At 42.4% G+C, this 57,671-nt stretch carries 55 protein-coding genes (1 of these 55 running past the window's edge); 26 read left to right on the forward strand and 29 right to left on the reverse strand.

Going from position 1 to position 57,671, the window contains the following annotated elements:
- Window positions 1–174 precede the first annotated feature (174 nt).
- Together VXQ11_RS03140 and VXQ11_RS03145 are read left to right on the forward strand one after the other, a co-directional pair.
- Window positions 175–477, forward strand: coding sequence for a hypothetical protein (locus tag VXQ11_RS03140; protein ID WP_171254942.1), 303 nt, complete (start codon window positions 175–177; stop codon window positions 475–477).
- Window positions 478–865: 388 nt separating this feature from the next.
- On the forward strand, window positions 866–1,210 hold the full coding sequence (locus VXQ11_RS03145) for a hypothetical protein (protein ID WP_064102080.1): 345 nt from the start codon (window positions 866–868) through the stop codon (window positions 1,208–1,210).
- Window positions 1,211–1,317: 107 nt separating this feature from the next.
- On the opposite strand, the gene VXQ11_RS03150 is transcribed toward VXQ11_RS03145, so the two are convergent.
- Both VXQ11_RS03150 and VXQ11_RS03155 read right to left on the reverse strand, forming a co-directional pair.
- Window positions 1,318–1,596, reverse strand: coding sequence for a hypothetical protein (locus VXQ11_RS03150; RefSeq protein WP_064102079.1), 279 nt, complete (start codon window positions 1,594–1,596; stop codon window positions 1,318–1,320).
- 601 nt (window positions 1,597–2,197) lie between these two features.
- Window positions 2,198–2,428 (reverse strand): hypothetical protein, encoded by a 231-nt coding sequence (locus tag VXQ11_RS03155; protein ID WP_064102078.1) that lies wholly within the window; start codon window positions 2,426–2,428, stop codon window positions 2,198–2,200.
- A gap of 253 nt (window positions 2,429–2,681) precedes the next feature.
- Here VXQ11_RS03155 and VXQ11_RS03160 point away from each other — a divergent pair, with 253 nt between their 5' ends.
- Both VXQ11_RS03160 and VXQ11_RS03165 read left to right on the forward strand, forming a co-directional pair.
- Window positions 2,682–3,158 (forward strand): CinA family protein, encoded by a 477-nt coding sequence (locus VXQ11_RS03160; protein ID WP_064096108.1) that lies wholly within the window; start codon window positions 2,682–2,684, stop codon window positions 3,156–3,158.
- A 104-nt stretch (window positions 3,159–3,262) separates the two neighbouring features.
- Window positions 3,263–3,883 (forward strand): aminotransferase, encoded by a 621-nt coding sequence (locus tag VXQ11_RS03165; RefSeq protein WP_081408800.1) that lies wholly within the window; start codon window positions 3,263–3,265, stop codon window positions 3,881–3,883.
- A 65-nt stretch (window positions 3,884–3,948) separates the two neighbouring features.
- On the opposite strand, the gene prpC is transcribed toward VXQ11_RS03165, so the two are convergent.
- Both prpC and prpB read right to left on the reverse strand, forming a co-directional pair.
- Window positions 3,949–5,088, reverse strand: coding sequence for a bifunctional 2-methylcitrate synthase/citrate synthase (gene prpC / locus VXQ11_RS03170; protein ID WP_005246530.1), 1,140 nt, complete (start codon window positions 5,086–5,088; stop codon window positions 3,949–3,951).
- A 4-nt stretch (window positions 5,089–5,092) separates the two neighbouring features.
- Entirely contained in the window at window positions 5,093–5,977 is an 885-nt protein-coding gene (prpB, locus tag VXQ11_RS03175) for a methylisocitrate lyase (protein ID WP_416705407.1), read from the reverse strand.
- A gap of 230 nt (window positions 5,978–6,207) precedes the next feature.
- Between prpB and VXQ11_RS03180 the strand changes: the two genes are divergently transcribed.
- Both VXQ11_RS03180 and argF read left to right on the forward strand, forming a co-directional pair.
- Window positions 6,208–6,855, forward strand: a complete 648-nt coding sequence (locus VXQ11_RS03180; RefSeq protein WP_191731164.1) for a TetR/AcrR family transcriptional regulator — start codon at window positions 6,208–6,210, stop codon at window positions 6,853–6,855.
- A gap of 113 nt (window positions 6,856–6,968) precedes the next feature.
- Window positions 6,969–7,889 carry an ornithine carbamoyltransferase gene (gene argF, locus VXQ11_RS03185; RefSeq protein ID WP_191731165.1) on the forward strand — a complete coding sequence of 307 codons (921 nt, stop codon included), beginning with the start codon at window positions 6,969–6,971 and terminating at the stop codon, window positions 7,887–7,889.
- Between the two features lie 56 nt (window positions 7,890–7,945).
- On the opposite strand, the gene VXQ11_RS03190 is transcribed toward argF, so the two are convergent.
- Entirely contained in the window at window positions 7,946–9,238 is a 1,293-nt protein-coding gene (locus tag VXQ11_RS03190; protein WP_416705408.1) for an MFS transporter, read from the reverse strand.
- Between the two features lie 347 nt (window positions 9,239–9,585).
- On the opposite strand from VXQ11_RS03190, the gene VXQ11_RS03195 reads away from it, so the two are divergent.
- Window positions 9,586–10,062, forward strand: coding sequence for a hypothetical protein (locus VXQ11_RS03195; RefSeq protein WP_064102169.1), 477 nt, complete (start codon window positions 9,586–9,588; stop codon window positions 10,060–10,062).
- 108 nt (window positions 10,063–10,170) lie between these two features.
- Here VXQ11_RS03195 and VXQ11_RS03200 read toward each other — a convergent pair whose 3' ends face one another.
- The 10 genes from VXQ11_RS03200 to rpiA form a co-directional block, all read right to left on the reverse strand.
- The gene (locus VXQ11_RS03200) at window positions 10,171–10,524 is read right to left on the reverse strand and encodes a YnfA family protein (protein WP_064102073.1); all 354 of its coding nucleotides are present in this window, start codon (window positions 10,522–10,524) and stop codon (window positions 10,171–10,173) included.
- 95 nt (window positions 10,525–10,619) lie between these two features.
- On the reverse strand, window positions 10,620–12,896 hold the full coding sequence (clpA, locus tag VXQ11_RS03205; RefSeq protein ID WP_064096102.1) for an ATP-dependent Clp protease ATP-binding subunit ClpA: 2,277 nt from the start codon (window positions 12,894–12,896) through the stop codon (window positions 10,620–10,622).
- Between the two features lie 9 nt (window positions 12,897–12,905).
- A complete protein-coding gene (clpS, locus tag VXQ11_RS03210; protein WP_064102072.1) occupies window positions 12,906–13,319 on the reverse strand; it encodes an ATP-dependent Clp protease adapter ClpS in 414 nt (137 codons plus the stop codon).
- An 18-nt stretch (window positions 13,320–13,337) separates the two neighbouring features.
- Window positions 13,338–14,087 carry a DUF6776 family protein gene (locus VXQ11_RS03215; RefSeq protein WP_416680042.1) on the reverse strand — a complete coding sequence of 250 codons (750 nt, stop codon included), beginning with the start codon at window positions 14,085–14,087 and terminating at the stop codon, window positions 13,338–13,340.
- Window positions 14,088–14,163: 76 nt separating this feature from the next.
- Complete coding sequence (gene argC, locus VXQ11_RS03220; RefSeq protein WP_416680308.1) at window positions 14,164–15,219, reverse strand: N-acetyl-gamma-glutamyl-phosphate reductase; 1,056 nt, start codon at window positions 15,217–15,219, stop codon at window positions 14,164–14,166.
- 145 nt (window positions 15,220–15,364) lie between these two features.
- Window positions 15,365–15,724 (reverse strand): hypothetical protein, encoded by a 360-nt coding sequence (locus VXQ11_RS03225; RefSeq protein WP_416705409.1) that lies wholly within the window; start codon window positions 15,722–15,724, stop codon window positions 15,365–15,367.
- Between the two features lie 139 nt (window positions 15,725–15,863).
- A complete protein-coding gene (locus VXQ11_RS03230; protein ID WP_416705410.1) occupies window positions 15,864–17,456 on the reverse strand; it encodes a rhodanese-like domain-containing protein in 1,593 nt (530 codons plus the stop codon).
- A 73-nt stretch (window positions 17,457–17,529) separates the two neighbouring features.
- The gene (locus VXQ11_RS03235) at window positions 17,530–18,522 is read right to left on the reverse strand and encodes an aliphatic sulfonate ABC transporter substrate-binding protein (RefSeq protein ID WP_416705411.1); all 993 of its coding nucleotides are present in this window, start codon (window positions 18,520–18,522) and stop codon (window positions 17,530–17,532) included.
- A 178-nt stretch (window positions 18,523–18,700) separates the two neighbouring features.
- Window positions 18,701–19,384, reverse strand: a complete 684-nt coding sequence (locus VXQ11_RS03240) for a M48 family metallopeptidase (protein ID WP_416705412.1) — start codon at window positions 19,382–19,384, stop codon at window positions 18,701–18,703.
- A 246-nt stretch (window positions 19,385–19,630) separates the two neighbouring features.
- The gene (gene rpiA / locus VXQ11_RS03245; RefSeq protein WP_064096095.1) at window positions 19,631–20,302 is read right to left on the reverse strand and encodes a ribose-5-phosphate isomerase RpiA; all 672 of its coding nucleotides are present in this window, start codon (window positions 20,300–20,302) and stop codon (window positions 19,631–19,633) included.
- Between the two features lie 104 nt (window positions 20,303–20,406).
- Between rpiA and ilvA the strand changes: the two genes are divergently transcribed.
- From ilvA to VXQ11_RS03265, 4 genes are all read left to right on the forward strand, one after another.
- Window positions 20,407–21,945, forward strand: coding sequence for a threonine ammonia-lyase, biosynthetic (gene ilvA, locus VXQ11_RS03250; protein ID WP_416705413.1), 1,539 nt, complete (start codon window positions 20,407–20,409; stop codon window positions 21,943–21,945).
- A 166-nt stretch (window positions 21,946–22,111) separates the two neighbouring features.
- Window positions 22,112–22,579 carry a hypothetical protein gene (locus tag VXQ11_RS03255; protein WP_416705414.1) on the forward strand — a complete coding sequence of 156 codons (468 nt, stop codon included), beginning with the start codon at window positions 22,112–22,114 and terminating at the stop codon, window positions 22,577–22,579.
- Window positions 22,580–22,688: 109 nt separating this feature from the next.
- The gene (locus VXQ11_RS03260; protein WP_064096092.1) at window positions 22,689–23,345 is read left to right on the forward strand and encodes a potassium channel family protein; all 657 of its coding nucleotides are present in this window, start codon (window positions 22,689–22,691) and stop codon (window positions 23,343–23,345) included.
- Window positions 23,342–24,682 carry a TrkH family potassium uptake protein gene (locus tag VXQ11_RS03265; RefSeq protein WP_064096091.1) on the forward strand — a complete coding sequence of 447 codons (1,341 nt, stop codon included), beginning with the start codon at window positions 23,342–23,344 and terminating at the stop codon, window positions 24,680–24,682. The genes VXQ11_RS03260 and VXQ11_RS03265 overlap by 4 nt, the downstream gene beginning before the upstream one ends.
- Before the next feature lie 69 nt (window positions 24,683–24,751).
- On the opposite strand, the gene VXQ11_RS03270 is transcribed toward VXQ11_RS03265, so the two are convergent.
- The 3 genes from VXQ11_RS03270 to VXQ11_RS03280 form a co-directional block, all read right to left on the reverse strand.
- A complete protein-coding gene (locus VXQ11_RS03270) occupies window positions 24,752–25,891 on the reverse strand; it encodes a phospholipase A (protein WP_064096090.1) in 1,140 nt (379 codons plus the stop codon).
- Window positions 25,892–25,912: 21 nt separating this feature from the next.
- Entirely contained in the window at window positions 25,913–28,852 is a 2,940-nt protein-coding gene (locus VXQ11_RS03275) for an insulinase family protein (protein WP_416705415.1), read from the reverse strand.
- A gap of 165 nt (window positions 28,853–29,017) precedes the next feature.
- Window positions 29,018–29,470 carry a GNAT family N-acetyltransferase gene (locus VXQ11_RS03280; protein ID WP_416705416.1) on the reverse strand — a complete coding sequence of 151 codons (453 nt, stop codon included), beginning with the start codon at window positions 29,468–29,470 and terminating at the stop codon, window positions 29,018–29,020.
- 276 nt (window positions 29,471–29,746) lie between these two features.
- On the opposite strand from VXQ11_RS03280, the gene VXQ11_RS03285 reads away from it, so the two are divergent.
- From VXQ11_RS03285 to VXQ11_RS03295, 3 genes are read left to right on the forward strand one after another with little or no spacing between them, the layout of a single operon-like run.
- On the forward strand, window positions 29,747–30,751 hold the full coding sequence (locus tag VXQ11_RS03285) for an adenosine kinase (protein WP_416705417.1): 1,005 nt from the start codon (window positions 29,747–29,749) through the stop codon (window positions 30,749–30,751).
- A gap of 14 nt (window positions 30,752–30,765) precedes the next feature.
- A complete protein-coding gene (locus tag VXQ11_RS03290; RefSeq protein ID WP_171486361.1) occupies window positions 30,766–31,074 on the forward strand; it encodes a Rieske (2Fe-2S) protein in 309 nt (102 codons plus the stop codon).
- Window positions 31,075–31,093: 19 nt separating this feature from the next.
- On the forward strand, window positions 31,094–31,708 hold the full coding sequence (locus tag VXQ11_RS03295; protein WP_064096085.1) for an OB-fold-containig protein: 615 nt from the start codon (window positions 31,094–31,096) through the stop codon (window positions 31,706–31,708).
- 60 nt (window positions 31,709–31,768) lie between these two features.
- Here VXQ11_RS03295 and VXQ11_RS03300 read toward each other — a convergent pair whose 3' ends face one another.
- Entirely contained in the window at window positions 31,769–32,443 is a 675-nt protein-coding gene (locus VXQ11_RS03300) for a YidB family protein (RefSeq protein WP_416681097.1), read from the reverse strand.
- A gap of 105 nt (window positions 32,444–32,548) precedes the next feature.
- Window positions 32,549–33,019: a DUF6231 family protein gene (locus tag VXQ11_RS03305; RefSeq protein WP_191731174.1), complete on the reverse strand. Its 471-nt coding sequence runs from the start codon at window positions 33,017–33,019 to the stop codon at window positions 32,549–32,551.
- Between the two features lie 34 nt (window positions 33,020–33,053).
- Here VXQ11_RS03305 and VXQ11_RS03310 point away from each other — a divergent pair, with 34 nt between their 5' ends.
- Entirely contained in the window at window positions 33,054–33,923 is an 870-nt protein-coding gene (locus tag VXQ11_RS03310) for a DUF2797 domain-containing protein (RefSeq protein WP_191731175.1), read from the forward strand.
- Window positions 33,924–33,984: 61 nt separating this feature from the next.
- On the opposite strand, the gene VXQ11_RS03315 is transcribed toward VXQ11_RS03310, so the two are convergent.
- From VXQ11_RS03315 to VXQ11_RS03325, 3 genes are all read right to left on the reverse strand, one after another.
- Complete coding sequence (locus VXQ11_RS03315) at window positions 33,985–35,850, reverse strand: SurA N-terminal domain-containing protein (RefSeq protein ID WP_416705418.1); 1,866 nt, start codon at window positions 35,848–35,850, stop codon at window positions 33,985–33,987.
- A 130-nt stretch (window positions 35,851–35,980) separates the two neighbouring features.
- Complete coding sequence (locus VXQ11_RS03320) at window positions 35,981–36,253, reverse strand: HU family DNA-binding protein (RefSeq protein ID WP_004279807.1); 273 nt, start codon at window positions 36,251–36,253, stop codon at window positions 35,981–35,983.
- A 157-nt stretch (window positions 36,254–36,410) separates the two neighbouring features.
- Window positions 36,411–36,890, reverse strand: a complete 480-nt coding sequence (locus tag VXQ11_RS03325) for a phasin family protein (protein ID WP_064096080.1) — start codon at window positions 36,888–36,890, stop codon at window positions 36,411–36,413.
- Window positions 36,891–37,093: 203 nt separating this feature from the next.
- Here VXQ11_RS03325 and VXQ11_RS03330 point away from each other — a divergent pair, with 203 nt between their 5' ends.
- The 8 genes from VXQ11_RS03330 (at window position 37,094) to fdx (ending at window position 43,263) form a co-directional block, all read left to right on the forward strand.
- Window positions 37,094–37,744, forward strand: coding sequence for a hypothetical protein (locus tag VXQ11_RS03330; RefSeq protein WP_144723971.1), 651 nt, complete (start codon window positions 37,094–37,096; stop codon window positions 37,742–37,744).
- Window positions 37,745–37,856: 112 nt separating this feature from the next.
- Window positions 37,857–38,330, forward strand: a complete 474-nt coding sequence (locus VXQ11_RS03335; protein ID WP_005096769.1) for an Rrf2 family transcriptional regulator — start codon at window positions 37,857–37,859, stop codon at window positions 38,328–38,330.
- A gap of 1 nt (window position 38,331) precedes the next feature.
- The gene (locus VXQ11_RS03340; RefSeq protein WP_064096078.1) at window positions 38,332–39,549 is read left to right on the forward strand and encodes an IscS subfamily cysteine desulfurase; all 1,218 of its coding nucleotides are present in this window, start codon (window positions 38,332–38,334) and stop codon (window positions 39,547–39,549) included.
- A gap of 104 nt (window positions 39,550–39,653) precedes the next feature.
- On the forward strand, window positions 39,654–40,040 hold the full coding sequence (gene iscU / locus VXQ11_RS03345; RefSeq protein ID WP_004279815.1) for a Fe-S cluster assembly scaffold IscU: 387 nt from the start codon (window positions 39,654–39,656) through the stop codon (window positions 40,038–40,040).
- Between the two features lie 34 nt (window positions 40,041–40,074).
- Window positions 40,075–40,395, forward strand: coding sequence for an iron-sulfur cluster assembly protein IscA (gene iscA / locus VXQ11_RS03350; protein WP_005107159.1), 321 nt, complete (start codon window positions 40,075–40,077; stop codon window positions 40,393–40,395).
- A gap of 102 nt (window positions 40,396–40,497) precedes the next feature.
- Complete coding sequence (gene hscB, locus VXQ11_RS03355) at window positions 40,498–41,013, forward strand: Fe-S protein assembly co-chaperone HscB (protein ID WP_064096077.1); 516 nt, start codon at window positions 40,498–40,500, stop codon at window positions 41,011–41,013.
- 36 nt (window positions 41,014–41,049) lie between these two features.
- Window positions 41,050–42,909 carry a Fe-S protein assembly chaperone HscA gene (gene hscA, locus VXQ11_RS03360; RefSeq protein WP_416705419.1) on the forward strand — a complete coding sequence of 620 codons (1,860 nt, stop codon included), beginning with the start codon at window positions 41,050–41,052 and terminating at the stop codon, window positions 42,907–42,909.
- 15 nt (window positions 42,910–42,924) lie between these two features.
- Window positions 42,925–43,263, forward strand: a complete 339-nt coding sequence (gene fdx, locus VXQ11_RS03365) for an ISC system 2Fe-2S type ferredoxin (RefSeq protein WP_064096075.1) — start codon at window positions 42,925–42,927, stop codon at window positions 43,261–43,263.
- An 87-nt stretch (window positions 43,264–43,350) separates the two neighbouring features.
- Here fdx and VXQ11_RS03370 read toward each other — a convergent pair whose 3' ends face one another.
- The 5 genes from VXQ11_RS03370 to aspA form a co-directional block, all read right to left on the reverse strand.
- Complete coding sequence (locus tag VXQ11_RS03370) at window positions 43,351–44,796, reverse strand: adenylate/guanylate cyclase domain-containing protein (RefSeq protein WP_064102061.1); 1,446 nt, start codon at window positions 44,794–44,796, stop codon at window positions 43,351–43,353.
- Between the two features lie 56 nt (window positions 44,797–44,852).
- Window positions 44,853–45,287, reverse strand: a complete 435-nt coding sequence (locus VXQ11_RS03375) for an HIT domain-containing protein (RefSeq protein WP_004646760.1) — start codon at window positions 45,285–45,287, stop codon at window positions 44,853–44,855.
- Window positions 45,288–45,516: 229 nt separating this feature from the next.
- The gene (mfd, locus tag VXQ11_RS03380) at window positions 45,517–48,975 is read right to left on the reverse strand and encodes a transcription-repair coupling factor (RefSeq protein WP_064096073.1); all 3,459 of its coding nucleotides are present in this window, start codon (window positions 48,973–48,975) and stop codon (window positions 45,517–45,519) included.
- 123 nt (window positions 48,976–49,098) lie between these two features.
- Window positions 49,099–49,464: a hypothetical protein gene (locus tag VXQ11_RS03385; protein ID WP_171255283.1), complete on the reverse strand. Its 366-nt coding sequence runs from the start codon at window positions 49,462–49,464 to the stop codon at window positions 49,099–49,101.
- Between the two features lie 129 nt (window positions 49,465–49,593).
- A complete protein-coding gene (aspA, locus tag VXQ11_RS03390; RefSeq protein WP_416705420.1) occupies window positions 49,594–51,045 on the reverse strand; it encodes an aspartate ammonia-lyase in 1,452 nt (483 codons plus the stop codon).
- Between the two features lie 408 nt (window positions 51,046–51,453).
- Between aspA and putP the strand changes: the two genes are divergently transcribed.
- Complete coding sequence (putP, locus tag VXQ11_RS03395) at window positions 51,454–52,962, forward strand: sodium/proline symporter PutP (RefSeq protein WP_416705421.1); 1,509 nt, start codon at window positions 51,454–51,456, stop codon at window positions 52,960–52,962.
- 64 nt (window positions 52,963–53,026) lie between these two features.
- On the opposite strand, the gene VXQ11_RS03400 is transcribed toward putP, so the two are convergent.
- Window positions 53,027–53,521 carry an Lrp/AsnC ligand binding domain-containing protein gene (locus tag VXQ11_RS03400; protein WP_416681091.1) on the reverse strand — a complete coding sequence of 165 codons (495 nt, stop codon included), beginning with the start codon at window positions 53,519–53,521 and terminating at the stop codon, window positions 53,027–53,029.
- Window positions 53,522–53,639: 118 nt separating this feature from the next.
- Here VXQ11_RS03400 and putA point away from each other — a divergent pair, with 118 nt between their 5' ends.
- Together putA and trmA are read left to right on the forward strand one after the other, a co-directional pair.
- Entirely contained in the window at window positions 53,640–57,395 is a 3,756-nt protein-coding gene (putA, locus tag VXQ11_RS03405; protein ID WP_416705422.1) for a trifunctional transcriptional regulator/proline dehydrogenase/L-glutamate gamma-semialdehyde dehydrogenase, read from the forward strand.
- 184 nt (window positions 57,396–57,579) lie between these two features.
- Window positions 57,580–57,671, forward strand: the 5' portion of a protein-coding gene (trmA, locus tag VXQ11_RS03410; protein ID WP_064102057.1) for a tRNA (uridine(54)-C5)-methyltransferase TrmA. The gene runs 991 nt beyond the window's last position; only the first 92 of its 1,083 coding nucleotides appear in the window; it begins with the start codon at window positions 57,580–57,582; its stop codon lies beyond the right edge, outside the window.

A 57,671-nucleotide genomic window follows, 5' to 3' on the forward strand; every position in this document is an offset into this window, starting at 1 on the left:
ATTCTGAATCGAGCTTTATTGCTTCAAATATAAAATGATCCAATACATCATGATTTGGATCAGCTGAATAAGCTGGAACGACTTCGCTACTCTGCTCCGTATTTAGGTAAATTAAAGCCTTCAGAGCTAAGTCCGTACAGGTTCTTCAGCTTTAGTCATCTGGTCCTTTTTACAATGCTCGTTGCTCATCATCTGACACATTTTTTCTTTGCAAGATTTAAAACAACAGCCGACCATCACGCCCATGCCAAATGCGCATATACATCTCATCATAGCTTTGTCCTGTCTTTTCGTGAAAAGAGATATATAAATAACATCTATTCATGTATTTCTCTTGAGAGAATTTTCATGCTTTATGTTGTGAATGAAAACTTATGTGAACAACAGGGGCGAAAACTACAATCAGTATCAAAAAAGAAGATTGTTGCGAAAAAGAAAAAGCCTGTTCAACTCTCCTCAATTGAACAGGCTTTGTAATATGCTGATTTTTAATTATTTAAATTAAGTTTTTTAGAATGACGCCAAGATATCACTAGCCAACCACCCAATCTGTGTAGGATATATAGATTCAATGTTTCCAAATGTGAAATATTCACTATTTCTGTTAAATAAATGTCTGTATTTTAGGCAAAAATATTTTCACCCCTCAAATTTGACCAATAAACATCCAAATATTAAAGATGATCAATTCAAATAAATATTAAAAAGCTTGGTTCAAATTTTGGGAGAAGATTCTCATTTTTAAAATACTTGCTACTAACTATATATAGTTTCTCAACAACTTATAAAATTTGCAGATGGCTGCTTTCTTTTTCGCTATTTATCTCTATAATTTTTCATATAAGGCATATCAACATTTAGCACTATGAAAAAACGCATACTGATTACTGTCTTGATGAGCGTGGCAATATGTGGTTGCCAAAAACAACAAGCAGAGAGCTCAGCCAAACCTGATTCAAATATCAGAGCACAGTTTGAACAGTCAGATAACCAGCTCAGTGTTTATCTGGATAAACTAGATTCTTCAACAATTAGTATAGAAGAAAGAATCCGCATCCTCTGTAACCAGTATCCTGAAGAATATAAAAATAATTACATGCCAGCACTACTACAACTTGCCCCTCAGGAATATACAGAAAAGGATCTACTCCAAGATCTAGACAATGCGCTGAATTTCTACAAGCAGAAAGCTAATATTCAGTGTTCCTAGTTGATATATTCAATTTTATAAGAAAAAGTAAATGCATAAAAAACCGCCTTATTCAGGCGGTTTTTTATAAATAGCGTATATTCTGGAAAGAATTAACGCTTTATTTTTCACTCATCTTGTTGATTTCGTGAATTTTGTTGTTGCTGGTTACTTTTTTGCTGTGGCTGTTGTTGCTGTTGGCCTTGCTGGTTTTGTTGCTGATTGCGCTGCGGTTGCTGCTGTTGTTGCTGATTACTTTGACTCTGCGGCTGTTGTTGCTGCTGGTTGTGTTGTTGCTGATTTGGATTTTGCTGGTTATTTTGCTGACGCTGTTGATCTTGATTGCGTTGTTGATTTTGCTGTTGCTGTTGTTGGTTCTGTTGGTCTTGCTGTTGGTTATTAGCCATGGTGGTATTCCTTACTATTTGCTTTAAATTAAAAGCCGATAGAGTTTCGACTTAATAACCACTCTACTCATTTTTTAGATTTATCCAACCTTTGACCTGTTACAGTTTAATTCAATGTAAAAAATAGTAAGCTAAGTAATTGAAGTGGAGATTAATGAGCAACATAAATCACCTAATATAATGCAAAAGAAACATAAGGAAAGATATAAAAATCAAAACTATTATCCAATAAAAGAAATAACTTAAGCTCTGTTTTATATATAGAAAAATTGAAAAATATTATTAAATACAACTTACCATAACTTATGCTTTTGATATTTATAAATATATAAAAAAATTTATCTTTTGCAATATTTTTTGAAAATCGAATTAAATATTCATAATCCATTTTTTAAAATATTTTAAACACATCTTAATACGATAATTAAAATAATTTCCTCAATAATAATTTTTGTTTATAGATTTTATCTTGATTTTGACTTAAATAATTTTTTCTTTTTTTACTATTAATTTAGGTAAACTCATTGTTTTAAATTATCTTTATTAGATCACTTCTATATAATAAGTCTCCTTTAAGGAGACTTATTAGACTCATTTTTTATTAGATATTGACCACTTTAACAATAATAGTCTGAGTATCTTCCTGCTCTTCAGCTAGATGTAAACGTTTAAGCTCCTTGCTTATCACCTTAAACTGTAAGTTCTGATAAGAAAGCGTGCTTGGAATCTGATCAAAATATTGACCATCAGCATCGATTTCTTCCTGAAATAACGGTGTTCCCAATTGATAGTCAAGACTTTTCAAGACAACATATTTTACTGTGGTTTGCATTCCAACGCCCTACTTTTACTAAGCACTTTATTTTTATTTTTACCACTGTTCCGCTTGAGAAGAAACCTCTATTTATGAAAATAGCCCAAGCTTTAACCACTCAGACTATAAAGTCCAAACAACATGAAATTACACTTATCTCTGAAAATAGTTTTAATTTTCATAAAAATATAAATATACTTGAAGTTAATGGATGGAAAAATCTGTCTAGATTGATCGACAATCACTACTCCCACAAAGAAATAGAGAGACTATGATAAAAACCTGTTGCAGCTTACTCGAAGAGAAAAATATAAAAATTGCCTTTATCGAAAGCGCAAGTTCTGGATATCTCAGCAGCCAGTTCTCCATCTGTAAAGGTGAAGGTGCCGAAATTCTGCTTGGTGGTTTGATCTGCTACGATGTAAGTGTCAAGACTTCAGTATTGGGTATCTCTAAAACCTTGATTAATAGTCATACTGCCGAATCTATGCCGGTAACTGTTGCGCTGGCGGAAGCAGGTAAAAAAATGTTTCGTAATGCTGACTGGATTATCGCCTGTACCGGATTGCTTAAACCAGGTGGTAGCGCGACACCAGAGAAACCGGAAGGAACATTTTTTGTGGCCATTAATGATGGCACGCAAATCCATCAGTTTCAGTATTATCTCAAAGGCTCACCACTTGAACGCCTCAACAAACTGTCGGCAGCGGTTGCACATGACATGATCAATCTGCTGAATAACCGCTAAGCTTTCAAAGTTACTGTGTAGCCTGAATAAGCTTCATTATTTCTACCGTATTTTAGGATAGATTGGCATGATTAGTTGCCAATCTATTTTTTTTTGAGAGTGGAATGACCATGAATATTAAAACCGCACTGCTTCTGCTCCCTCTTAGCTTGCCCGGTCTGGCTTTCGCTACAGTAGGCGGCCCACAAAATATTGAAGTTTTAGGCTATGAAGTCAAAGAACAAAAACTTTATATCCTTCGTCATTACCTTGATGGTCGTGGACGCTTGCCTCAACTGTATTATTATAATTTTAAATCTAAAACACCGAATCAGCTGATTCAGGTCAATTCCTTATATATCAATCCTAAAACCAAGCGCATCGATTATGATCAGGATAGCCGCAAGTTTGATCAGGACATCGCTAAAATCAAAAAACGTTTAGTCCCCTTGAGTCCGATTCAAAAATCAAAACCACAGCTTACGGTGTTAAAGACAACAAAAGGTAGCGCGCCTGCCTGGCATGATCCGAATGAAAAAGTGCCAAAATGGACCTATCAATATCAAGTGAAATCTGGCGCACAAAAAAGCCCGGTTCAGCAAGCAGTCAGTTATCAGCAAGGCTTGAAAATTAGCCAAGCCTATAAAGTTCCGCGACAGAATAAAACTCTGGTAACAGTAAAATACTTAGGCATTCCTTTTGAAACAGGTTATAGCATTGAAGATCCGGCACTGTTAAGCCGATAACGAAACCGATAAAAAAATAAGGTCTCAATTGAGACCTTATTTTTTATTTTTACCACAGAAACAGATTAAGCTGCGGTAGAACGTTCAGCGATTGGCACTACTTTACGCAACTCTGGCCCGGTATAGTCTGCGCTTGGACGGATAATACGGTTGTCTGCACGTTGTTCCATCACATGCGCTGACCAGCCTGTCACACGTGACATAACAAAGATTGGGGTAAACAGCTTGGTTGGAATACCCATGAAGTGATAAGCAGATGCATGGAAGAAATCCGCATTACAGAATAATTTCTTCTCACGCCACATCACTTCTTCGCAGCGCACTGAGACTGGATACAGTACCGTGTCACCGACATCTTTGGCTAAACGTTCAGACCAGACTTTGATGATGCCATTACGCGGATCATTGTCCTTATAGATCGCATGCCCGAAGCCCATGATTTTTTCTTTACGTTCCAGCATACCCAGCATTTCACGTTCAGCTTCTTCAGGCGACGTCCAGTTTTCGATCATGTCCATTGCAGCTTCATTGGCACCGCCATGTAAAGGGCCACGCAAGGAACCAATTGCGCCGGTAATACAGGAATGCATATCGGACAGCGTTGATGCACACACACGAGCGGTAAAAGTCGAAGCATTGAATTCATGCTCTGCATACAGAATCAAGGAAACATTCATTACCTGTTCATGTAGCTCATTTGGTTTTTCACCATGCAGAAGATGCAGGAACTGTGCACCAATTGAAGCATCGTCAGTATTTTCTTCAATACGCACGCCGTCATGGCTATAACGATACCAGTAACAAATGATTGCCGGCAAAGTTGCCAAAATACGGTCTGCGATATCCTGTTGCTGCTCAAAAGACTGCTCAGTTTCAAGATTTCCCAGCATGGAAACACCAGTACGCATCACATCCATTGGGTGTGAATCGGCAGGAATACGCTCAAGCACTTCTTTTAACGCCTGGGGTAAAGTGCGTAATGATTTCAGTTTAGCTTTATAGGCGGCCAATTGCTCTGCTGTCGGCAATTCGCCAAAGAAAATCAGATAAGCGACTTCTTCAAACTGGCAATGTTCCGCCAGATCCTGCACGTCATAGCCGCGATAGGTCAGGCCTGCGCCACTTTTGCCTACTGTTGAAAGTGAGGTTTTACCTGCCACTTGTCCGCGCAATCCTGCGCCGGTGAGTACTTTTCCTTCAGCCATTTTTTTAATTCTCCTGTTTAAACAGTTTATCTAATGTGTCTTCGAAGCTGTGATAATCTAAAAATTCGTAGAGTTCTTTTCGTTGTTGCATGAGATCCAGCACATTCACCTGAGTGCCGTGTTCACGTACCGACTGCATCACCTCAAGCGCTGCCTTCTGCATAGCACGCGTCGCTGATAATGGATACAGCACCATGCCAATACCCTGCTCGGCCAGTTCATCTACCGTATAATACGGCGTATCACCAAATTCGGTAATATTCGCCAAGACGGGCACACCAACTGCATCACATACTGTACGGTACATGGTAATATCGGTCATCGCCTCAGCAAAGATTGCATCTGCGCCCGCTTCAACGCACGCACAAGCACGGTCAATCACGGCTTGCAGGCCTTCTTTTTGCAGCGCATCAGTACGCGCCATTACCACAAAGTTTGAATCGGTTTTCGCATCCACAGCCGCTTTGATACGATCGATCATTTCCTGTTGCGATACGATTTCTTTATTTGGACGGTGACCACAACGTTTCTGTGCAACCTGATCTTCAATATGAACTGCAGCGGCTCCTGCTGCAATCATCTGCTTGATCGTGCGGGCAATATTTAATGCACCGCCCCATCCGGTATCAATATCGACCAATAAAGGGGTATCGACACGCTCGGTAATGCGGCGTACATCTTCAAGAACATTATCCAGGCTGGTCATACCCAGATCAGGCAAACCATAAGAATAATTTGCGACTCCGGCACCTGATAAATAAATGGCTTTATAACCGACCTGTTTGGCCATCATGGCAGCATAGGCATTTACCGTGCCCATAATTTGCAATGGTTTCTCGACTTCAAGTGCTTGTCTAAATCTTGAACCTGCAGAGATTTGTTCTGTCATCTTCCTTTTCCACAGTCTTGGCTATAATTATTGAAATTCGAGTATACCCATTTGGTTTGCTCATTCCATAACCCGATAGAACAAATACTCTAAAACTTTAGTCAAATTTTCAAGTTTTGTTCTCACTAATTTTTTAAATACTGCACCTCTCTGGTGCGATTATGAAATATGCGCATATTTTTGTTATGATGGCAGTTCAATCCTTATTGACATGTTGATATATATCTCCTATGCAAGACCTCTCCCTAGAACCGCTCGCCAAAGACCTGCCGCAAACCAAACGCGGTCATGAGCGTTGTATTGCTTTACTAAACAGTGCAACCGAGCTGTTTCTGGAACGGGGTTATGATGCTGTCTCTCTGGATGATATCGTGCAGCATGCCGGTGGTTCCAAAGCATCTATTTATAAATACTTTGGTAATAAAGAAGGTTTGTTTAAAGCCATCTGTGATTACCGCCGTATCAAGTTTTTTGAAGATATCAGTATTCCCATTGAACTGATGGCACTGGATTTTCGTAGTTATTTGGTACACACCTTGCTCAATTTTTATCATCAGATCATGCAACCAGAGAATTCCGCTTTTATGCGTCTGGTTCTGGAACAGAGTCAGCGTAATCCTGAGCTCGCCCAGCATATTCATGAGCGTGGCCCAGTGCATGTACAAAGTGCCATTGCAACGGCTTTAGAACAAGCAGATGTACAAGGTTTATTACATTGCGAAAATCCTCAATATTCAGCACAGCTGTATTTTGGTATTTTACGCAATCTGGAATGGCGCATCCTGATGGGAATTCCGGTACAGGAAGATGATCAGGAAATCGACAAATACATCAGTTATTGTGTAGATCGCTTTTTAGACGGTCATCAAAAAGTCTAGTTTTTTTGCATTTTTGACTGCTTATAGTATATTAGCCGATTCCGTATTTTTTCTTAAACTAACCAACAACTGATTGTTGATCGAGTTTTTCGGCAATTATTGTGGAGTAACGAATGGCTCTCCGTCACTTTCTCACCTTACGCGATTTATCAACTTTAGAACTTAACCAGATTTTACAACGCGCAATTGAGCTTAAGCGCAAACAGCATAACAATGAAGTATTCCAACCATTTGTTGGTAAAGTGATGGGCATGATTTTTGAGAAATCCAGTACCCGTACGCGTGTTTCGTTTGAAGCTGGCATGAGCCAATTTGGCGGTAGCGCAATTTTTCTTTCTTCACGCGATACCCAGTTAGGCCGTGGTGAACCGATTGAAGATTCTGCACGCGTGATTTCAAGTATGCTGGATATCGTGATGATCCGTACTTTTGGTCATGATATCGTTGAACGTTTTGCATCCTATTCTAAAGTTCCAGTGATCAATGCGCTGACTGATGATCACCACCCTTGCCAGCTGCTTGCCGACATGCAGACTTACCTGGAACATCGCGGTTCAATCGAAGGTAAAACTGTGGCCTGGATTGGTGACGGCAATAACATGTGTAATTCTTATATTGAAGCAGCACACATGTGGGGCTTTAAGCTGAAAGTGGCTGCACCGAAAGGTTATGAACCGCAGCAACAGTTCCTGTCTGAATTCGCGCATTGTGTCGAGCTGGTAGATACTGCTGAAGATGCAGCCGTGAATGCCGATCTGATCGTGACTGACGTTTGGGCCAGCATGGGTCAGGAAGAAGAACAGAAAATCCGTGAAAAAGCATTTGCAGACTACCAAGTCAATGAACGCTTGATGGATCTTGCGCATCCAGACTGTCTGTTCATGCACTGTCTGCCAGCGCATCGTGGTGAAGAAATTTCAGAAAATCTGCTTGACCATAAAAATGCTGTGGTTTGGGATGAAGCTGAAAATCGTCTGCATGCACAAAAAGCGCTGGTTGAGTTTCTGCTCAATGAAAACCTGAAAAAAGACTGATAATTTATAAACTATGAAAAAGCACCTCCCGAGGTGCTTTTTTGATTTTCCACTTCCTAAAGATCATCTTTTAGATATTGAGCTTCTTTAGGAAGTTGCCAGCTGCAGAAGAAACATATAATCAAAATCACGATCACATAGACAAAGAAACTGTTTTCTATTCCTGCTGCCTTAAACTGTAGTGCAACAGAGGGTGCGGAGCCACCAAAGACCGCGTTCCCAACAGCATAGGAAAAGCCTACCCCAAGCGCACGCACATGAGGCGGAAACAATTCTGCTTTTACAATACCGCTAATAGAGGTATAGAAACTAAGTATCATCATTAGAAAGATCAGCAGAAACGCTACAATCAAGGGAGAGCTGCTGAAGGCACGCATACCGAGCACCATGACGGGATAAATCGCAATAGCCATCAGACTGCTAAACAGTAGCATTGAGTTTCTTCGTCCAATACGGTCGGACAGCATGCCAAAAAAGGGTTGTGCTATCATGAGAATAAAGATAGACGCTGTCATAATCAGTCCTACGGTTTTGGCATCAATCCCAATATTGGTCAGATAAGTTTTTGAGTAAACCGTGATCACATAGAAACTCAAAGAACCTGCTGAAGTCAAACCAACGACCAGCAAAAAGGTTTTCCAGTGGTTTTTAAATAGCTCTTTAAGTGTGCCGGATTCCTGCTTTTCACTATCTTCATGCGATAAAGTTTCTTCAAGCCGGCTACGTGCCAGTAAAGAAGCAAGTGCAGCCACGCCACCTATAACAAAAGGAATACGCCAACCTCCATCTTGTAACTGCTGTTCCGTCATCATATTCAAGAAAATGACGCCCAACAAGCTTGCCAAGAGTTGACCACCAGTTAAGGTTACATATTGAAAAGAAGAAAAGAATCCACGTTGACCCTTGAGGCCGAGTTCACTCATATAAGTTGCGACTGCACCATATTCCCCCCCTACAGACAAGCCCTGTAGCAGACGTACAAGTAGCAACAGAAAAGGAGCTATCATTCCGACTTGTTCATAGGTAGGTAAAGCCGCAAACAGGAAAGAGCTCAATGCCATCAAACAGATTGAAATAACCATCGACTTCTTGCGGCCATATTTATCCGCAATACGCCCAAATAACCAACTACCAATGGGACGCATGAAAAAGCTGGCTGCAAATACTCCCCAAACGTAAATCGCCTGGGCAGAACTTTCCATTCCAGGAGCGGTTAATGCATGGGTAAAATACACTGCAAATACAGCATAAATGTAGAAATCAAACCATTCGACCAGGTTACCAGAAGCTGCTCCAACAACACCTTTAATTCGACTAATTTTTTCTTGTCTAGTATAAGTTTGGTTCAAAATACGACATCCTTATTTTAATTATTCAGGTTCAAAATTTATAGGTATTAGGCATATATCTTCCTACTAACTGTTTCCCCTTCTCCAGAAACCCAAGCTAGAGCTATTACTTTTTATTGTAGATTTTTTATAAATATAAGCTTTGCTGAATAGTCAGACAAAATAATAAGTGTAATTTTTGATGAGTTTTTTGAAGCTGAAATATGAAAATTCTAATACTCATAGGCAAATATTGTTACTAAAACTTAGCGCTTAAGTATTCGCTATGAAATTAAAGTTGTGTGTTGTTTCTATTCATGGCATGTTTCTATTTTTCTCATAAAGTTAACGTAATTTCTGTGATTCATATGAAATATAATATTAAGCTACTCAGCGTTTTAGGACTTGGTCTCGGTCTACTCACAACAAATGTAAATGCTTCCGAATTTGATCAATATCTTCATAAAAAAGGGATTCTCGACAGTAGCTTTAAAATTAAGAAAAAAGCTGAACTGAATGAATTGCTGACAGTACTGAGCGCAGAAGATTCCAGAACCTTGCCTCTGCAAATTGACCAGAATACAGTGATTGAACAATTGCAGCTAAGCGCTAATAAAACCACGCTAAAAGGAATGATTACCACACCCGACTTCAGCCAGTTTGAAAAAGACCTCGGGCGCAAAGAGGTGATGAAAGTAATTCGTAATAATCTGCTCAATAATTGTGAAATTTTCTTTGAACATCGTTATCAGATTGAGAACCCTTACAAGGTTGAACTTACATTGAACTCGCAAACGCAAACTTATAAGACTGCTATTTCCCAGAAAGATTGCAAATTGAAATAGTCTAAATATATAAGAAATTTCGGGTGATTCGATTACAGAATTTAGAAAACAAAAAAGGTAGCTTTGGCTGCCTTTTTTGATGAACTTTTTTATCGAGGTGTACTCCGATTAACGTACCAAGCCTTGTGGTTGCAAAATAATAATTAATGCGCCCAGTATGACCACCATACCGCCAAGCAGATCCCAACGTGACAGCGTCACTTGATCAATGAAGCGCAACCACATCAGGGCAGAAAAAATATAAATACCACCATATGCTGCATAGATCCTTCCCGAAGCAGCCGGATGTAAGGTTAATAGCCAGACAAAGATCGCTAAAGCCAGAGCTGTCGGAATCCACAACCAATGGCTTTTTCCCTGATTTAAAATTAGATAAGGAAAATAACAGCCTAAAATTTCCATCAATGCTGTGACCAAAAACAGGAAAAATGTCGTGAACAACTTGGTAATTTGAATATCCATAATTTATCTTTTGAACTAGATGAATGAGTTTAATGCTTTAAAATATGAATGCATGAAAAAACCCGTGCAAGCACGGGTTTAATCTTTTTCGTCAATTAGGCCGGTTCAGCTGTCTGGTCTTCAAAAACTTCAAGTTTTAAGCCGACTGCCTTACCATTTTCTTTCTTAACAGACACCGCAACATTACCACCATTTTCAGCCAGCTCACCAAACAGGATCATTTCAGCCAACGGTTTTTTCAGGTGTTCCTGAATCAGACGCTGCATTGGACGTGCACCCATCAAACGGTCATAGCCATGTTCAGCCATCCATTCACGTGCGCTCTGATCCACTTCGAGCATGACTTTTTTATCATCCAGTTGTGCCTGGAGTTCTGTCAGGAATTTATCTACAACATTTTCAATAATGCTGCTTGGTAATGCCTTGAACTGGATCACGCCATCAAGACGGTTACGGAATTCCGGCGAGAAGGCTTTCTTCATCGCTTCCTGATTATCGTTACTATTGTCTTGTTCCATGAAACCGATGCTGGCACGAGAAATACTCTCAGCACCAATATTGGTGGTCAGTACCAAGACCACGTTGCGGAAGTCAGATTTACGCCCGTTATTATCGGTCAATGAACCATGGTCCATGATCTGCAATAACAGGTTAAATACATCTGGATGTGCTTTTTCGATTTCATCAAGAAGTAATACACAGTGCGGATTTTTGTGAATCGCATCGGTGAGCAAGCCACCCTGATCAAAACCGACATAGCCGGGAGGTGCGCCGATCAGACGGGACACTGCATGGCGTTCCATGTATTCCGACATATCAAAACGAACCAGTTCCACACCCATCTGTTTCGCGAGCTGCTTGGTCACTTCGGTTTTACCAACACCTGTAGGACCCGCAAAGACAAAACTACCTACAGGCTTATCTGGAGACTTCAAACCGGCACGTGACAACTTAATTGCAGATGCCAAGGCCTCAATAGCTTCATCCTGTCCAAACACCACACGTTTCAGATCTCGCTCAAGATTTTCCAGCACACTCTTGTCATCTTTAGAGACCGTTTTTGGTGGAATACGCGCAATTTTAGAAACGATGTCTTCAATATTTTCTACCGTAATTAAACTGTCATCTTGCTCCGCTTTAAGACGGCGCTGTGCACCGGCTTCATCAATCACATCAATCGCTTTATCTGGCAGGAAGCGGTCGTTAATAAATTTTGCAGATAGCTCTACTGCAGATACCAGCGCTTGATCGTCATACTCCACATGATGGAAATCTTCAAATTTCGATTTCAGACCACGTAGGATATCAATGGTTTCTGAAATAGAGGGTTCATTCACATCAATTTTCTGGAAACGGCGTGATAAAGCATGATCTTTCTCAAAGACCTGGCGATATTCCTGGAAAGTGGTTGAGCCAATGCAACGTAAAGAACCATTTGCCAGCGCCGGTTTGATCAGATTCGATGCGTCCATGGTGCTGCCCATGCTCGAACCTGCACCAATAATCATGTGAATTTCATCAATAAACAGCACTGCTTCTGGTTTCTTTTTCAACGCATTTAAAAGCTGTTTCAAGCGTTTTTCAAAATCACCACGGTATTTGGTTCCTGCTACCAAAGCACCAATATCCAGGCTGAAGATTTCAGCATTTTCCAAGGGTTTTGGCGCTTTACCATTAACAATCAACCAGGCCAGACCTTCAGCAATCGAGGTTTTACCAACTCCCGGATCACCAACAAGCAGCGGGTTGTTTTTACGACGGCGGCAAAGGATTTGCGCGGCACGCTCGATTTCTTTTTCACGACCAATCAGTGGATCGGTCTTGCCTTTTTGGGCTTCCACATTCAGGTTAGTCGTATAAAGCTCAAGTGGGCCTGAACTCGCTGAAGATGTGGATTCGCCATCTAGGTCCTCAATCTCTTCTTCAGATTGCACGTCTTCTTTACGCGTACCATGCGACAGGTACTGGGTTAGCGTCAATCGGTTAATCTGATGGCGTTTCAGCAGATAGACCGCAAATGAATCACGCTCAGAATACATGGCTACCAGAATATCGGCACCCTCTACAGTACGATCACCGCCGCTTGATTGCACGTGAAAAATCGCGCGTTGCAAGATCCGGTCAAAACTTTCTGTCGGGTGTGGTGCCTGGTCACTATTTTCACCAAGTTTAGGGGTATGTTGTTCTACGTACTCTTCTAATTCCTTACGCAGCACGATAATATCCGCGCCACATGCTTTCAGTGCATTTACGGCGGAATCATTGTCGAGCAAGGCCAACAATAAATGTTCTACGGTCAGGAACTCATGTCTCTTTTGACGAGCCATGCTGACAGCCAAACGTAGTGATACTTCTAATTGACGACTGAGCATGTAACCCCCTTAATCTTTAGGCTCTATTTGGCAAAGTAACGGATGACCTTGTGATCGAGCATAATTATTGACTTGGTTCGCTTTGGTCTCCGCAATGTCTCGAGGATAGACCCCAGCTACACCCTTTCCTTCATAATGTACAGTTAGCATTACTTGTGTAGCTTGGTCAAGATTCATTGCAAAGTATTGTTGTAAAATTTCAATTACAAACTCCATCGGGGTGTAGTCATCATTTAATAAAACGACAGCATACAATGGAGGGCGTTTCAATTCTGGCGGCGCAGTCTGTACAGCCAAGTCAGAATCACCTTCTTCAGAGGGTTCATTTGCTAAACGTGGGCTGATATGCCAATCAACAATTCCAGACTCATTAAAAGAGTTTTTAATATCACTTAAACACATTTGACGTTTATTGCTTGGCATAAGATTTATATTTCACACTTAATTTGCATTTGCTTCGGTTTTCGGAATTTCTGACAAGGAGGCAGCCTGATTTTCAACTGCTTTGCCCTGTTCCCAACTAAAACGACGAATTACAGGTTTGGCACCAGTAAGACGCACTTCAATAAATTCAGGCTTAAAGCCTTTAGGCATGGTCCAGCGGCCTGTGAGTCGCTCATAATTTTCAAAATTGAAGTTTTTATCCTCTAATGGCACGACCAGAATTTCAGTGCCTTTAATCAGGCGCAATTCTACGCTACCTGAAGCACGGCTTTTACTTGGACTCACCTGTACCAGATCAATCTGATATTCAAAGGCATTTTCGGGTAAAGGTTTGATTGACAGATTTTGAACTGCCAATGCCAAACCACCACGCTGACGCAAAACCTCGCGATAAATGGTTCCCACGCTTTCAGCCTGAGTCTGTTCATCACGTGCCTTGGTCATGGCCAGATACAGATCATTAGCATTACTGACTGCCAGATCACGTTCCTGAACCGCAGTATTCAGGTTTTTGTTCAATGTTTCCAGACTGGCTTTCTGTTTTTGCACCACTTCAACCAGTTGTTCCGCATCTGCGTCAAAACCAACCGCAGTCAAACCTTGCCGATGCCCGACGGTATAGCCCAGTAAACCACTCCCAAGAATCAGAACAGCAGCACCGGTTACTAGGGGTGTGTTGCCTTTCATCCATGATTTCTTTGTATCGGGTTCCTGAGCGATCGTCATGTTTGACTCATTATTCGGCATTTTGATCTCTGTTTGCTTTATACAAGACACACATTTAAATGCAAATCTAAATGTGTGTGAAGTTCTAATACGTTTTTTATGGTAATAAACCAATATTATTTAAGCCAGCATCTTCGGCAAAACCGAACATCAGGTTCATGTTCTGCACGGCCTGGCCTGCTGCACCTTTGACCAGATTGTCTTGTGCAACCAGAATGACCAGTTTAGCGGGTTGCGGCTTATACAGGGCAATACGCAACTGATTCGCTCCACGCACTGAACGAGTTTCAGGAGAACTGCCTGCTGGCATTACATCGACAAACTGTTCGTTGGCATAGAATGTTTCATACAGTGATTGAAGATCAGCTTGTTGACCTGCTTCAGTTAAATCGATATAGATGGTCGACAACATACCACGGATCATTGGCACCAAATGCGGTACAAATAAAATATGATCAAACACATCTTTCTGACCTGAAATATTTTCCAGCGCTTCGACAATTTCAGGATGATGGCGATGACCCGCTACACCATAGGCTTTAAAGTTATCGGCATTTTCAGAATAAATCATGCCCAGACTAGCTTTACGACCTGCACCTGATACACCAGATTTGGCATCAATAATAATGCTTTCAGGTTTCACCAATGCTTTAGTCGCTTTTAAGACTGGCGCCAGACCCAACTGAACTGTGGTTGGATAACACCCTGGATTTCCGATGACACTGGCCTTTTTAATTTCTTCACGATTTAGCTCAGATAAACCGTATACAGAATCTTTTAACAGTTCTGGACATGCATGTTGCATGCCATACCATTTTTCAAACTGTCCAAGATTTTGTAAACGGAAATCTGCTGCCAAGTCAATCACTTTGGTATTTGCAGCAACCAGCTCTTCGGCATGTTTCATGGCGACACCATGCGGAGTTGCAAAGAAAACCACATCGCATGATTTTAATAGCTCAAGACTGAGATCAGAAAATTGCAGATCAGTATGTCCACGCAAACTTGGAAACATGTCATCTACACGACGGCCTGCTTCAGTACGTGATGTCAGTGCTGTTACATTTACATCTGGATGTCGCAGTAAAAGACGCAAAAGTTCAACGCCTGTATAACCTGTACCACCCACAATACCCACTGAAATCACGATGATTACCTCAAATAAATGTTGCCTTTTATAAGGCTAGTATGACAGGAAGTTATGCTTTTCTAAACCATTTTGCTGGGGTTTGCTGGTTTTTTATAGGCTTTCAAAAGGTCCATATAAAATTTGCATTAAAATTAGTATTTATTAGTGGTTAGTCTGCTTTTGCTGTTGACCAGCTGCAATAGCATAGATAAATCGTAAATAAAAATGCCGGCAATGCCAACAATACGATAGCGTCTAATCGAATAATAAATGGAATTAAGCCTATAATCGCTAGTAAAGTCCCCAGTGCTGAAATCCATTGAGAGATAGGCAGATGCTTCACCCATAAAATACTCATATAAAAAAGTACACCCCAGGCTACCATCCCCGCCAACATGAATAACCTGTATGGCCATGGATACACAATGGGCAGACTTGGATTAAAAATACTCATGAAAAAAAGTACATAAAAGAAAAGTGCGGGAATTGATAGCATAAAAATTAAAATACTTGTCAGTAAGCGGTTCATATTAGAATCTGATATTGTTTTTGTTATCCTTGCAGTTTAACCTAAAATTTAAAAGGCTAACAATAAACTGCACTAAAATGCTTAGGCTATTTTAATTAAAAAATAAAACCGCATGTGCGGTTTTATTTGACTTGATACATTAGACAACAAAAAAACCATGGGTTGCATCTTTCTTTAATTGATCGACCAAACCGTATTCCCAATCTAAATATGCCTGCATCGCTTCCAAAGCGTTGTCAGTTCCTTCATACGGCCGCTTATAACGGTCAATTTGTGGGGATAAGGCTCGAATATCATCAGAAATTAATTCAAATCCTGCTTGTTGCCAGCCCGTGTTGCCGCCATCGAGTACCAATATTTTTTGTTCTTGAGCTAAATACGGTGCAATTTCCTCAGCAGCATATTGCGCCAAAATTGCCGCGCCACAGGTCAGCACAATCACTTTTTTGGATTGAAATTCGGGCTCCTGAATCTTTTGAATCGCGTCAGCTTTTAATAACCATTGTGCACCGGGTAAATGGCCTTGCTTATAGTTTGCAAAGGTGGAGACATCCCAAATAGCAATATCCTCTTTCGCGAAGTGATTTAAGTCTTTAGCCGAAATAGTCTGGGCTAAATGCACATTTGGCAGTTTCGATTTCCAAACGCCCTGTTCTGTGAGGACCTGATTAAAATCGGTCTCTAGTACATACACCTCCCAGTTCATCTGCCCCAACCAAGATGCCGTCATATATGCTCTCACCAAAAGGTGATCAATTAAGACAATTCGTGCACCCCGTACTGCAGCAGTATGATCGGTTTCCTGTACCAGTTGACCACCCGCAACCCATCGTGATTCAGGTAAATGTCCCTGTATATATTCCTCTTCATCACGTACATCAAAAATATACGTCGTACGCGTCGTCTCTGTTTTAAATTCCTGTAGTTGTTCTAGGGTAATGGTTTTGACATGGGCTTTTTCTGCCAGTTCTTTAGCACTAAAAACCTGTTGCTCTGATATTGGAGCAATTTGATCTTTATACGAGCGTTGCTGACCGTGCTCTAAGTTCTGGCCTGCTAACGTCCAGCCAATAGTCCCATTCCGCAATGCATAAACAGGATGTGGGATTTTGGCATTGATTAAAGACTGGGTGCCAATAATACTCCGGGTTCGTCCAGCGCAATTTACAAGAATCGTGGTATTTTCATTTTTGACCAAGGCTGGTGCACGTAAAACCAGTTCAGCACCCGGTACGCTTCTCCCGGTTGGGATACTCATAGTCTGATATTCATCGAAACGACGTGCATCTAGGATAATAATATTATCATTCGCATCGATTTTAGCCTGTACATCTTCTGCACTTAGAGACGGCGTATGTTTAAAGTGCTCTACCCATTCACCAAATGCTTTACTCGCAGAGTTCACATCAATAAATAACTCACCACCCTCCTGCTGCCAGGCTCTGACTCCGCCTACCAGGACATAAACCTGGGTGTAACCATACTGTGCTAATTTTTCTGCTGCGCGTTCAACCCGACCATCATTATCATCATAAAGAACGACTGTCGTTTCTAAGCGTGGAACACGATTTAAGATTTCTACTTCTAAACGTGATAGGGAAATATTGCTGGCAAACAAAGGATGTGCTTGAGCATAAATGTGCTCCTCACGTAAATCGACAATAGCGATTTCTTTACCCGCCAGTAAAATTTCTCGGATTTGAACAGCATTTAATGCTGGAATATTTGACATAAATGACTCAGATTTGCTTAGGCTATTTTATTAAATATTAGAAGTCTCAATATGAATTGAGACTTCTAAAAGTTTATTTCGCTTTAAAAATGTCGGATGCTTTTGCATCGATGGTGTGTGGAATTAGCTTTTCATTAAAGAATGCATCAGAAATCTGTTGCTGTTCCGCCATATCTTCTGCAATAACGTTTTGCACGTTATAGCTACGATTAGCATTGGCTTGAAGTACAACGTCTGTAGGCAAGTGACCCCATAATGGCGCCAAAATTTTTGCTGCATCCTCAGGGTTTGCCTTCACCCAAGCTGCTTTTTCTTCAAGTGTTTGAATGATGGTATTGAGAATCGCCGGATTTTCCTGTGCAAATTTCTGAGCAGTCAAGTAGTAACGAATATAATTAGCATGACCTTCACCTGATGCCAAAACTTTTGCATTCTGAAGTACTGTACCACTTGAAACATACGGCTCCCATGTCACCCATGCATCTACACCGCCATGTTCAAATGCTGCACGGCCATCTGCCGGACTTAACCACGCTGGCGTAATGTCTTTAAAACTTAAACCTGCTTGGTTTAAGGCTGCGATGAGCAAATAATGGCTACCAGCAGCTTTAGTTACCGCAATTTTCTTGCCTTTTAAATCTGCAATAGTTTGAATTTTTGAGTTTTTCGGAATTAAAATTGCTTGTGCATTTGGAGATGCAGTTTCTTTTGCATAATAAGTGAGTTTTGCTTGAGCCGCCTGTGCGAATACAGGAACCGTATCTGCCACATCTGCAGTCACATCTACACTTCCTACATTAAGCGCTTCTAACAGCGGTTGACCACTGGTAAATTCGTGCCAGCTGACTTTGACATTTTTTTCAGCCAGTTTTTTCTCAAGTTCACCAGACTCTTTAAGTAAAGTCATTAAAGTAGATGAACGTTGATAGCCGATACGTACATTCTCGGCTTTATAAACCGCATCCTCTGCTTCTGGTGAAGATTGTGCATTATCAGGCTTGCTACAAGCGCTTAAAAGTACGCTAAAAATTAAAGAGAAAACACATAAAAATCTAGAATAAACCATCGCGGTTTCCCCATCCAATAACCGCAGTGAAAAAACCAATGCGATCTGTTTAAATTGAAGGCATTCTAGAAAAGTGATATATGATTTAAAAATAATCTATTCTCATAAGGGATGCAGAAATTGTTCAAACATCCATCATATTTTTATCTCAAATAAATATCGAAAAATTAGAATTAGATTAGATTTGATGCCACCAATACGGTAAAGGTGTAGTTTTTAACAATTGACGATGAATTTTAAATTCTGGATCATGCTTCGCCACTTCTGTCCAGAAGCGTGGGCTATGATCAAAATGTTTAGTATGCGCCAGTTCATGTATAGCGACATAACGCATGATATTTTCAGGAAACAATACCAGCGCGCTATTCAACATAATGTCATATCTGGCAGAGCAGCTACCCCATCGGGTTTTGGGCTGCCGAATGTTGCAATTACTGAATGGCAAATCACATTGCTGCGAGACAAGCTTTAAATATGAAGGAAGCTGTTCTTTTGCATAGGCAATCACAAAAGCCTTTAAATATTCTTCAGGATGTCGGTCACTGATCCAAAGCTGTAAATTTTTATGATCAAAAATGAAGTTGTTCTTCTGGCTTTGATAAGAAATTTGTACAGGTTCTTTTAGATTGAATAACCGCAGCTCACTCGGTAGCGTCCGGTCAATATTTTCGATTTTTTCTTGCTGGGATTGCCAGGTTTTAATCAGCCAGCTTTCAGATTGCTCAATAAAATGCCGTATTTGTTTTTTGCTGCAAAAAACTGGAGCGGTAAGGCGGATCTGGCTCGCATCGACACGCAAACGCAGCCGGGTTGAACGGACATTTCGGGTGATTTGAATTTCGGGTAAGTCGGATAAGGTCATTTTTTATATTTAATCATTTTTTTAATCCTCCCCAACCCTCCTTTGTTAAAGGAGGGAGAAAAGCCTTTATTAAAATATGTAATAAAGAGCCTTTCTTGAGTAAAAGTTAAAGCAGAACTTTAACTTTTACTCAGAGTTTGGGTAGATTTATTTACGACAAACTCACTTCTGTCATTTTCTACCACCTCTTTTACATTTTCTCCTAGGAAGGAGAAAACTTAAGGCATGAAAGAAGTTCATCAAATCTTAAACCGCTGTACGCTCTTCAATTCCGTTATCAGTCGCGACAATTGCGATATCTGCTTTGTTGATCGCAAAGATACCGTTACACACTACCCCAGGAATATCATTGATGGTTTTTTCAAGCTCAAGTGCATTCAGGATATTCAGGTTATAAACATCTAAAATCACGTTACCGTTGTCAGTTACCACACCTTCACGGTACGCAGGATCTCCACCTAAAGCGACCAGTTTACGCGCTACTGCAGAACGTGCCATCGGAATCACTTCTACCGGAAGCGGGAATTCACGGCCTAATTGCCCTACCCATTTTGAATCATCTACGATACACACGAATTTTTTCGCGATAGAGGCAACAATTTTTTCGCGAGTCAGTGCTGCGCCACCACCTTTGATCATATGCATATGACGGTCAATTTCGTCCGCACCATCGACATAGGCATCTAGACCACCCACGCTGTTCATATCAACAACTTCAATGCCGAGCTTTTTCAGGCGCTGTGCTGTCGCTTCCGAACTGGCTACCGCAGCTTCCAATTGCAGCTCAGGTAAAAGCTCAATTAAAAAGTTCACAGTGCTACCTGTACCTACGCCTAAAATACCCCCTTTTGGCAAGTGTTTTAAAGCTGCTTTGGCTGCAGCTTGCTTCTTCTCATCTTGGGTTGCATATAGACTCATGGCTTCACTCAACTATTTTGGACTTTTGCAGTATTTTCGAACCGCAAAGCTGTCTGGTTTGTTACAATAAGCCCCTATTTTAAACTGTTAGATGGAAAATTAACATGCTGTCTCGTTTGGTTCGACAAATTTTACAAGCAACGGTCTATGATGTTGCAATCGAAACCCCACTCGAAGCAGCGCCACGAATTAGCGAACGACTCAATAATAACATCCGCTTTAAACGTGAAGATTTACAACCGGTTTTTTCATTCAAACTACGCGGTGCTTACAACCGTATTAGTCAATTACCGAAGTCGCAAATGGAACGTGGCGTTATCACTGCTTCAGCAGGCAACCATGCACAAGGCGTGGCACTTTCAGGGAAAAAGCTAGGCATACGCGCGATTATTGTGATGCCTAAAACCACACCTGATATCAAAGTACAGGCAGTTAAACGTCTCGGTGGCGAAGTAGTTTTACATGGCGATTCATTTGATGTTGCCAATAAATATGCGATTCAACGTGCCCAAGAAGATGGCATGACCTTTATTCCGCCCTATGACGATGAACTGGTGATTGCAGGCCAAGGTACGATTGCCAATGAAATTCTGCGTCAATGGCGTGATGTGGACTACGTGTTTGTTGCAGTTGGCGGTGGCGGCCTGATCGCAGGTGTCGCAGCTTACTTAGGTGATGTCGCACCACACGTCAAAGTTATTCCCGTGGAATATGATGAGTCTGCCTGTTTAAAAGCTGCATTTGAAGCCAATGAGCGCGTAATTCTTCCATCTGTTGGATTATTTGCTGATGGGACAGCGGTAGCCCAAATTGGTGAAAAACCATTTGATGTAATCCGTCTGCAAAAATCGGACAATTCTGGCCCAATCGTGGAACCCGAGGTGGTGCTGGTGAATACTGATGAAATCTGTGCTGCCATTAAAGATACCTATGACGAGTGCCGTAGTATCGTAGAGCCATCAGGTGCAATGGCACTGGCCGGCATCAAAAAATACGTGAATGAACATAGCATCGAAGGGAAAAACATGGTGTCGATTGTCTGCGGCGCCAACATGAACTTCGACCGTTTACGTTATATCGCGGAACGTACCGAACTGGGCGAGCGTAAAGAAGCAATCTTTGCCGTGACCATTCCAGAACAGAAAGGTTCATTCCTAAGTTTCTGCCGTGCCTTGCAAGGCCGTAATATTACTGAATTTAACTACCGTGCCAGCGATGCTTCTGCTGCGCAGGTATTTGTCGGCATCAGTCTGAAAAATGGCGAGAAAGAACGTCAGGAAATTTATGAAGCCTTAAAGTTCCAGTATGACGTTGACGATCTGTCTGATGATGAAGTCGCGAAACTGCATATCCGTTATCTGATTGGTGGTCATGCCGATATTGAAAATGAACGTCTGTTCCGTGTGGAATTCCCGGAACGTCCAGGCGCATTATTGACTTTCCTTGAACGTCTTGGCCCAACCCATAACATTACCCTGTTCCACTACCGTAACCACGGTGCTGCTGAAGGACGTGTTCTGGTGGGTCTTGAAGCAACTGATGCACAACAGAATCCGGACGGCTTGATAGAAACTCTCGAAACCATTACCTATCCTTATCAGGAAATTACCAATAACTTGGGTTATCAACGTTTCCTGAAATAAATTCAGATTCTGATATCCAAACAATAAAAACCGCCTTTTGAGGCGGTTTTTTTAGGATAATATTCTATGCAGATTTAAAAGTGCATCATCAATGAAAACACCAATTATCCATTAATTTTCAATCTTGTTATAATGATAAATAACTAGAAAAACAGAATCTTAAGATATGAATATTACTTTTATTATTATTTTGCTCACTACTTTATTTGTCTATTTATACGGCTATCCAGCATACAAATTAAATCAAGAAGAAGATCGTGTTCGAACAAGTATGAAAAATATTCCCAGTAATGCGACCGCAAATAATCTCAGCAACATCGCAGGTATAGAGGCACATTCAGAAATACTCAACCAGTATCCCAAATTCGTTGTTTATATTTTTCTAGATCATTATAAAGAAGTGAAATTAGATCCTGAAATTTCAGCTTTTGTGAAAAGCTTTTCTTGTGCCTCAATCGACGATCTAAAAAATTATCCTCAACACAAACGCCAAGCCACACTCAATATCATGAAAGATGATCGTCATGAATTCGAATACATCATCCAAAACAGTTATGGAACCTTATATACACATCGTCAGGTTATGTCTGACTGTCCAAATTTTCAATCTGTACTTCATATGAAAGAAGCGTAAATACTTCAAAGATTTGTACTATTTTTACCTAAAGACTATAGCTGAAGAATCGCCTTCTTATTACCATAGCGAATATAACGCATGACATAAAGATAACGAAGGACAATCCATGGCATTATTTGCAGTCATCGGGCTTGGCAGTTTCGGTGCCACAGTGGCCACACAGCTGATCAGCCTGAATCATGAAGTGATCGGGATCGATCTGAATAAAAAATATGTAGAAAACATTTCTGATCAGCTAACCCATGCCGTGATTGCCGATGCAACCGATGAACATGTACTTGACGAGCTAAATATTCAGCGCTGTGATGCTGCTGTGGTGGCAATTGGAGAGGATATTGAAGCCAGTATCCTGTGTGTATTGCATTTAAAAAATATGGGCGTCAAGAAAATATGGGCGAAAGCGAAATCAAAATCCCATCACATGATTCTGACCCATCTCAATGTTGAAAAAATCATTCACCCTGAAGAAGATATGGGAGTTCGGGTGGCCCAGTCATTAAGCTATCCGATGGTCAGTCGCTATATGGCTCTTGAGGATGATCACTATATTGTCAAAATTGAAATTCATACTGAACAGCATGGTATGCCATTGAATCAATTGATGAAGCATGGGCCTGAAATTACTACTTTATTACATAAGCGCGGGTCTACCCTGCAATATCACGTAGATGCCAATCAGGTTCTTCAGAAAGGCGATATTCTTGTGGTTGAAGGATTATTAGAGCCTTTGCGCCACCTTTCTAAATACTTTAGACATCTATGAAAAGTTCTAACTTAAAGGAACACCGGACGATTAATCTCAGCCCTCCAAGCTTACTGGCTTTAGGATTTCTCGGATTGATTCTGATCGGTTCGCTGCTATTAATGCTGCCCATTGCACATCAGGGAGAAATCAGCTGGCTGGAAGCTATTTTTACCGCAACTTCAGCAGTCACCATCACCGGACTATCGGTAGTGAATGTCGGTGAAGCCTATACGGTATTTGGGCAGATCGTCATTATGTTTTTGTTGCAATGCGGTGGTTTGGGTTTTATGACTTTCGCCATTCTAGCAGTAATGAGTCTGGCTCCAAAAATGGGATTGAAGCAGCAAGTCATGGCTCAGGAATCTATCGGGCAAACGAGTCTGAAAAAAGTCAGTTTTACCATTAAAGCCGTGTTTTTATATTCACTGTTTTTTGAAGCAATCGGTACGCTGATTCTGACTTTGGCGTGGCTCAAAGAATATCAGTTCAGCGATGCATTATTTTATGCAGCCTTTTATAGCGTTTCAGCTTTTAATAATGGTGGATTTTCACTCTTCCCCAACAGCTTGATGAGTTTTTCCGGCCAGTATTTAATTACTTTTACTATCAGCATGTTGTATATCATTGGGGGTATTGGCTTTTTGGTGTTGATGGATGTTAAAAAAAACAAGCGCTGGCGCAAGTTAAGTACTAACAGCAAGCTGATCCTCTCTACTATTCTGGGTCTTAACTTAAGTGCGTTTATCGTACTCTGGCTATTAGAGGCCTCTAATCCGCAAACTTTAGGCCTGATGAGTTTAGGCGATCAGGCCGTAAATGCCTGGTTCCATGCTACGGTTCCCCGCTCTTCGGGTTTTAATAGCTTGCCAATGGAACAAATGAGCGATGCATCCAGTCTCGTTACCATGCTGCTCATGTTTATCGGGGGCGGCTCCTTAAGTACTGCAGGCGGCATCAAGGTCGGAACGTTTATTATTGTGGTAATAAGTGTCATCAGTTTTTTAAGACGCGAAGATGAAATCCGGGTGTTTAATCACTCTATTCCGGAGAAAACCACATTTAAAGCCTTGGCGGTGGTGTGCATTACTGCTGCACTCATCATAATGGGCTTTATGAGTCTATTAATTCTGGAACCTGATCTTGATTTTCTGGACCTGCTGTTTGAGGCTGTTTCGGCGGCATGTACCGTCGGCTTGTCTCGAGGTGTGACTGAAGAATTACAACCAGCCAGTTTAATCATTCTGATGTTATTGATGTTTGCAGGTCGACTAGGGCCACTGACACTTGCTTATTTCATTGCAACTCCGAAAAAGAGCCGCATAAAACATCCTCCTTCAGAAATCCAGATTGGCTAAAATTAGCTATAAAAAAAACCATGCCGCAGCATGGTTTTTTTTAATCTCAAGATGATTAAACCTGGAATCTTAGAACCAGTTCATCAGGGAAATTCCTAGTCCCACATAAGTGGCACGGTGATTATAATCAATCAGACTTTCGCCATAGCCGTCAAAAAGCTGGAATTGACCTCGCAAACGTCCACTAATCGGGAATGACCAGTCAAACTGTACTGCACCACGGTTATCATCTCCACCTTTTAAAGTATGACGCAGCATTAATGAAAAATCATGCTCGTTATATCGATAAAATGCAGTCATGTCTCCGCGTCCGATATAGTTTTTGATCTCGGGATTGTTATCGTCTTCACGTTTCTCTTCAAAGCGATACCAAGGACGAACCATCAGGGCAAAATTGTCTTTTTCAAAACCAAAATTCAGCATCACCCGGTTCCAACTGCGCGATAGCGGATCAGAGCGGCCATTGGACTGATGGTTGAAAGTCAGGCCTAACATGCGCCAGTTCAGACCTAACAGGTCATAATTGGTACGCAAAACAAAACTGGCTTCTGGTTCATAATTGGTTTCACGAAATGGACGTGATTCTTCCGAGTTATACACCTGCCAACGCGAAGACTGGGTATAACCGAGCCAGAGATCACCATTATTTCCCAAGATATTTTCAACTGCCTTGGTCTTTAAAGACAATTGAAACTTCGCTTCAGTTGAAGTGAGATTTTGTTTCTCTGTCTCTGTATTGTTCGGGTTTTCACTTTGAGGGAATTCATTTTTTTTCGATGTCCAGAAACCTGGCATCAAATACACCGGTTGATAGGAACGAATGTTCCAGGTACCAAGTTTACTTTCCGGAGAGAGTTCCCAGCGACTATCCAGCAAAGACAGATTCGGCGTCAGCTTTGATCCTTCAGAGACATAAATATTGGAGACAGTTTTCCCAATTTTTTCTTTCAAATTATCGGGTTCAGGTGCAAGTTCTACCGCAGCACGACGCTCAGAAACGATTTCAGGCTTATCGGTTACCGGAATTTTAAATAAAGCATCATAGCAAGCCAGACGCTCTGCACTACTTTCTAGTGCGGCACAGGCTTCGGCCGTTGCCGGCATGGGGCTGTTAACTACTGTTTCTTCCGCATTCACTTGCGTCCCAACAGTACAGCCAAGCAAAACGCTCAGCTGTAGAGTTGAGCGCTTAATTGAATTAAGCGCCATTCCTTATCCTCATTTTTTTATTTATAGAACTTGTTGAATCACAAAACCAAGCTGCTCAAGCATTTCACGCTTTGCTACCGGTGCGACCACAGCCTTGGTTGCCTGCTGCTCGACCAGATAGGTCTGTGCAACACGCTTCAAGTCATCCAGCGTGACATGCAACAAACGTTCCCGAAGCTTTTTACGGAACGCTGGTGTGCGTTGATGCAGATAGGCATAACATGCAGTAATGGCTTCGCCTGCCGGTGAACCCGGTTTATCCATGCTGGCAATCAGACCCAGAATGGCTTCTTCCAACTGGTGTGGCTGTTGTGGTGCATTGAGTAACCACTGGATACTGGCATCAAAATCCTGGAAAGTTTCTGCTAGACGTGGGTCACGATAGCTATAGAAACGGAACGAACAGGCATTGCCGTCATAGCTCGCACCACCACCATAGGCACCACCTTTTTCACGAATGGCGCTGTGCAGGAAACCATTACGTAAATAACCCGCCAGTACCATCAATGCAGCAGCATCAGGGTGTGAGACTTCAACTGCCGGATAAGCAGCCGCACAGAACTGGACATTGGCTTGAATCAACCAAGCTTCGTGCTGATCATGGGTCAGTTTTTCGACTTGAGTCAGTGCAACCGGTGCTGGATCAACCGCAAGTTTGTCCCAGACATTCTGGATTTCTTCGATTAGATGCTCAGATTGTGGTTCTTCACACACTAGCAGGAATTGCTTTGGTGCTTGCAACAAGACCCGATGAATCCGTTTTAATTCATCAATCAGCAGATCATATTCAGCCGGATCTTTTTCGATCTTAGACACCAGTTCGATCAGCCAGTTCAATGCACCCAGACCGGTATTATGATAATCACGCAAAGCCAATGCACTATGCTGACGTGAAGCGGTCTGCATCGCATAACTATGTCCAGAACCGGAAATACGTGACTGCCAGCGCGTTTTACGCTGTTGTAGCAGCTCGATAATACGGTCTTTTTCATCAAAACGGAGCTGTTCAAAACCAATCTTCAACAGACGGATCGCATCGAGATGATTCACCAAAGATTTAGTGGTCAGGGTTAGCCAAGCAGTAATCTTGTTTTTGTCATCCACTTTCGAACGCAAAGACGCGCCCATGCCCAGACCACCGCTTACCGCTGTTTGCAGTTGCTGGAACTCAAGATAATCATACTCACCCGCACCGACTTCACCCATCAGGATTGAAAGCAGATTAAAGTAAGGCGACTGCACCACTTCATCCGGAATATTAACCAGAACCTGTTGATAATAAATACCATTAGTTCCGGCATGATACAGGTTCAATGGCGTATCGACGTGGTTACAGATAATCTCGCGTAACTGACCTTGCACAATCTGTAATTCCGCAGGCACATCTTCCAGACCGACTTTCGGCAATAAGTTCAAGTCATCTGGTGTATCCTGACGCACATTTAATGCCTCAGTCTGTGCAATAATTTCAGCTTTTTGCTCTTCAGTCAGATTCTTGCCAATTTCAGCCAGACGTGCTTTTTCATCCGCTGCTTCTTTGGCAGATTTGGTCGCATCCGGAACCAGTGTCAATTGGACACGATGTGGGTTATCCAGCAGATGCTCTTTGATCAAATTGGATAACCACATTGGATCTTGCAGTTCTTCTTTGACTGCAGCAATGGCAGAGTCCACATCCCAAACTTCGACCGGATCACGATGATGAATCGCGCTGCCCAGACCGCTCAGAATCAGGCTTAAACCATACGGCGTACCATCACCATTGATTTCACGCTGATGCAATTCGATTTGATGCAGAATCGCATCGACCATGTTCTGATCAACCGGTTTAGACGCTACCTCTTCTAGAACCTTGAATACACCATTTTTAAATTCTTCTGCATGTTCAGGATTTGAACCTTGCACCGCACAGTAGAAAGTCATTTCAAAGTTAGAATCATCCACGCCCATAAATGGACCTGTTGCATCTGCATAACCACAAGTTTCCAGATAATGACGTAGTGGTGATGCAGAATCTTCGAGTAGAATTCCTTCGACTAAACGCATACCTAAACGCAGTTTAATATCACTGGCTTCCGGCAATAACCAAGACAGCACATGATAGGTCTTGTCCTGTAGGTCTTCGGCATCAACCGCATAGCTGTCGGTAACCGTCAATGGTGCAGTCAGGCGGGTTTCAGGTGTTGGATAGAGCGTCTGACCTTTTTCAAATTTAGACAATGCCAGATTTTCAAACTGCTCTTGCAGTTCGAATGCGGTTTTATTGCCAAAAGTCATGAATACTGCATTACTAGGATGGTAATGTGACTTATAGAAATCAACTAACTCCTGGTAAGTTAGATCAGGAATATCTTTAGGATCACCGCCCGAATTATAGTGATAAGTCGTGTTTGGGAATAAATGATGCGCAAGCGTGTGATAAAGCTGATCTGAAGGCGAACTCATCGCACCTTTCATTTCATTAAAGACCACGCCTTTATAGACAGGCTCGCCATTTTCCAGCTCAATACGAATACCTTCCTGAGCAAAATCCAGTGGATTCAGGTTGGCAGCGAATGCGGCATCCATATACACTTCGAGCAGATTCTGGAAGTCCTTGCTGTTTTGGGTCGCAAATGGATATGCAGTCCAATCCGCCGCAGTAAAGGCATTCATAAAGGTGTTCAGTGAACGGCGAATCATCAGAAAGAATGGATCGCGCACCGGGAATTTTTCTGAACCGCATAACGCGGTATGTTCCAGAATATGCGCTTCGCCTTTAGAGTCCATCGGCTGGGTACGAAATGCGACCAGAAAGACATTTTCATCGTGATTGGTCGCCAGGTGATAATGTGTGGCGCCAGTCACTTTATGTTTATATTCAGACACGAAAATGTCTAAAGCTTCAACATGTTGTTGACGTACCAACTGAAACGCAGGATGTGCAGTTTGAGAAATGGTTTCAGTGACATCTACAGTCATGCGATCTCCTAATGCTTTAATTAAAATAACTAAGAGCATTATATCTTTAGTTATCTGAATTATTCACGTTGAAAACCGAGGATTTTGATCGAATTAAGTAAACTTGATCATTTGAAAATTGAATCATCAAATTTACCATTCAGATTCAGCTTAGGTACAATAAGCTTAGGCGATCAGATATTTAAAATAGTTATAGCTTGGATTATTTTCAACAAATACATAGTTCTGTTTTTGATAAAAACTGGCAGCCAGCCGGGTATCGGTTTGCAAGCATAAAGCGGAATAGTGCGGACGTGCCAGTTGTTCCAGATAAGCCAGAAGCTGCTTACCCACCCCATGTAGCCGATATTTTGGATGTACATAGAAGCGTCGCACACGACCAATACGTTCCTCAATCCCATTATCACCCCATTGCTGGTTGAGACCACCACAGGCAATCAGTTTTTTACCGTCATGTGCGATCAGTAAATGCTCATTGGCTTGAGCAAAGCAGTTCTTCCCAGTGCGATATTCTTCAATTAACTTATCCATCACATCTAGGCCTTCTTTGCGCGCCAGCATTGCGAGCGCTTCGATTTGGTCAGGAAGTTGTTCGACTTTTACAATTTTAATATCCATATACGCACGCTATTTAAAATGATTGTGAAAATGAGGTTCGCAGAACGACTTAAAAGTATCATACCAAGCCCTATTTATCCTTATAAATAAAAGTTGACACTTAAATCAATACTGATGAGTGCCGGCGCCTAAAAATAAGTCAAAACTTAGACCAAAGATAGCTCCTGAATAAAATACAGTATTTTTGAGAAATATTTGAAAATGATTCAGCAAACTACAGCATTTCCAAGCAATCGTGTAAACTTGATACTTTCATTTTTAATGTGATATTTGAACATGGCAAATGTTGATCTTTTTGCAATTGGTAATGCGCTGATTGACCAAGAATTTAAAGTTTCTGATGATTTCTTAAATGCACATCACTTGCAAAAAGGCACCATGCAACTTGCAGATGGTGAAACTCAGGCCACTCTTTATCAAAATCTTCAAGCGACTCAGGTGTATAAAGGACAGGCTTCTGGTGGTTCAGCAGCCAATACTACGGTAGCATTTTCAGCACTGGGTGGTTCTGCATTTTATGGTTGCCGTGTCGGTAATGACGAACTCGGGCAAATCTATCTGAAAGGTTTAAATGATGCTGGCATTGAGACTACAACCCAATCGATTAGTGAAGGTGTAACAGGTACCTGTATGGTGCTGGTCAGCCCTGATTCTGAACGCACCATGCATACCTATTTGGGTATTACGGCTGAACTGAGCAATACACAAATCGATTTCAGTCGACTGAATACAGCAAAATGGCTTTATCTTGAAGGCTATTTGTCGACTTCGGATACCGCACGGCAAGCTGTGAAACAGGCACGTGAAATTGCCCGTACTAACGGTGTTAAAATTGCGTTAACTTTATCTGATCCAGCAATGGTGCAATATGCCCGTGCAGGCCTTGATGAAATGATTGGCGATGGTGTTGACCTGCTACTGTGTAACCAGCAAGAAGCCTTGATGTACACCGAAACCGACAGTCTTGAGGCTGCTTTACTTAAACTGAAAAGCTTAAGTCAGCACGTTGTCATTACATTGTCAGCCGAAGGTGCACTTATTTCAGATCATGAGAACACCTTTAAAGTACCAGGCCGTAAAGTGACTGCAGTCGATGCAAATGGGGCTGGTGATGCTTTTGCCGGTGCTTTCCTGTACGGATTAAACGCCAATTTAGGTCTGCAAGCGTCTGCAGAACTGGCAATTCTTATTTCCAGTCAGATAGTTTCACAATTTGGTCCACGCCTGGCAGTTGAAGACTATGCAACCTTATTAAAAGACTTTCGAAAGGAATGTGCTTAATGTTTAAAATTTGCATGACGGAAGACATTCCAGAGCGTGAAGCACGCTCTTTTGAGCTTCCAGATGGTGATACAATTTTCATCACCCAACGTGATGGTGCATTTTATGCCTATCAGAATTTGTGCCCACATTTGCAGGTTGAACTGGAATTTCTGGAAAACCAGTTTCTGGATCGCGATCAGGAATTTATTGAATGTTCAACGCACGGTGCACTATTTCTGGTGGAAAGCGGTGAATGTATTTCTGGCCCTTGCCAAGGTCAATCACTTGAAAAAGTAGAGATTACCGTGCATTCTGATGGTGGAATTTACCTCTCAGAATAAGACTAAAACGGACAACACCATGCCTGCATTTTTTCTAGACTATAATCTGATGCCTTTCCATCTCAGCTTATTGGCGATTATTCTGTTTGGCGTGGTGAAAACCGTTTGTTTCTATTTTGGGCTGAGACCCAGTAAAATTCTGCAAAAAATTTCACCCTATGATTTTCAGCATGTTGATCTGTTAAATGTGAAATTTTCAAAAACATTGATTGTATTTTTTTTCCTGATGAATTTCAGCTTTGCCGGCTATGTCTTGCAATTTCTGATTTATTCTCAGGAATTCAAGTTTCTCCCCGCTTATTACCTGATTATTCCCGCTTTGATCATTGCGACCTTTTTCACGATTTTTATGATTCACTGTCTGGATCAAGTCATTCCACCCAAATATAAAAAGAACAATGTCAATTTGCTTGGCCGGCTGGCAACGATTTCAAGTGGCAATGCCCGCCCCGGTTTTTCTGCTCAAGCACGGGTACGGGATGAATATGGGCAACTCCATTATGTACAGGTAGAACCGGAATTTGGTGAGCTTGGTTTTCAATCGGAGATTATCCTTATTCGCATAAGAAAATCTCATTATATAGCCAAGAAAATCTGCAAGTCTAACCAGCTGTTTAGCCTAAATCTGGATTAAATATCAGGTCATTTCTCATATTCAAAATCCTGACGGCTATCAGGATTTTAGTTTACAGATTTATTTTTTGAGAAGCCCCGAAACCATACTTAGTACATTTTGTATATCGCTGTTGGCTTCCTGCTTACTGGTCTGCTCACCTTGTGGGGTAAGAGAGTCAATAATCTGCGGCAATACCTGTGAAATAGCACCATATACATCTTGCTTAGGGGTATGAGTTTGCTGCGCTACCTCTTCAACTTCCTGCTCATCGAACAGGTTTTGTACCTGCTGCGGATCAACATGAGCATTTTCACCGGGACCTGTCGATACCCAATCGTCTACCTGACGAGTAAGGCCTTGGCCTTTTAGCTTGTCCAAGGCACCCTGCAAGCCACCCTGTTTTTGTATCCAGGCCAACACCAGAGGCAACACGGCGATCAACAAAGTTTTGCCGGTAGAACTCCCCCTGAAACCTGAGCGAGGTTGAGAAGTGCTTTGACTACTGGCACCACCTAGCTGACTGAGGACCGAACCTAAGATTGCACTCAGGCCATTTTGGCGTGTTTGCTGACCGGTTTGATTCTGTTGATTTTGGGTTTGTTGATTTTGCTGAGGATTGGATTGGTTTAAATGCCCTAATACTGAGCCTAGAATATCTGCCAAACCGCCCTGTTGTGAAGTTTTCTGCTGCGATTGTCCACCACCTAATGCCTGCTTTGCTAATATTTCCACAATATTACTTAGGTTTGTCATGTCCTATATCCTATGTGCATTTTAACTACAGGATACGGCCTGCCTTCACATTGTCTAGGCCAGATTGTGTTAATATTTGCAATCTTGATAAAGCAGATTTTCGGCTTACCAGCGAAATTTATCCCAGTTTTCCGGGTTAGCCCAAAACTTGGAATTAAACCAGTCTGGCACATGCTTATAGGTTAAAATATTAAATTGCCACAGCGCAAAATCTGCCTCATGTGCGGTCTTGTCGATCAACTGGGTAAATCCCAGAGCTCTCAATAATTTTTCGTTGTGCAAACGACTGACTACCACCAGACGTTTGGCAAACAAATCACGCAATTTCACCAAAATTTGGCTCATCATCTGTTCAGACAAAAATTCAGTTTCTGTGGTATCCAGCCTCACCACAGCCACGTCATAACGTTGTTGAAAAGGCAGATTTAAAAAGTCAGATACGCTAAAATGGTACCATTGAATAGCTGGCTGAAACTGGACTTGGCTCAAGTCCTGCCCAATACAAATAGCAGTATGAATTGGCTGTTCCCGTGCGAAATCGTCTAGCATCGAAGTAATGACATTCTGCTCAGCCATAACTGCATCCTTATGATTTAAGTGAGTAATTTTTATGGAACTTCAGGGCATTTGTCATAAAATGCACGTCGGCCTCAAGGACCTTAGTGTAACTGAACAACAGTTACAGCGGGCAAATGTTGAATATAAATTAATTCTGGATCGTGCAGAAATTGATCTCCCGTTTAATTTAGGCGAGGAAATCGAGATTGAATGGACAGGGAATATTTACTGTGTGTCTTGTGGTAAAAAAACCTCCAAATCATTCTCACAAGGTCACTGTTTTAAATGTTTTAAAACCAATGCTTCATGTGATATGTGCATCATGAAGCCAGAAACCTGTCATTATCATTTAGGCACTTGCCGCGAAGATGAATTTGCACAGAATGTCTGCTTTCAGCCACATATTGTTTATTTGGCCAATTCTAGCGCATTAAAGGTCGGTATAACCCGTACCAGCCAAATGCCGACCCGCTGGCTTGATCAAGGTGCCACCCAGGCCCTGCCGATTATGAAAGTGGGCTCACGTCGTCTTTCTGGAAAGCTTGAGGTCATGTTTGGTACGCAGGTAGCTGATAAAACTGACTGGCGCAAGCTACTCAAAGGTGAGGCAGAACCACTCAACCTGATTGAAGTACGTGAACAGTTACTAGAAGAATTTGCACCAAAAATTCAGACGATCCGTGAAGAATTTAATCAGAATTTGCAGTTTAATGAAAATATTGAAGTGCTTGAAGATGAACTGCCACGTGAGTTTATTTATCCTGTAGATGAATATCCGGAAAAGATTAAATCGCATAATCTGGATAAAACTCCCGTGATTCGCGGCAAATTACAGGGAATTAAAGGCCAATATTTGATTTTAGATACTGGCGTGATCAATATCCGCAAATATACCGGTTATGAGCTGATTATCCGAACTTAAACCCTCATTGCCAAAAGCATAAAAAACCAGCCTGCGGGCTGGTTTTTTGGTTAAGATCATCTTATTTGATTTTTGCCTGCGATTTCAGATAACGCGTATAGTCATCAAATTCCTGCTGACCACGAAGTTGCTGATATAACTTCACCAACTCACTACGTTGCTCTGCACTCAATACATCTACCGGGTTCTTCTTCACTTCTGATACTGCAACTACAACCAGCTCATTTGGCATTTTCGTTGTCGTTACTGACCAGTAACCTGCTTTTGGTGTCGGAAGACTAAATGCTGCGCGCTGTACATCGCGTTTTAGCAAACCTTCAGCACGTGTGTAAACACCAGCATCTTCAAAGATCAAATCACCTTTTGCAACAGCTGCAGCCGGTTTGGTTTTAAACTCATCCAGAGCTTTCTGAATTTTTGCTTTTGCCAATGCAGCTGCTTTGTCTTCAATCAATAGCGTTTTAACCAGCGGTTTGGCTTCTGCCAGTGTCTGTTCACCGGCTGCATGATAATCACGTACCTTGATCCAGGCTACATCACCATTGGCCAGCTGGATACTGGATGAAGCATTACGATCACCATTTTTAACATCCTCATTGAACAGTTTGACTTTGAGGCTGGCATCGCTCAGCACTGGATCTCGGGTCGAAAGTTTTACCCCTTGGGCTTTCTGAACCTGTACACCTTTGACCTCTTGAGTAACGACATCCAGAGAATCACTTCCTACCACCATATCATTCAGTGTATTGACCATATCGGAGAATGCATTGGATTTTTTAGCAGCCAAAACTTCTTTAGATAAACGCGCTTTTTGTGACTCAAAAGAAGGAACCGCAACATCTGGAGTTTGTACAGAAATAATATGATATCCATAATCTGTTTTCACCGGCGCAGACACCTGACCCGATTTTAAAGAACCAACTGCCTGATCAAATGCGGTACCGAATACGCCTTCTTCATAGACAGCAATTGCGCCACCTTTCGACTTGGAATCAGGGTCTTCAGAATACTGTGCGGCAGCCTGGGCAAAACTTGTTCCAGCTTTAATTTTTGCTGCAATTTCAGTTGCCAGTTTTTTTGCTTCTGCATCACTACGACTGTCCGCCGTAATTAGAATATGCTTCACCTCTGGTTTAACTGCCTGTTTTTGTTTAGCAACAAAAGCTGTATAGGCTTCCTGAAGTTCAGCATCTGTCACCGCTAAACTCTGTGCCTGAATATCGCTTGGCTTTAATACCACATAGTCCACATCTACACTGGTCGGCTGCTTAAACAGGGTTGTATGTTTTTCATAATAGGCAGCAATTTCTGCATCAGTTACTTTGACATCTTTTTTATAACGATCCAGATTAATGCTCGAAATATAAATATGGCGTTGTTCAGTTTGCAAATCAGCAATCTGCTGCATTTCGACCGGACTCACCAGCGGATAATCCAGAAAAGTCGATGACAGCATCTTCAGTGCATGATCTGTACGTAAACTTTCGATCAAAGCACGATTGGTCATGCCAATTGATTTCAGATAGTTTTCATATAAAGCATTGGAGAACTTGCCATCTTGCTGGAAAGTAGGCTGTTGGGCGATCATCTGTTCAATCTGCTGGTCACTGAGACTGATTCCCAATTTTTCAGCCTGTTGCAACAATAAAGTACGGGCGACCAGCGTATCCATGGCTTTTTGGTCGATGAAGCTTTGATTCAGTAAAGTTTCATCCCCATTGGCATAACTGAGATATTGTTCTTTAAATGATTTCGTCAGTGTCTCTAATTCTTTTTGAGATATTTCAGTTCCGTTTACTGATTTTGCTGCATCAGAACTTCCGCCGCTAAAATATCCTTCAATACCTACAAGTGCTAACGGGGTCAAAAATAGAACGAGCAAGACTTTGCCCAACCAGCCCTTAATAACTTTACGAAAAGCTTCCATAAGTATTCCAATATTTTATTTGCCAAGGATTTTAACCGAAAATACCCATTGAATGAATGTGTTAATCATCTCAATTAAATTTATTAATAAAAAACGCGCCAAATAAGGCGCGTTTTGTCGCTAGAAAGACTTAAGCTACAGCGTCTTTTAAGCCTTTACCTGCTTTGAAACTAGGTACTTTGCTTGCTTTAATTTCAAGAGTAGCACCAGTTTGTGGATTACGGCCAGTACGTGCAGCACGTTCTTTCACGCCAAAAGTACCAAAACCGACTAAAGTTACAGTATCACCCGATTTTAAAGCTTCAGTAACAGAAGCAATTGTAGCATCTAAAGCCTTACCTGCGTCAGCCTTAGATAATCCCCCTTTCTCTGCAATTGCATCAATTAATTCTGATTTATTCATGAAGATTACGTCCTCTTAATATCGTTTATTTAAGGTTCAAGAATTGGTTTAACATGCCATAACGCCTTTATAGCAATGCTTTAGGTATAAACGCAATACTTAAGAACCTCTTTTTTTTCAAAAAATATGCGAAAAAAACATTGAATAATAAATAAAGTCATTTTATTTGTGTTTTTTTCGATAATTCTTCTTTCATTTTTTCTTGTTCCGCAGTCAATTGATCAACTTTGGCATGCAACTGAAGGATTAAACGTTCCAAATATTGTACATCCTTCAGTGTGACTAATCCTATACGATTCAATGAATGATGAACAGAGTTGTCAATTAATTTTTCCACTTTGTCTTTGGTGTCGATAACCGACTCTTTGGCTTTCTCCGAAACCTTTTCTACAGTTTGATCAGCAATATCGACAGTTTTAGATTCTAGTTCTTCACCCACCTTGACCAACGAGTCAAACAGTTTGTTGCCCTCTTCCTCTGCCCGAGAAAATGCCCCTAGCCCTGCCAGCCAGATCTGTTTGGTGTATTTACGAAAATCAAGGACCGATTTGCGCTCTGAGGCAGATTTGGACTTGGCTTTTAGCGTTTTCTCATTCGAAGCTTCCGCTGAATCTTGTGCTGTTTTTGACTTGTCCATGTGCACGGCTCCTGCTTATTTTCCACTCAATTATTATAAATTATTCTACAAAATCACTGCATAATAGCAAATTTAGTACTTGATAGATTTGGTAAACTGTTCTACAAAGCAATTTATTTCAAGTCTAATTTGATTTAACCCTGAAATCTTTTTACAGGCAGGAAGCTTTTTCACTTTATATTTCAGGTAAGGATTGGTTGTATATGAGCGAATCGCAACAAAGTCAAAATCAACCGCATTTGTTGCTTACGATGATGTTAATTGTTCTTGAAACAATATTTACCTTCATTCTCAAGCATGATCGTGTCGTTGCTCTACAGGCCAAAAAGTTTGTAGATGAAAATATCTCGGTTAAAATCAATAGCTATATTCCATATTTTGACTTTTATGTGCAATTCACCCCAAACGGGCTATTGTTTGACCATAAAGCACCAGGCCGCATTGTAGATCTGGATGTACGCACGACCCTCCCTGACCTGATTAAAATTTTTATTTTTGGCAATCGTCGCAGCATCCGCAATATGCGCATTGATGGTCATCAGGTTTTAAAAGATGAGTTTCGTGATCTATTAACTGTATTTAGTTTACCAAAAGTCTTGGCTGACTGGAGGCACTGGCTGTCCGAGGCACCTACAGATGAGACAGAAATTGTTGCCTCTAAAAAGCGTATTGCACCACTTCTAAAGAAAATTGAAGAGCAACGTTCCAAGATCAATACCTTGCAGGTAGAAGTTAAACAGTACAGAAACCGTCTGAAACGGATCGAGCAACGTCAAAAGCGCATTAATATTGCTTTTGGCCTGAGCACCATACTTTTGATTACGTTATTAGTGTATAATTGGCTGAGTGTGTAAATCTTTCATTATCCAAAATTTAAATCCCACTAAGGTCTACCAAAAATAACTTGACTATTTTAGTCGGGATTCTTAGAATTGACACATCTAGTCTAACCATGTGTATCGAATCATGCGCCTAACCACTCGCGGTCGCTACGCTGTGACTGCTCTGCTTGATCTAGCTTTACAGCCTTCTGAAAAAACGATTACGCTCGCTGAAATTGCAGCACGCCAAACTATTTCTGTCGCGTATCTTGAGCAGTTATTTGCGAAACTCAAACGCCATGGCTTAGTTTCAAGTGTTCGCGGAGCAAATGGTGGTTACCATTTAGCACGCAATGCAGATGAAATTACAGTATTAGCAATTATTGAAGCTGTAAACGAAACAGTTGATGCGACTCGCTGCGACCATAAAGGCAACTGCCAGAATGGCGCAATGTGCTTGACTCATGATTTATGGCAGGAACTCTCCCATCACATTGCCGATTATTTAGCAAAAATCTCGCTTGCTGATCTGGTTGCGCGTGACAATGTACAAACCGTGTCATTACGCCAAAATTCAGCCCCCTTTGATTCAGCCCTTTTATCGGTTACAGGTATTTGACATGAAACGTCCGATTTATCTTGATTATGCAGCTACAACTCCTGTAGATCCTCAGGTTGCTGAACGTATGATGGAATGCTTAACATTCGATGGTACCTTCGGTAATGCAGCATCTCGTTCACACGCATATGGTTGGCAGGCTGAAGAAAAAGTTGAATATGCACGTGAGCAAGTTGCCAATTTAGTTAAAGCTGATCCGCGTGAAATCGTATGGACCTCAGGTGCGACCGAGTCAGACAACCTTGCAATTAAAGGTGTAGCTCATTTCTATGCATCTAAAGGTAAACATATTGTTACCTCTAAAATTGAACATAAGGCAGTTTTAGATACCTGTCGTGAGCTTGAATCCGAAGGTTTTGAAATTACCTATATTGAACCACAGCCTAAAACTGGTTTAATTACACCTGAGATGGTACAGGCAGCGATTCGCCCAGATACGATTCTTGTTTCCCTGATGATGGTAAACAATGAAATCGGTACGGTGACTGATGTTGCAGCGATTGGTGAAATCACTCGTGCCAACAAGATTTTCTTCCATGTCGATGCGGCTCAGGCAGCGGGTAAAGTTGAAATTGATCTTTCGACTTTAAAAGTAGACCTGATGAGCTTCTCTGCGCACAAAATTTATGGTCCTAAAGGTATCGGTGCATTATTTGTCCGTCGCAGCCCGCGTGTACGCCTTAAAGCTGAAATGCATGGTGGCGGTCATGAACGTGGTATGCGTTCAGGTACGCTGGCAACGCATCAAATCGTAGGTATGGGTGAAGCTTTTGAACTTGCGGGTAAAAACCTGGAAGCTGAACAGACTCGTATACGCGTACTTCGTGACAAGCTTTGGAATGGCCTGCAAGATTTGGAACAGGTTTTCCTAAATGGTCACCCGACTCAAAACGTTGCAAACTACCTCAACGTAAGTTTCAACTTCGTTGAAGGCGAATCTTTGATGATGGCATTGAAAGATGCTGCGGTATCTTCAGGTTCAGCATGTACATCTGCAACACTTGAACCATCTTATGTACTTCGTGCGCTCGGTCTTTCAGACGAGCTTGCACACAGTTCGATCCGCTTCAGCTTTGGTAAATACACCACTGAAGAAGATATCGATCACGTATTGACTATCACTAAAGCTGCTGTTGAGAAGTTACGTGAACTTTCTCCGCTTTGGGATATGTATAAGGAAGGTATTGACCTTTCTAAAGTTGAGTGGGCTGAGCACTAATTTTCATCCTGAGATAGTAACGAATCCGTTGCTGTCTCATTGAGAAAAAATTTTTTACCCCCATATTTAATACTAAGGCTGACCCCGAGGTTTGGAGAAGCAACATGGCTTATAGCGAAAAAGTAATTGATCATTACGAAAACCCTCGTAATGTTGGCGTTTTAGACAAAAATGCTGAAAACGTTGGTACTGGTATGGTTGGTGCGCCAGCATGTGGTGACGTAATGCGTTTACAGATTCAGGTAAACGACGAAGGCGTGATTGAAGAAGCACGTTTCAAAACTTATGGTTGTGGTTCTGCCATTGCATCAAGTTCACTCGTGACCGAATGGCTCAAAGGTAAAACTTTGGATCAAGCTCAAGCGATCAAGAACATTGATATTGCTACTGAACTTGCACTTCCACCAGTAAAAGTACACTGCTCTGTTCTTGCTGAAGATGCAATTAAAGCAGCTGTAGAAGACTACCGTAGCAAGAAAGTTAAAGCTTAATTGTTCCACGTTTTGAAATTTTAACGGAGTTTTCATGATCCATTTAACTGAAAATGCTGCAACTCATATCAGCAATTATTTAAAAAATCGCGGTAAGGGTGAAGGTATTCGCGTTGGTGTGAAAACTTCAGGCTGTTCTGGTCTGGCTTATGTGCTCGAGTTCGTAGATGAAGTCGATGCACATGATCAGGCTTTTGAACAGTTTGGGGTTAAAGTATTCGTTGACCCGAAAAGTCTGGTTTATCTTGAAGGTATGGAGATGGATTACGTTAAAAACGGCTTGAATGAAGGCTTCGAATTTAACAACCCCAACAAGAAAGGCGAATGCGGTTGTGGTGAGTCCTTCACTGTATAAACCCGACAGTTATTCTCTTTGACATTAAAACAGTGTGTTTCACACTGTTTTAATTGCATTTATACAGTTATTTTTGCACATTAATCGCGGATCACCTCTCCCATGAATCATTTTGAGCTGTTCAACCTTCCTGTAGCACTCGATATTGATTTGGCGGCTTTAAAGACTGAATTCTTAAAGTTGCAGCAACAATATCATCCAGATAAAGCTGAAGACAAAGATCAGGCGCTGATTAAATCAAGTGATATCAATCAGGCATTTAAAGTCTTGTCAGCAGTCGATAGCCGTGCAGCATATTTACTGTCTCTCAAGAAACAGGATTATCACTTAGATCAGTCGATCAGTGATTTTGAATTCTTGCAGGATGCTCTGGAAATTCGTGAACAACTGGACGATGCGACTTCTGCTGAAGATTTAACCTCACTTAAACTCGAAGTCCAGCAATGGATCGAAGGTCTGGTTCGCGAGTTTAAAATTGATTATGCGGATGAAGACTGGGCTGAAGCACGCGATACAGTGCGTAAACTACGTTTCTTTGTCAAAGTCATGGCCGATATCGACAAAGCGGAAGACCGCTTCCTGGACGATGACAGCTTTGATCTTGATGATGATTTCTAATTTTTTTAATATTTAACGTGCAAAGGATGTAACACTATGGCTCTCTTGCAAATTGCAGAACCAGGTCAATCAAGTGCACCACATGAACACCGCATTGCGATTGGTATCGATTTAGGCACCACCCACTCTTTGGTTGCCACGGTTCTTTCAGGTAAAGCCAAAGTACTTAATGACGAACAAGGTCGTGTGCTACTTCCTTCTATCGTGCATTATGCAGAACAACAGACTCAATACGGCAATGAAGCAGCGCCTTTCATTATTACTGACCCGAAAAATACCATCGTTTCTGTGAAACGCTTCATGGGTCGTTCAAAAGCCGACATTAAATTCCAGCATCCCTATACATTGGTCGGTGAAGCGAATGAAATGCCGGCTTTTGAAACTGTGCAGGGTCGTAAGACTCCGGTTGAAATTTCTGCAGAAATTTTAAAGCAGTTAAAAGACCGCGCTGAAGCAAGCCTGCAAAACCCGGTCAATGATGCAGTCATTACTGTTCCAGCTTACTTCGATGAAGCGCAGCGTCAGGCAACCCGTGATGCTGCCCAGCTTGCCGGCTTGAATGTTTTACGTTTATTAAACGAACCTACTGCAGCTGCCGTGGCCTATGGTCTTGATCAAGAAAGCAATTTAAGTACAGATCGCAACTATGTGATCTATGACTTGGGTGGCGGTACTTTCGACGTTTCCATTCTGCGTTTTTCTCAAGGTGTGTTTGAAGTTCTGGCAACCGGTGGTCACACTGCGCTCGGTGGTGATGACCTGGATCGTTTAATCCTGAAATGGGCCAAAAAACAGCTGAATATCGAGACTTTGAATGATACTGAATATGCACATTTCATTGTCGCTGCGCGCAAAGCCAAAGAAGCTTTGTCGGATGCAGATTCAGTTCAACTCCAGCTGCTTGATCAAGTATTAACACTGGATCGTCCGACATTTGAAGACATCATTAAAGTTGCTTTAGACAAAACCATCAGCGTCTGCAAACGTGTTATGCGTGATGCCAAGCTTGAACTGAATGACATTCAGAATGTCGTTTTAGTCGGTGGTTCAACACGTTCTTATGCGGTACAAAAAGCTGTGCGTGAAGTGTTCAACCAAGAACCGCTATGTACCATCAATCCAGATGAAGTGGTGGCGATTGGCGCATCAATTACTGCGAACCAATTGATTGGCAATTCAACCGATGGTTCATTGTTATTGGACGTGACCCCATTGTCTCTTGGTCTTGAAACCATGGGCGGACTGGTTGAACGTTTAATTTCACGCAATACCGCAATTCCGGTGGCTCGTCGTCAGGAATTTACCACTTATCAAGATGGCCAGACTGCCATGTTGATTCATGTGGTTCAAGGTGAACGTGATCTGGTTGAACACTGCCGTAGCTTGGGCCGATTTGTACTGCATGGCATTCCACCAATGACTGCTGGTCAGGCACGTATTGAAGTGACGTTTCAGGTCGATGCAGATGGCTTGCTGACTGTATCTGCCAAAGAAACTACCTCTGGTGTGAATGCCCATATCGATATCAAGCCATCTTATGGTTTATCGGGTGAAGATACTGAACGTCTACTGCTAGAGGGTTATAAGTTCGCTGAAGAAGATAAAAATCTTCGTCATTTGAATGAAACCAAAGTTGAAGCACAGCGTGAGCTGGAAGCACTGATTCAGGCACTCAAGGTAGATGCCGCCCTTTTAACGGAAGATCAGCTTGCAGCCCTGCAAACCGCACAAATCCAACTTGAAACTGAACTTCAGGGTTCAGATATCAAAGCAATTGAATCTGCCGTTGAACAGCTTAAAATACATAGTGATGCTTTTGCAGCAGCACGTATGAATCAACATATTGATGCTGCTCTCAAGGGTACTAAACTCGACGAATGGTCAAACTCAAACTAATTTAAGGTAACGACTATGCCACGTATTAAAGTTCTTCCACATGCGCAGATTTGCCCCGAAGGTGCTGAGTTTGAAGTCGAACCAAATGCCAATCTTTGCGAAAGCCTGCTGAAAAATGGCATTAAAATTGAACATGCTTGCGATATGTCAGCTGCGTGTACGACCTGTCATGTAGTGGTGCGCAAAGGTTTTGACAGCCTCGAAGAAATGGATGATGTGGAAGCTGACTTACTCGACCGTGCCTGGGGTCTAGAACCAGACTCACGTCTTTCCTGTCAGGTTAAGCTGGACGGTGAAGATCTGGAAATTGAAATTCCAAAATATACAATTAACCACGCGTCAGAAAATCATTAAGATTTTCGCTACAAGCTCAATAAAAAACCACGCTCAGGCGTGGTTTTTTTCTTTGCTAGAAAGAATTAAAGTAAATTTAGATGAACTCTAAATATGTTCAATCACTTCATCTTCAAGCTTCAGTTTGACGATACCCTGCGAGTTGGTCATTTTCTGCTGAATTTCAATGCGTTTAATCATTTTTTCAAGTACATGAATTAACTCAGGATATTCAAAGTTTTGTACTTCATCCAGATTAAGCAGTAAATGAAAACCCTTATATTCATAATCGAACCAGCGCTGGTATTCGACTTTCTGAGACGCATATTTTTCCATCACCTGCCAGGTTCGCACTGGCGTTTTAATGCCTTTCAGGAAAATCGGCTTTTTCGGTGCGCAAAGATAATCATCCTTGATCAGATTATGAGTATCTTCTGAAATCAGGATTTCATCGACTGCCGCGGCACTTTGCAAACGCGCTGCCAGATTGGCATCACGCCCTACAATGGTATAAGCCATACGATGCGTGGCCCCATAATTTCCTACGTGGCAATAGCCGGTTGAAATTCCCATGCGGATATGGAGCGGCGGATAGCCCATTTTTATCCAGCGTTCGCGCAGCAACTTCATTTGCTGACGCATTGCCAATGCCATCTCCATACAGTTTTTGGCATCCTGCTCCACGCCTTCAGAATGCGGATCACCAAAGAAAATCAGGATGGCATCACCCATGAACTTATCAACAGTCGCTTCATAGTTTTTTGCGATTTCGGTCATATGCCGAAGATAATCATTCAGCAGGAATGCCAGATCATCTGGAATCAGGGTTTCAGACAACTCTGTAAAACCTTGAATATCTGAGAAAAAAATCGTCAGTTTTTTACGTTTATACTCAATTTTAGCTTCAGACTCACCTTTCATGATCGATTGCCACAACTGCATAGGCGCATAGCGACTCAACTGATTGGCAAATTCCATATAACGGTTCATCTGTTCGAAATAATGGTCTTTCTTCTGGGTCATGTATTGCACACGACCACTTTGATAAAAACTTCCAACACCAAAATAGGTAATCAGGCAGATAAAACCAAGAACCGTCAGTTCACTACTGGTCGACTCAAAATAATTATTAAACCCGAAGACCAGAATATTGGCCAGATAGAAAAGCGTAATCCCGATCAGGCTGGCTAGAGAAGCCATCATAAATGAGATTTTATTACTAATTGCGGTATAGAGGACTGCCACCAGACCGAGTAAAGACAATACCAGGTCCAGATGCACGGCCGCCAGAACCACCGAAATGACAATCACATCGATCAGAAAAAGAATATTGCGCCGGATATGATAATCATATTTATAAATCATCCAGCGAGATAGCTTGGGGATGATCAGTAAAACCAGAAACAAAAAAAAGGGAACAAAAAGTTGATACTGGGTATCTGGTTCAGTGTAATGAAAAACGACCAGAACCACAGACAACATGATATATCCCATCATGCGATGGAAATATTCGAACTGATGAGGCTCTTTTTGAATCCAGTCGTCTAATTGCACTCACTCACTCCCTGAAGTCCGCAACTGTCCATGGTTCTTTGAATGCCTTTGACTGATCAGTCCATGCGCCAGTCAAATGGCATATCGCCCTGGCCACGTAAAGCCAGCATTAAGGTTTGACGCATGTGTGCAAGTACTTCACTGCTATATGGAACTGCAGGTGTGCCCCAAACCGGTTTTGGCCATGCAACATCGTTCTGGTAACGGACCACATGATGAAAATGCAATTGCGGCACCATATTGCCTAGCGCTGCTACGTTCATCTTATCCGCACGGAAAACACGTGCCAGCTGGCTAGATAACCAGCTTGACTCTCTTAAAAACTGCTCTTGGTCAGCTTGGCTCAATTCATATAGTTCAGAGACACCCGGCACACGTGGAATCAGAATCAGCCAGGGAAATTGCATATCATTCATCAAACGACATGTTGACAAAGGAAAGTCGCCTACAAAAAAAGTATCTTGAGCAAGTTGTGGATGCAAACTAAACATATCTTTATAAATGATGCAAAATTAGAATGATGGCTAATACTAACATATCCAACTGAAGCTGAATATTGGAAGCAATGTGTTTAAAGACAAATTCTCATGATTTGTTGCAAAGCAGATCACAACAATCACTCTAAACAATTCATCAAAAAAATCAAGCCTGTCGTTCCTGCAAATTTCATCCTGTAATGTAATCCCAGCTGAATTTTCAGGCTGATTTAATCGAATAAAATCAGTGTAATTCTTTGAGCAGACTATCCAGCAAATCCTGAATAAACTGAATCCGTTTTTGATAATCTTCCAGCATGACCATCACTTTCAGACGCTGTCCTCCCTCCATACGGAAATAGGTCGGATGTTTCTGCATCATCTGGATGATGGTCATCGCCTGAACCGGGGTATCCGGGGCAAATTCAATATGCCCGCCCTGGCTACTGATATCAATTTTGGTAATACCAAGCTGTTCGGCTTTCAGTCGAATCTGATGGACGGTAAATAGCTGTTTGACAGGTTGTGGCGGTATGCCAAAACGGTCGATCAATTCCATCCGGATATTGTCCAGTTTTTCCTGGGTATCGGTATTACTGATACGCTTATAAAACAACAGACGTTGATGGACATCGCCAAGATATTCATCCGGAATCAGTGCGGGCATATGCAGGGTAATTTCGGCAGTCAAAGACAATGGTGCATCGAAGTTTGGCGTTTTGCCTTTTTGAATGGCTTTGGTGGCTTTTTCCAGCATTTCCATATACAGGCTATAACCAATCGCCTGCATCGAACCACTCTGCTGCTCACCGAGCAATTCACCTGCGCCGCGAATTTCCAGATCTTCAGTTGCCAGCATAAAACCGGCACCCAAGGTTGATGCACGCTGAATGGCGTCCAGACGTTTTTCCGCATCACCTTTTAAGGCTTTTAAAGACGGCACCATTAAATAGGCATAAGCCTGATGATGTGAGCGCCCTACACGTCCGCGCAGCTGATGCAGTTGTGCCAATCCGAGTTTGTCAGCACGTTCAATCAGAATGGTATTGGCATTCGGAACATCAATCCCGGTTTCAATAATGGTCGAACATACCAGAACATTATATTCCTTATGATAGAACTGCTGCATCACCTGCTCCAGTTCACGTTCACGCATCTGCCCGTGGGCCACAATCACCCGCGCTTCCGGCACCAATTTACGGATATGCTCGGCGGCACGATCAATCGTATCAACTTCATTATGCAAAAAATAAACCTGACCACCGCGCAGTAATTCACGCAGAATCGCTTCTTTAATGGTGTCATCGGTATGTTCTTGCACAAAAGTTTTCACCGCAAGACGGCGTGCCGGCGGTGTGGCGATAATCGACAGATCACGCATGCCACTAAAGGCCATATTCAGCGTACGTGGAATTGGGGTCGCAGTCAGTGTCAGCATATCAACATCGGCACGCATGGCCTTGATTCGTTCCTTGTCGCGCACACCGAAACGATGCTCTTCATCGACAATCATCAGACCGAGATTCTTAAACTGGACATTTTCCTGCAAAATCTTATGTGTACCAATCACAATATCGACTTTACCTTCAATCAGGTCGTCAATGGTCTTGGTATGTGATTTGGAAGAACCGAAACGTGACAGCACTTCAATCCGGACCGGCCAGTCGGCAAAACGATCTTTGAATGAATCATAATGCTGTTGGGCCAGCAAGGTAGTCGGTACCAGAATTGCCACCTGCCGGTTATTCTGTACTGCAACAAATGCGGCACGCATCGCGACTTCTGTCTTGCCGAAACCGACATCACCACACACCAGTCGATCCATCGGTTTGGCCTGCTGCATATCCTGCAGCGTCGCTTCAATGGCATTGGCCTGATCCGGTGTTTCTTCATAAGCAAAGCCACTAGCAAATTGCATATACAGGCTTTGATCGATTTCAAAACTGATCCCGGGCTTGGAAGAACGCCGTGCCTGAATATGTAGCAATTCGGCCGCGACATCGTGAATCTGCTCCAGCGCTTTACGTTTGGCTTTATTCCAGGCATCTGTACCGAGTTTATGCAAGGGTGCCAGATCCGGATCACCGCCACTATACCGGCTGATCAAGTGCAGATTGGTCACCGGCACGTAGACTTTGGCGGCATCGGCATAATCTAGCTGCAGGAATTCATGATCCTGATCATCAATACTTAAGGTGACCAGACCAGCATAACGTCCGACCCCATAATCGATATGTACCACAGGCGCACCCATGGTCAACTCAGTTAGACTTCGGATCAGAAACTCTTCGGAAACTTCCTGCAGACGCTTGCGACGGCGCTGTACCACCCGATGTTCATACAGCTGATTTTCAGAAATTACGCTAACACGATCAGTCAATACCAGACCGCGCTCTAAAGGCGCATTGGTAATGGCAATTGCATGCAGGGACTGGACAAAACTATCAAAATTTTCAACTGTTGGAATATCACCCAGACTTGGTCTTAAGGCGTCTTTGAGACTTTCACGGCGTCCCGCACTCTCAGCCACCAGCAGTACCGGATGATTGGCCTGATCAATATATTTTTTGACTTCATGAAACGGTTTTTCACGTTTCGGGTCTACAGGTAGACGCGGTGGCAACTGGGTATCAAGATTCAATACTCCAGCTTTTTGATCAAAAGGTGTTTGTGCGGCAATAATGCGTGCAAACTGATTCAGTTGCTCCAGCACCTGATTGGTCTGAAAAAACAGGCTTTCTGGGGGCAAGATCGGCTGATCGACATTGTGGCGACGATCTTCATAACGGCGTACCACATCCTGCCAAAACTGGCTGAGACTTTCTTCGAGAGCCCTATCTGTAATGACAATGCCATTCTTTGGTAGGTACGAAATCAGTGAACTTTGGCCTTGCATTGCTTCCGCGCTGAAAAACAAGGGCAAATAAAACTCGATTCCCGGCGAGACTATGCCATCCATCACATCCTGATAGATCGGGTTTTTCTTTGGATTCGCGGTCGGGAAAAATTCGGCATAGCGGTCACGGAAAGTGGCACGACCTTCCTTGAGCGGAAATTCCTGTGCCGGCAATACGGTAAACTGCTGCAAACTTTCTGTGGTGCGCTGAGTTTCAGAATCAAAAAATTTCAGGCTTTCAATTTCATCATCAAACAGGTCAATCCGAATTGGTGCTTCCTGTCCCGATGCGTAGATATCCATGATACTGCCGCGCACTGCGAATTCACCCGGATCATAAACGGTATCGACCAGATGATAACCCGCCTGAATCAGCTTTTTCTTTTGTTGTTCCAGATCAAATTTCTGACCGACATGAATATCAAAATGCTCACCCAGAATCCATGAGGTCGGCGCTACACGTTGTGCCAGAGTTGAGGCGGACAGCAACAGTACACCTGTTTTGGGCATATTGGATAAGATTGCCAGACGTTCCGAGACAATATCCTGATGTGGGGAGAGACGGTCATAAGGCAAGATTTCCCAATCTGGAAAAATCGTGGGTTTAATCCCATAAAATTCCAGTTCACTTTCCAGTTGACCCAAATGCTGATTATTACGTGCAATCACGATAAATAAACGCGATTGCTGCTGCACGATTTCTTTAAGCAATAATGCAGTTGAGGAACCTTGCAGATTGCCTAACCAGCGTTTCTCGCCTGCTTTGAGCTGTGGTAAATTGAGTTGGGAAATTTCTTGCTGGAACATGGATATAGCTTTAAAGTCTAAATAACCTGAGGCTTATACTAGCACGATGATCTCAGGATATTTTGTTATTTTTATGCAGTCTTGCGACATCAATACACATCAAAAATAAGCCACTTTTGCAGCTTATTTTTGATCACGCAGAAAGTTACGATAATAATCATTTAACTTCTTAAGGATCATTTTGAATTGCAGCAGGTTTTCTTTGGTATTGCCTAAAGTCGCATTAAAACGCTGATGGGCAATTTCCAGATCAATTTTTTCATTGATCAGCATCGCGGTATCATATAACGCTTTTAAATCATCAAACTGTTTTAAACGGCGATTGGACAAATACTCTAATCGTGCACCCAATTCCTGATTGAGTTGAATACCATCGACGATATAACCTGTACCTTCTACATACTGGATATTCTGCTCTTCTAAATATAGCTGTGCAGCAGTCGGTTTATTACTTTTAAATAATGCACTGATTTTATCAAACATCGCCATTTACCCAGCCAAATATAGTTCAGCTTATAGTCTAGATGAAAATGCCTCAAATCCACATCCTGAACTTAAGGCAAATTATCAAAATAGCAGCTGTTCGATGTTACATACGACTTAACGTCTCTGGCTCTGTTAAGAAACCTGTTCGAGCTGATTCTCTGCTGAAGGGATTTCAGATACCAGATTTTCAAATGCAAAAATCTCTTCTAATTGCGCTTCACTCAATAAGCCCAACTCTAATACCACCTGTGGCACGGTTTTATTTTCGCGCATACATTGTTTGCCGATTTCATCGCATTTGGCATGTCCCAATATCGGTTCAAGCAAGGTCACAATCCCGACACTGCGCATAACGGAACTTAAGCAAATCTGCTCGTTGGCCTGAATACCAGCAATACATTTCTGATTCAGAGTTTGCATGCCTTGGGTCAATAACTGGATTGATTCATTCATCGCCACGGCAATCACAGGTTCCATGACATTCAATTGTAGCTGCCCGGCTTCCGCAGCCATAGTAATGGTTAAATCATTACCAATCACCCGGAAGGCAATCTGATTCACAACTTCCGGAATGACCGGATTGATTTTTGCCGGCATGATCGAAGAACCCGCCTGTAATTCGGGTAACCGAATTTCAGCCAGACCTGTACGCGGTCCCGAACTGAGCAGGCGCAGATCATTACAGATTTTGGACAGTTTTACCGCGAGACGTTTTAAACTGCTCGACAGAATAATAAAGACGCCACAATCACTGGTCGCCTCGACATAATCTGCGGCTCCTTTTAAAGGCAGACCAGTCAGATGCACCAAGATTTCCACCACCCGCTTGGCATAGCCGGGTGGTGTATTGACCCCGGTCCCAATCGCAGTAGCACCTAAATTGACTTCCAGCAATAACTGTCGCATCTGCCTAATCATTTTCAGATCTTCTTTTAATAAAGTTGCAAATGCTCGGAATTCCTGTTCCATAGTCATCGGAACTGCATCTTGTAACTGGGTACGTCCCATCTTGATAACATATTTAAATTCAGCCGCCTTCTGGCCTATACACTCTATTAATGCGTTAAGTACATTCAATAATTCGTCCAGACTGCTATAGGTTGCCAGACGCAAGGCTGTTGGATAAACGTCATTGGTCGATTGCGAGGTATTGACGTGATCATTCGGATGCAGAATGTGATAATCACCTTTCTGATGGCCCGACATTTCAAGGGCAATATTGGCGATCACCTCATTGGCATTCATATTGATGGATGTTCCGGCACCGCCCTGATAAGGATCGAGTGGGAATGCCGATTGCCACGCTTCCGGATGCTGAATCAATTCATCACAAGCTTTCTGAATAACAAGACTGGTCTGCTCAGGCAATTTTTTAAAATGCAGATTAGCCTGTGCCGAGGCTTTTTTTACTTGGGCCAAGGCACGAATAAAATGCGGTTGTTGTCCTACGGCCAGTCCGGAAATCTTAAAATTTTCGATAGCACGTAAGGTATGAATCCCATAATAGCTATGTAATGGAATCTGTTTTTCACCCAACAAATCACGTTCTATGCGGGTCGGTTCGATTTGAAGCAAATTGTCCACGGAAAAATACTCTTGGCGATGCACCGTATTTGGTGTGATCTCAATATGAGCAAACAAATCCACATCTAATATGAAGACTTTGCCCTAGATTTGCTACTGTTTATTACCAATACGATAGAGCTGTTAATTCTGTAAGTTTATGTAATTTACTGGCTAAAATTTCTCTACGTTAATTGTTGATTATGCATTGTCACTTTTTCTTAATCGACATCTTTTCGCCTTGTATACCCGTAGCTACTCATCGTTCAATTTCAGTGGATCCGGAATGAATTTACAATAAGAAAACATAAAAGCCGTGCAATTGTTACAGAGTGTAATTTTTAAACCATGCTTGAATCACTGCCTTGCGATCTCCGTACAAAAAATCATCTTGGACGATGATTTTCATATTTACAGGATGCCCTGCCTATGACTTATTTAAATCCCACCCTGATTACCTTCATGTTTTATATTATCGCCATGATTGCAATCGGTTTATATGCTTACCGTGCAACCTCTAATTTTGATGAATATATTTTAGGTGGGCGAAGTCTGGGCAGTGTCGTTACTGCACTTTCGGCGGGCGCATCGGATATGAGTGGCTGGTTATTGATGGGTCTTCCGGGGGCCATTTACCTCTCCGGCCTGTCAGAGGCGTGGATTGCAGTCGGTTTGATTATCGGCGCATGGTTAAACTGGTTACTGGTCGCTGGCCGGTTACGTGCACATACCGAATATCAGAACAATGCCCTGACCTTGCCGGATTATTTCACCAGCCGTTTTTCCGACCGCAAGCGTATTTTACGAGTCTTGTCAGCCCTGGTGATTCTGGTGTTCTTTGCAATTTATTGCGCCTCGGGTATGGTTGCAGGCGCACGTCTGTTTGAAAGTCTTTTTGGCTGGAATTACACCACAGCACTTATGATTGGTGCCATGGCGACCATTCTCTATGTCTGTATTGGCGGGTTTTTGGCAATCAGCTGGACCGATACATTCCAGGCCGGTTTGATGATTTTTGCCTTATTGCTGACTCCGATCATTACTTTCCTAGCCTTGGGTGACAACAGCCAGCAAGTGAGTATAATCCTTGAATCGGCTCGTCCACATGCTTCCAGCATGCTTGAAGGTTTAAGCACCGTTGCGATTATTTCCAGTTTAGCCTGGGGCTTGGGTTATTTTGGTCAGCCGCATATTCTGGTGCGTTTTATGGCGGCAGATTCAGTCAAAACCATTCCTGCTGCACGCCGCATTGGCATGACCTGGATGATTCTATGTCTAGGCGGTGCAATGGCTGCTGGTTATATCGGCATAGCCTATTTTACGGTCAATCCGGCACTGGGTTCAGTGGTGAATCAAAATCCTGAAACGGTATTTATGGAATTGACCAAAATCCTGTTTAATCCTTGGATTGCCGGAATCATTCTGGCTGCTATCTTGGCGGCAATTATGAGTACCTTAAGCTGTCAGCTTCTGGTCTGCTCAACCACCCTGACCGAAGATTTATACAAGAGTTTCCTGCGTAAAAATGCTTCACAAAAAGAGCTGATTTGGGTAGGTCGCGGCATGGTCTTGGTGATCGCGTTGGTTGCGATTTCACTGGCGATTAATCCGAACAGTAAGGTTTTGGGTCTGGTGGCTTATGCCTGGGCCGGCTTTGGTGCTGCATTCGGCCCGCTGATTATCTTGTCTCTGTTCTGGAAACGAATGACCCTCAACGGCGCAATTGTGGGTATGCTGGTCGGTGCCGTGACTGTAATTGTCTGGAAAAATTACATGGGTGATACCGGTCTGTATGAGATTATTCCGGGCTTTATTCTGGCCACGCTCAGCATTATCATTGTTAGCCTGCTGGATAAAGCACCGAGTGCTGATGTAGTCGAACGCTTTGAAATGGCTAAAGCCGAGTATCAAAAAGAAATGGCGGAAATGAAAAAATAAACATTTTCTTCAGCATAAATTAAAGGGGCTTTCGCGTCCCTTTTTGATTTTAATTTACTGCTAATTATTTGGCTTTTCCCGGCATTTTCAGATGAATTCTTTGACTTTCTTTAATCACTTCCATCACCGGATAACTGCGCGTTTCCTTAATTCCGGGCAATTGCCACAAGATCTGACCAGAGATTTTCCGGAACTCATCCATATTGGCACAGCGGATTTTCACCACGAAATCAAAACCGCCACTGATCATATGACATTCAATAATTTCAGGAATCTGCCGCACAGCATGGGAAAATTCATCTAGAACATTCGGTGTGGTTTTATCCAGTAAAATTTCAACAAAGACCACAAAACCATTATTCAACATCACGGGGTTGAGACGCGCTTCATAGCCCACAATAAAACCTTCACGGGTCAGCTTTTGTACACGGGCCAAGGCTGCCGTAGGTGACAGATTGACCAGTTCAGCCAGTTTGATATTGGACAGCTTGGCATCAGATTGCAATAAACCCAGTATACGAATATCTATACGGTCAAGGTTCAAATAAGGACTTGGCATTAGAATTATTCTCTAAAAAAAGCGAAAACTATAGTGAGATATTCGTCAAATATTCTGTGATTATAGATTAAAACTCATTCACCTCAAAGAACTGATTGACGCAGTACAGGAAGTCACTATGCCAACCACTCTCCGCCCAGATTCAATTTTAGATGCGGCCCAGCACTCGAATTATATTGCTGAATTTAAACATAAAAACCAATACGAAGAACGGATTAATACGGCATGGCGTCGTGCTGAAACTGAATGCGTCGAAGAGTTATTGGCCCATAGTGAAATTTCTTCCGAGATGAGTGACAAGATTCAGGCGCTTGCCTTTGATCTCGCACATTCTTTGCGTGAACGTAAAAGCTCCACTGGGAAAGCCGGAATCGTACAGGGTTTATTGCAGGAATTTTCTTTATCCTCTCAGGAAGGCATTGCCCTGATGTGTCTGGCAGAAGCCTTGCTACGGATTCCGGACAAAGCCACACGTGACCTGCTGATTCGAGACAAAATCAATCAAGGCAACTGGAAAGAACATTTGGGCCAGAGCCAACTAATGTTTGTGAATGCGGCAGCCTGGGGACTAATGCTGACTGGCAAGCTGATGGAAACCCCTCAGCAAAAGAGCCTGTCTAGCTTGTTGACTGGTATTTTGGCACGCAGTGGCCGCGGGATTATCCGTAAGGCCGTCGATGTTGCCATGCGCATGATGGGCGAGCAGTTTGTTACGGGTGAAACCATTGATGAAGCATTAAAAAATGCCGAACCGCTGGAAGAAAAAGGATTTCGCTATTCCTATGACATGTTGGGTGAAGCAGCACTGACCGACCCGGATGCTGATCGTTATTATCAGGATTATCAGCAAGCCATTCATGCCATTGGTCAATCTTCGCAGGATAAAGATGTTTATGATGGTCCCGGAATTTCTATCAAGCTCTCTGCCCTGCATCCACGTTATCAGCGCTCGCAAATGGATCGCGTGCATGAGGAACTCTATGCAAAAGTACTTAAACTCGCGGTCTTGGCCCAGCAATACAATATTGGTTTAAATATCGATGCTGAAGAAAGCGATCGCCTTGAGATTTCGCTGGAACTGTTAGAACGCCTGTGTTTTGAACCGCAATTGCAGGACTGGAAAGGCATTGGCTTTGTAATTCAGGCCTATCAAAAACGCTGCTTCTATGTCGTGGATTACATCATTGATCTGGCAAAACGCAGCCAGAAACGCCTGATGATTCGTCTGGTCAAAGGCGCGTATTGGGATAGCGAAATCAAAAAGGCCCAGATTGATGGAATGTCGGATTATCCGGTATTTACCCGAAAGGTGCATACCGATCTGTCTTATATCGCCTGTGCGCGTAAGCTGTTGGCTGAACCGGACTATATTTACCCGCAATTTGCCACTCATAATGCACAAACGGTAGCGACGATCTATCAACTGGCGCAACCTGAGCAGTATTATGCTGGCCAATATGAGTTTCAATGTCTGCATGGCATGGGCGAACCGCTCTATGAAAATGTCGTGGGCGATCCAGCGAAAAATAAACTCGGTATACCCTGCCGGATCTATGCGCCCGTGGGTAATCATGAAACTTTGCTGGCTTATCTGGTGCGCCGTTTACTGGAAAATGGTGCTAATACCTCCTTCGTCAATCGTATTGCCGACAAGACTTTAAACATTGAGGATTTGATTGAAAATCCACAGCAAACGATTTTAAAGGCATCAAAACAGGAAAACGTATTGGGAGCCAAGCATCCACATATTCCGTATACGCAAGATCTTTATGCCGATGCACGCATTAACTCTTCAGGACTGGATTTGGCCAATGATGCTGAACTCCGTGTTTTAAATGACGTCGCAGTCAATCTGGCAAATACGCAATTTCAGGCAGCGGCTATGGGAACAGCATTTAACAGCGTGGATACGACCCAAGCAGTCCCCGTAATCAATCCGGCACAACATCAGGATGTGGTCGGCACGGTCTATGAAGCAACTTCTGAACAGACCGAAATTGCGCTCACCCAAGCAGTTAATGCACAAAGTTTCTGGGCCAATCTGTCAAAAAATGAGCGTGCTGCCTGCCTGAATAGAGCAGCAGAACTGATGGAACAGCGTTTGCTTCCGCTCATGATTCTTCTTTCTCGTGAATCAGGTAAAACCTATGCCAATGCGATTGCTGAGGTTCGTGAAGCAGTAGATTTCTTACGCTATTATGCAGCTCAAGTTTTGGATCTCAGTGACCATGTACAGATCCAGCCTTTAGGCACCGTGCTATGTATCAGTCCATGGAATTTCCCGCTGGCGATTTTTACCGGCCAGATTTCAGCGGCACTGGTAGCAGGTAATACCGTGATTGCCAAACCGGCTGAACAAACACCGCTGATTGCAGCACAAGCCGTACAGATTTTATGGGAAGCAGGGATTCCGCAGGATGTATTACAGCTGCTACCTGGGCGCGGTGAAACCATTGGTGCACAGCTCAGTGCAGATTCGCGTATTCAGGGCATCATGTTTACCGGTTCCACCGAGGTCGCCCAAATTCTACAAAAAACCGTTGCAGAACGGCTAAACCAGTTTGGAGAAAGCGTCACCCTGATTGCTGAAACCGGTGGTCAGAATGCCATGATTGTGGATTCATCCGCCCTGACCGAACAGGTGGTGCTGGATGTTGTGAGCTCTGCCTATGACAGTGCCGGTCAACGCTGTTCTGCCCTGCGTGTCCTCTGTGTGCAAGAAGATAATCTGGAGGCTGTGCGCAACATGCTCAAAGGTGCGATGCAACAGTTGCGCGTTGGCAATCCGGTCTTGCTTAAAACCGATATTGGTCCGGTGATTGATGCAGAAGCCCAACAAAATATCCAACAGCATATTGAGCAGATGCGCAGCAAAGGCCATAAAGTTTATCAGTTGATGTTTAATCAAGACCAGACTGAATTAACTCCAGGAACATTCATTGCACCAACCCTGATTGAACTGCCAAATCTGGATGATCTGGAACGTGAAGTATTTGGTCCGGTACTGCATCTGATCAGCTATAAATATGGCGAACTGGAACAGTTATTAGATCAGATCAACAGTAAGGGCTATGGCCTGACTATGGGTTTGCACACGCGCATTGATGAAACCATGCAAACCGTGATTGCGCGAGCAGAAGTCGGCAACCTGTATATCAACCGCAATATCGTTGGTGCTGTCGTGGGTGTCCAGCCATTTGGTGGTGAAGGCTTGTCCGGCACCGGCCCGAAAGCGGGTGGCCCGTTGTATATCTACCGTTTAATGCATCACGTATCCGAGAAAAAACTGGCTCAGCCTTATGCAGTTCAAGCGGAGCCAGCCCTTGTTGAAAATCACCTTGTTCAGGAGTTTAAAGCTTGGTTAGCTAAAACTTTCCCAACTTTATCTTTAAAAGCGCCTATGCAAATTGCGACTGGTCAAAGCTTTAGCCTGCAAGGCCCAACTGGTGAGGATAATCAGTACATCATCTTGCCACGAGAAAGTGTTTTATCCTTAGCACATACCGAGCAGGATCAGATTCAGCAAATTCTGGCGATTTTATCGGTTGGCAGTCGTCCTGCGGTACTGGCGGACAATACTTTTATGCTGAAATATTTACCAACGATGCCGGCCGCGGTCAGCAAGCAGTTTAAAGTGATCCGGAATATTGAAATAGGTGCATTTGGTGCCGTCCTGCATCATGGTGACACTGCTGAACTGATTGATTTGCAGAAACGCATTGCAGCCCGAAAAGGTCCAATTATTAGTGTTACTCATTGGAGTTCGGGAAACTACGATATTCCGGTCGAACGATTGGTGATTGAACGCGCCATCAGCATCAATACGGCGGCGGCAGGCGGCAATGCCAGTTTAATGACCATGGGTAATCTCTAAATAAGTCGAATAAATCCCGCATTTTTAGTTCAAATATTTCCTCTTTATGACCAAATTTTTCTCCTCAGAGTGTTTGGTCTTTTTTATGCAGTTTTTAAAGCCGTTCTACCAGAATAGGCTTAGGCAGATCGGCAATTTTTTGCTACCATTTGCGCTTTAAAATATTTGCGATTTCTTACTGCATATGACCTCATCTTATCAGCAACAACTTGAAGCCAAAATTGAACGCATCAGCGCTCAGTTTGCCGAATATCAACCACCTGCTTTAGAAGTATT

The organism is Acinetobacter sp. 197 (assembly GCF_048148385.1).
Lineage (GTDB): Bacteria > Pseudomonadota > Gammaproteobacteria > Pseudomonadales > Moraxellaceae > Acinetobacter > Acinetobacter pecorum.

What these genes read in the sequence shown, in the direction of transcription:
- VXQ11_RS03375 (WP_004646760.1), bottom strand. Translation starts at nt 45,287, where the DNA reads ATGTTTAGTTTGCATCCACAACTTGCTCAAGATACTTTTTTTGTAGGC.
- VXQ11_RS03225 (WP_416705409.1), bottom strand. Translation starts at nt 15,724, where the DNA reads ATGAACCGCTTACTGACAAGTATTTTAATTTTTATGCTATCAATTCCC.
- prpC (WP_005246530.1), bottom strand. Translation starts at nt 5,088, where the DNA reads ATGGCTGAAGGAAAAGTACTCACCGGCGCAGGATTGCGCGGACAAGTG.
- putA (WP_416705422.1), top strand. Translation starts at nt 53,640, where the DNA reads ATGCCAACCACTCTCCGCCCAGATTCAATTTTAGATGCGGCCCAGCAC.
- VXQ11_RS03315 (WP_416705418.1), bottom strand. Translation starts at nt 35,850, where the DNA reads ATGGAAGCTTTTCGTAAAGTTATTAAGGGCTGGTTGGGCAAAGTCTTG.
- VXQ11_RS03340 (WP_064096078.1), top strand. Translation starts at nt 38,332, where the DNA reads ATGAAACGTCCGATTTATCTTGATTATGCAGCTACAACTCCTGTAGAT.
- VXQ11_RS03155 (WP_064102078.1), bottom strand. Translation starts at nt 2,428, where the DNA reads ATGCAAACCACAGTAAAATATGTTGTCTTGAAAAGTCTTGACTATCAA.
- VXQ11_RS03330 (WP_144723971.1), top strand. Translation starts at nt 37,094, where the DNA reads ATGAGCGAATCGCAACAAAGTCAAAATCAACCGCATTTGTTGCTTACG.
- VXQ11_RS03145 (WP_064102080.1), top strand. Translation starts at nt 866, where the DNA reads ATGAAAAAACGCATACTGATTACTGTCTTGATGAGCGTGGCAATATGT.
- VXQ11_RS03265 (WP_064096091.1), top strand. Translation starts at nt 23,342, where the DNA reads ATGAAAAGTTCTAACTTAAAGGAACACCGGACGATTAATCTCAGCCCT.
- VXQ11_RS03285 (WP_416705417.1), top strand. Translation starts at nt 29,747, where the DNA reads ATGGCAAATGTTGATCTTTTTGCAATTGGTAATGCGCTGATTGACCAA.
- VXQ11_RS03325 (WP_064096080.1), bottom strand. Translation starts at nt 36,890, where the DNA reads ATGGACAAGTCAAAAACAGCACAAGATTCAGCGGAAGCTTCGAATGAG.
- VXQ11_RS03150 (WP_064102079.1), bottom strand. Translation starts at nt 1,596, where the DNA reads ATGGCTAATAACCAACAGCAAGACCAACAGAACCAACAACAGCAACAG.
- clpS (WP_064102072.1), bottom strand. Translation starts at nt 13,319, where the DNA reads ATGCCAAGCAATAAACGTCAAATGTGTTTAAGTGATATTAAAAACTCT.
- VXQ11_RS03180 (WP_191731164.1), top strand. Translation starts at nt 6,208, where the DNA reads ATGCAAGACCTCTCCCTAGAACCGCTCGCCAAAGACCTGCCGCAAACC.
- argF (WP_191731165.1), top strand. Translation starts at nt 6,969, where the DNA reads ATGGCTCTCCGTCACTTTCTCACCTTACGCGATTTATCAACTTTAGAA.
- VXQ11_RS03270 (WP_064096090.1), bottom strand. Translation starts at nt 25,891, where the DNA reads ATGGCGCTTAATTCAATTAAGCGCTCAACTCTACAGCTGAGCGTTTTG.
- iscA (WP_005107159.1), top strand. Translation starts at nt 40,075, where the DNA reads ATGATCCATTTAACTGAAAATGCTGCAACTCATATCAGCAATTATTTA.
- iscU (WP_004279815.1), top strand. Translation starts at nt 39,654, where the DNA reads ATGGCTTATAGCGAAAAAGTAATTGATCATTACGAAAACCCTCGTAAT.
- VXQ11_RS03165 (WP_081408800.1), top strand. Translation starts at nt 3,263, where the DNA reads ATGACCATGAATATTAAAACCGCACTGCTTCTGCTCCCTCTTAGCTTG.
- VXQ11_RS03295 (WP_064096085.1), top strand. Translation starts at nt 31,094, where the DNA reads ATGCCTGCATTTTTTCTAGACTATAATCTGATGCCTTTCCATCTCAGC.
- putP (WP_416705421.1), top strand. Translation starts at nt 51,454, where the DNA reads ATGACTTATTTAAATCCCACCCTGATTACCTTCATGTTTTATATTATC.
- VXQ11_RS03400 (WP_416681091.1), bottom strand. Translation starts at nt 53,521, where the DNA reads ATGCCAAGTCCTTATTTGAACCTTGACCGTATAGATATTCGTATACTG.
- VXQ11_RS03235 (WP_416705411.1), bottom strand. Translation starts at nt 18,522, where the DNA reads ATGGTTTATTCTAGATTTTTATGTGTTTTCTCTTTAATTTTTAGCGTA.
- mfd (WP_064096073.1), bottom strand. Translation starts at nt 48,975, where the DNA reads ATGTTCCAGCAAGAAATTTCCCAACTCAATTTACCACAGCTCAAAGCA.
- VXQ11_RS03230 (WP_416705410.1), bottom strand. Translation starts at nt 17,456, where the DNA reads ATGTCAAATATTCCAGCATTAAATGCTGTTCAAATCCGAGAAATTTTA.
- clpA (WP_064096102.1), bottom strand. Translation starts at nt 12,896, where the DNA reads ATGCTCAGTCGTCAATTAGAAGTATCACTACGTTTGGCTGTCAGCATG.
- VXQ11_RS03240 (WP_416705412.1), bottom strand. Translation starts at nt 19,384, where the DNA reads ATGACCTTATCCGACTTACCCGAAATTCAAATCACCCGAAATGTCCGT.
- fdx (WP_064096075.1), top strand. Translation starts at nt 42,925, where the DNA reads ATGCCACGTATTAAAGTTCTTCCACATGCGCAGATTTGCCCCGAAGGT.
- VXQ11_RS03275 (WP_416705415.1), bottom strand. Translation starts at nt 28,852, where the DNA reads ATGACTGTAGATGTCACTGAAACCATTTCTCAAACTGCACATCCTGCG.
- VXQ11_RS03140 (WP_171254942.1), top strand. Translation starts at nt 175, where the DNA reads ATGCTCGTTGCTCATCATCTGACACATTTTTTCTTTGCAAGATTTAAA.
- VXQ11_RS03335 (WP_005096769.1), top strand. Translation starts at nt 37,857, where the DNA reads ATGCGCCTAACCACTCGCGGTCGCTACGCTGTGACTGCTCTGCTTGAT.
- VXQ11_RS03280 (WP_416705416.1), bottom strand. Translation starts at nt 29,470, where the DNA reads ATGGATATTAAAATTGTAAAAGTCGAACAACTTCCTGACCAAATCGAA.
- VXQ11_RS03195 (WP_064102169.1), top strand. Translation starts at nt 9,586, where the DNA reads ATGAAATATAATATTAAGCTACTCAGCGTTTTAGGACTTGGTCTCGGT.
- ilvA (WP_416705413.1), top strand. Translation starts at nt 20,407, where the DNA reads ATGCTGTCTCGTTTGGTTCGACAAATTTTACAAGCAACGGTCTATGAT.
- VXQ11_RS03200 (WP_064102073.1), bottom strand. Translation starts at nt 10,524, where the DNA reads ATGGATATTCAAATTACCAAGTTGTTCACGACATTTTTCCTGTTTTTG.
- hscB (WP_064096077.1), top strand. Translation starts at nt 40,498, where the DNA reads ATGAATCATTTTGAGCTGTTCAACCTTCCTGTAGCACTCGATATTGAT.
- VXQ11_RS03255 (WP_416705414.1), top strand. Translation starts at nt 22,112, where the DNA reads ATGAATATTACTTTTATTATTATTTTGCTCACTACTTTATTTGTCTAT.
- VXQ11_RS03300 (WP_416681097.1), bottom strand. Translation starts at nt 32,443, where the DNA reads ATGACAAACCTAAGTAATATTGTGGAAATATTAGCAAAGCAGGCATTA.
- hscA (WP_416705419.1), top strand. Translation starts at nt 41,050, where the DNA reads ATGGCTCTCTTGCAAATTGCAGAACCAGGTCAATCAAGTGCACCACAT.
- rpiA (WP_064096095.1), bottom strand. Translation starts at nt 20,302, where the DNA reads ATGAGTCTATATGCAACCCAAGATGAGAAGAAGCAAGCTGCAGCCAAA.
- VXQ11_RS03160 (WP_064096108.1), top strand. Translation starts at nt 2,682, where the DNA reads ATGATAAAAACCTGTTGCAGCTTACTCGAAGAGAAAAATATAAAAATT.
- VXQ11_RS03215 (WP_416680042.1), bottom strand. Translation starts at nt 14,087, where the DNA reads ATGCCGAATAATGAGTCAAACATGACGATCGCTCAGGAACCCGATACA.
- VXQ11_RS03290 (WP_171486361.1), top strand. Translation starts at nt 30,766, where the DNA reads ATGACGGAAGACATTCCAGAGCGTGAAGCACGCTCTTTTGAGCTTCCA.
- VXQ11_RS03385 (WP_171255283.1), bottom strand. Translation starts at nt 49,464, where the DNA reads ATGGCGATGTTTGATAAAATCAGTGCATTATTTAAAAGTAATAAACCG.
- VXQ11_RS03320 (WP_004279807.1), bottom strand. Translation starts at nt 36,253, where the DNA reads ATGAATAAATCAGAATTAATTGATGCAATTGCAGAGAAAGGGGGATTA.
- VXQ11_RS03310 (WP_191731175.1), top strand. Translation starts at nt 33,054, where the DNA reads ATGGAACTTCAGGGCATTTGTCATAAAATGCACGTCGGCCTCAAGGAC.
- VXQ11_RS03305 (WP_191731174.1), bottom strand. Translation starts at nt 33,019, where the DNA reads ATGGCTGAGCAGAATGTCATTACTTCGATGCTAGACGATTTCGCACGG.
- VXQ11_RS03260 (WP_064096092.1), top strand. Translation starts at nt 22,689, where the DNA reads ATGGCATTATTTGCAGTCATCGGGCTTGGCAGTTTCGGTGCCACAGTG.
- prpB (WP_416705407.1), bottom strand. Translation starts at nt 5,977, where the DNA reads ATGACAGAACAAATCTCTGCAGGTTCAAGATTTAGACAAGCACTTGAA.